This window comes from Streptomyces griseoloalbus (genome assembly GCA_014650015.1).
GTDB classification, from domain to species: Bacteria; Actinomycetota; Actinomycetes; order Streptomycetales; family Streptomycetaceae; genus Streptomyces; species Streptomyces griseoloalbus.
Map to the genome: position 1 here is coordinate 1 of BMUD01000029.1, position 55,719 is coordinate 55,719.

Sequence of the window (55,719 nt, forward strand, 5' to 3'; positions counted from 1 at the left end):
TGGTACTGCAGGGGGGACCCTGTGGGAGAGTAGGACGCCGCCGAACAATTCTTATAGAAAGCCCCCGTGCCATTCGGCACGGGGGCTTTCTGCGTTTCAGGACGGCTCGACGAGTCGTGTGTCGTAGGCCAGGATGACCGCCTGAATGCGATCCCGGGAGCCTGTCTTCGCCAGGATGCGGCCCACATGGGTCTTCACCGTCGATTCCGCGAGATGGAGGCGAGTGGCGATCTCCGTGTTGGTCCAGCCCCTGCCGATGACCGTGAGGATCTCGCGTTCCCGATCCGTCAGGGTGGTCAGGCGCGGGTCCGGGGAGTCGGTGACGGTGGCGGCCGGCAGGTGGTGGGCGTAGGCGTCGAGCAGGCGGCGGGTCAGGCTGGGGGCTACGACCGCGTCCCCGGTGGCCACCGAACGGATGCCGGAGAGGAGTTCCTCCGGCTGGGCGTCCTTGATGAGGAAGCCGGAGGCGCCCGCGCGCAGGCCGGCGTGGGCGTACTCGTCGAGGTCGAAGGTCGTGAGGATGAGGACACGGGTGCGGCCGCCGGTGGCCACGATGCGACGGGTGGCCTCGATGCCGTCCAGACCGGGCATGCGGATGTCCATCAGAACCACGTCGGGATGCTGTTCCGCTGTCATGCGGATCGCTTCGCTGCCGTTCGACGCCTCGCCCAGGACCGTGATGTCGTCCTGGCTCTCCAGGAGCATGCGGAAGCCGAAGCGCTGGAGGGGCTGGTCGTCGGCGATGAGGACGGTGGTCACTGCGGGGTTTCCTCCGGAAGGTGCAGGTGGACGCGCCAGCCCTGCTCGGGATGGGGGCGTGGGCCGGCCTCGAGTGTGCCCCCGTACAGGGCGGTTCGTTCGCGCATGCCGGGGAGGCCCCGGCCGTCGGACGCCGTGGGGGTCCGGGTGCCGGCGCTGCCCGTGTCGGTGATCGTGACACGGACGGCCCCCCTGTCACCGTAGGAGAGGGCGATCTCGCAGGTGGCGTTCGGGCCGGCGTGTTTGAGGGTGTTGGTGAGGGCTTCCTGGATGACGCGGTAGACGGTGAGCTGGCGGCCCGGGGGGAGGGTGGCCCGGCCCTCGACGGTGCTGTGGACGGGCAGACCCGCGGAGCGGACCCCGTTGATGAGCTGGTCCAGGTCGGTCAGGGTGGGCTGGGGGGTTCGCTCGGCGGGGGGCGACGTCTCGTCGTCGCGGAGGACGTCCAGGAGGCGGCGCAGTTCGCCGAGGGCCTGGCGGCTGGTGGTGCCGATGGCGTCCAGGGCCTGCGCGGCGCGCTCCGGGGACCTGGCGGCCGCGTACCTGCCCCCGTCGGCCAGGCCGGTGATCACGGACAGGTTGTGGCCGATGATGTCGTGCATCTCGCGGGCGATACGGGCGCGCTCGGCGGCGGCGGCGATACGGGCCTGCTGGTCGCGTTCGATCTCCAGACGGCGGGCGCGGTCCTCCAGGGCCTCGGTGTAACCCTGACGGGTGCGGACGGTGATGCCGATGAGGGCCGCCACGACGACGGACGACAGTTGTCCGCCGATCTGCTGGTTCCAGTCGCCCTCCCCGTAGCGGGCCGTGGAGATCACCACCGGGGTGAGGAACAGGGCCGTCGCCCACCACAGGTTGCGCAGGGGGAGGCGCAGGGCGATGTAGTAGATGACGACGAGTTGGAGCAGGGCCGCCTGCAACGCGGCGCCGGTCCAGGCGTTGACCACGGCGAACGAGGCCATGGTGAGCAGGACCGCGGCGGGGTGCGTGCGGCGCCACAGGAGGGGGACGGACAGGCCGAGGCTCAGGGTGAGCAGGAGCAGGCCGGGCGTGTCGGGGTTGTGCGTGATGGTGCGCCAGCCGCCGCCTGCGTAGTCGATGAGGGCGGCCGTCACCCAGAAACCGGTGAAGTGCGCGTCCCACAGCAGCGGGTGGCGCCGGTCGAAGGCGCGCACCCGCTGGTGCACGCGTTGCACGTACCGGGTGAGGGGTTCGGCCGGCCGTTCCCCCGTGGGTGCCGCCTGGTCGTTCGCCACGAGGTCCATGGTGGTGGGTCCGTCCGCCGGGGGGAACACGGTGGGTGGCATCGGGTCAGACGTCCCGGTGGCGCAGGGTCGCGGCAGCCGCGGTGAGGGAGGCCGTCGCCCACAGGGCGAGGGCGAGCAGGGCCGCGGCCGGTGAGGCGGCGCCGGAGTCGGACTGGGCGGCGGTGGCGGACTGCAGGGCCTGGGCGGGGAAGTACTGGATGGCGTCGTCGACGACGGCGTACGGGAGCATGCGCAGCACCTCCGGCAGGATCATCACGAGGCCGATGTAGACGCCCGTGGCGATGGGGACGGAGCGGGCGACGGCGCCGAGGCCGAGGGCCATGACGGCGAGGAGGGTGAGGGCCGCCGCGTTGCCGGCCAGGCCGCGCAGGACTCCCGGGTCGCCGAGGGCGGCCGACTGGTCGGTGTCGGACAGGAAGGCCTGGGCCAGGGGGAAGGTGAGCAGGTTGGTGCACAGGCACAGGGCGAAGGCGACGGCGGTCAGGACGGCGGCCTTGGACCACAGGACGGGCAGGCGGCGCGGGACGGCGGTCATGGTGGCGCGGATCTGGCCCGTGGAGTACTCGCCGGCGGTGGCGAGGATGCCCAGGACGGCCAGGTTGATCGTGGCGAACTGGGTGCCCAGGAGGACGAAGACGACCGTGTCGAGGCCGCCCTCGCCGGTGCCGTCGTAAGCCGCGCTGATGCCGACGCCCATGCCGAGGGTGAGGAGGCCGGTGGCGATGAGGTTGATCCAGGTGGAGCGGAGCGTCCACAGCTTGTGCCATTCGGAGCGCAGGACGCGGGCCGGGGTCACCCGGTACGGCTGGACGGCGGTGGTCATGCGGCTGCTCCTTCCAGGGTGGCGGTGTACTCGACCGCGTCGTGGGTGAGGTCCATGAAGGCCTCCTCCAAGGAGGCCGTGTTGGGGGTGAGTTCGAAGAGGGGGATGCCGTGGGCGGCGGCCGTGCGGCCGATGTGCTCGGCGTCGGTGCCGCGCACGGTGAGGCTGCCGGGGGCGTCGGTGGTGACCGTGACACCGGGGGCGGAGAGGTGGCGTACGAGGTCGGCGGCGTCCGGGGTGACGACCTTGACGGTGCCGGCGCCGCAGTGGCGTACGAAGTCGGTGACCGTGGTGTCGGCGAGGAGCCGGCCGCGGCCGATGATGACCAGGTGGTCGGCGGTGAGGGCCATCTCGCTCATCAGGTGGGAGGAGACCAGGACGGTACGGCCCTCGGCGGCCAGGGACTTGAGGAGGGTGCGGATCCACAGGACGCCCTCGGGGTCCAGGCCGTTGACCGGCTCGTCGAGGATGACGGTGGCGGGGTCGCCGAGCAGGGCGGCGGCGATGCCGAGCCGTTGGCCCATGCCGAGGGAGAAGCCCTTGACCCGGCGGTGGGCCACCTCGGTCAGCCCGGTGACGCCCAGGACGTGGTCGACGCGGGTGCGCGGGATGCCGTGGGTGTGGGCGAGGGCGCGCAGGTGGTGGTAGGCGGTGCGGCCGGGGTGGACCGAGCGGGCCTCCAGCAGGGCGCCGACCTCCGTGAGGGGCGCGGGGTGAGCGGCGTAGGAGCGGCCGCCGACGGTGGCGTGGCCGCGGGTGGGGGCGTCCAGGCCGAGGATCATCCGCATGGTGGTGGACTTGCCGGCGCCGTTCGGGCCGAGGAAGCCGGTGACGGTGCCGGGGCGGACGGTGAAGGACAGGTCGGTGACGACGGTCCGGTCGCCGTAGCGTTTGGTGAGTTCCTGTGCCGTAATCATGCTTCGATGCTCGTCCGCGCGGGGGCGGTGGGCGTCGGACCGTCGGCCGTATTGAGGGTGAGGGGTGTGGTACCCCGGTACTACGGTGGCGGCCATGAGTGCCATGCCCTTCGAGGACTGTGTGATCCGGCCGGTACGCGCGCGGGAGTGGAGCGCGGTGAAGGAGCTGCGGCTTGCGGCGTTGCGGGATCCGGTCGCCCATCTCGCCTTTCTGGACTCCTACGAGGAGGCCGTGGCCCGGTCGGACGCCTACTGGCGGGAGCGGACGGCGAACGGCGCGGAGGGTGCGAGCGGGGCGCAGCAGTTCGTCGCCGAGGCCGGGGACGGGAGCTGGGTGGGCACGGTCGCCGTGCTGATCGAGGAGGCCGGTACGACGGACTGGGCCGGGTTTCGCGTGGAGCGGCGGCAGGGGCATCTCGTCGGGGTGTACGTGGCTCCGGGGCATCGGGGGAGCGGGCTGACCAAGGCGCTGTTCGATGCCGCGCTGGAGTGGGCGTGGGGGCGCGGAGCGGAGCGCGTGCGGCTCATCGTGCACCCGGAGAACGCGCGGGCGTTGGGCTTCTATCGCAAGGCGGGGTTCGTGGAGAGCGGGGTGACCGTGCCGTTGGCGGGCAGGCCGGACGAGCGGGAGCTGGAGATGGTGGTCGAGCGTCCGCGGGCGGGCGGTTCAGGTGGCCCAGGCGGGCAGGGGTAGGCGGGGCCGGGCCGGGGGCAAAGGGCGGCAGGGGTCGGCAGCGCTGGGCGGGGTGGGCAGAGGGCGGCCCGGGTGGGCGGGCTGAGGGTCAGACCGGTAGTTCGTCGTGCGGCCAGCGGGCCCGGCCCTGTTCGCGGGACCGGAGGAGGGCCAGCGTGGGCATGCCCCGGTCGGCGCCGGTGGCGAGGAGCTCCGGGAGCTGGGGGAGCGGGGCCACGGCGGCCACGTCGTCCAGGACGAGCGTGAGTGGTGGGTCGAGCCGACCGGAGGATGACCGTTCGGCCATGCGCCGGCCGTGCTCGACCACGTGTGCGGCGAGGGCCGTCAGCAGGGGCATCGCGCCCGGGCTGGTGCGGGGGTCCTCGATGGATTCACCCACGACATAAAGCGTGCCCCCTTCGTGGATGAAGGAATCCAAGGCGAGGGCATCAGTTCGGTTGGGAGTGCAGGCTTCGCGCACATTGACCGTGGAGAGGGCGGACAGGGCGCGGGTGGTGAGCTGCTGGGCCATGTCCCGGCGTTCGGGATGCGCCGTGAGGGCCGCTTCGAGTTCGCCGGCGGCGCCGGGGGCGGCCTTGGGGTTGGTGCGGAGGATGCGGACGGCGTCGTGGACCTGGATGCCCTGGGCCCAGCGGTGGACGTGGCGGACGGTACGGCCGTCGATGGCGGCGGCGTGCACGTAGCTGCGGAGCAGCGTCTCGGCGGTGTCGCCGACCGCCTGGTCGAGGCGGGAGGTCGGGCGGACGGGGGCGAGCAGCGCTGCCGCGCGCGAGACGGCCGTGTCCTTGTCCTCGCAGCCGCTGGTGGGGGACCAGTGGAGGCGGGCGGGGGTGTCGCAGCGGTGGGTGGGGTCGTAGAGGTGGGTGGGGCCGAGTTTGGCGCGGGCGTCCTTGGTGTCGTGCCAGAGGGTGGGGTTGGAGGTGAGGACGAGGGTGGGGCCCTCCGCATCCCGCACGGCCTGGGCGGCGGTGGGGTGGCGGGTGTCCGGGGGGCCGTAGTGCACCACCGCGCCTTCGGCGCGGGGTGTTTCCCACCCGCCCGCGCGTTCGCCCTGGGGCGGGGAAGTGGTCGCCGCTTCGTGCGGTGCCGTCGCCTGCCGGTGCCCGGTCTCCTGTACCGGCTCCGGTGCCGTCCTCGGCATGGGCACCTCGCGCTGCACCGGTGCCGGGTCCGGCGTCGCAGCCGCCGTCGCCGCCCGCTCCAGGGCCGCTGCCCGCTCCGCGCGGCGCCGTGCTCGCCCCGCTCTCCAGCGGGCCACCGTGCCCATGACGAACACGGTCAGGACGACCAGGATCATCAGCTGGCCGATGAACAGGCCCCAGAAGAGGCCGTAGCCGGAGAGGCCGGACGCCGGTGTGTCCGGCCAGGCGGCGGGGATGTCGTGCGGCTGGGCGACGAGGTGGCGCATGGCCAGGGGGGTGCGGGCGAAGGTCACGCCGGACGGCCAGTGGCCGTGGGCGAAGACGCCCGCGAGGCCCGTGGCCGTCCACACCATCGTGGTCATGCCGAGGAGGAACGCGAGGATGCCGATCAGCAGTCCGTCGGGGATGCCGCCGCTCTGGCCGGCCCTGCCGTGCTCACGGGGATCGTCCGGTCTCACGTGTGCTCCCCTTACGCCACCGTCGATTCGGAGTCGCCGACGTGCTGCTCCACGAAGGCCGCCGCGCGTTCCTCCGCCTCCCGTTCGGCGGCGCGCAGGGCGTCGTCGTTCAGGTCGGCGGAGGACTCGGTCATCGCGCGGTCGGTGAAGACCAGCGGGCGTTCGGTCTCGGTCACCAGGTGTTTGACCACCTGGACGTTGCCGTTGACGTCCCAGACGGCGATGCCGGGTGTGAGGGTCGGGATGATCTCCACGGCCCAGCGGGGCAGGCCCAGGACCCGCCCGGTCGCCCTCGCCTCGTCCGCCTTCTGGGCGTAGATGGTCCGGGTCGACGCCATCTTCAGGATGGCCGCGGCCTCCTTCGCAGCCGCCCCGTCCACCACGTCGGACAGATGGTGGACGACCGCGACGAACGACAGGCCGAGCCGCCGGCCGAACTTCAGCAGGCGCTGGAACAGCTGGGCGACGAACGGGCTGTTGATGATGTGCCAGGCCTCCTCGACCAGGAAGATGCGCTTCTTCCGGTCGGGGCGGATCCAGGTGTGTTCCAGCCACACGCCGACGATCGCCATGAGGATCGGCATGGCGATGGAGTTGCGGTCGATGTGGGACAGGTCGAAGACGATGAGCGGCGCGTCGAGGTCGATGCCGACGGTCGTCGGCCCGTCGAACATGCCGCGCAGGTCACCGTCGACCAGACGGTCCAGCACGAGGGCGACGTCCAGGCCCCAGGCCCGTACGTCGTCTATGGCGACGTTCATCGCCTCCGCCGACTCCGGTTCGGGGTGGCGCAGTTGGTCGACGATGTCGGAGAGGACCGGCTGGCGTTCGACGATCGTCTCGTTGACGTAGGCGTGCGCGACCTTGAGGGCGAAGCCGGAGCGCTCGTCCAGGCCGTGCCCCAGCGCCACCTCGATGATGGTCCGCAGGAGCGCGAGCTGGCCCGTGGTGGTGATCGAGGGGTCGAGGGGGTTGAGGCGGATGCCGTGGTCCAGGGCGGCCATCGGGTCCAGCCGGATGGGAGTGATCCCCAGTTCCTGCGCGATGAGGTTCCACTCGCCGACCCCGTCCTCGCCCTGTGCGTCCAGGACGACGACCTGGCGGTCACGGAAGCGCAGCTGGCGCAGCACGTAGGTCTTCTCCAGCGCCGACTTGCCGTTGCCGGACTCCCCGAGGACCAGCCAGTGCGGGGCCGGGAGCTGCTGGCCGTAGAGCTGGAAGGGGTCGTAGATGTAGCCCTTCCCGGAGTACACCTCGCGGCCGATGATGACGCCGGAGTCGCCGAGGCCGGGCGCGGCGGTCGGCAGATAGACCGCCTGGGCCTGGCCGGTGGACGTGCGCACCGGCAGCCGGGTCGTCTCGACCTTCCCGAACAGGAAGGACGTGAAGGCGTCGGTGACGACGGACAGCGGATCCCGCATCAGAACTCAGCCCCTACCTTCGAATGCCGGTGGCGAACGGGAGTGTGTTCACGAAGGCGCGGTGGTGCTCGCGGTCGCACCACTCCAGCTTCAGGTACGACTTTCCGGCCGACGCCCGTATGGTCCGCTTGTCGCGGGCCAGGGCCTCGGGGGTGCGGGAGGAGACGGTGATGTAGCCGACGAGGTTGACGCCCGCCGCGCCGCTGGCGAGGTCCTCGCCGCGCTGGTCGAGGCGGCTGTGGGCGGCGAGGTCGCGCGGGTCGACGGTCCGGTTCATCTTGGCGGCGCGGGACGCCTCCGCCTCGTCGTTGGTCTTCTCGGTCAGCATGCGCTCGATGGCGACCTCGGTGGGTTCGAGGTCCATGGTGACGGCGACCGTGCGGATCACGTCCGGGGTGTGGACGAGCAGCGGCGCCAGGAAGTTGACGCCGACCGGGGTCATCGGCCATTCCTTCACCCAGGCCGTGGCGTGGCACCAGGGGGCGCGGGTGGCGGACTCGCGGGTCTTGGCCTGGAGGTAGGTGGGCTCCATGGCGTCCAGCTCGGCCGGCCAGGCGTTGCGCCGCGTCATCGCCTGGATGTGGTCGATCGGGTGGTCCGGGTCGTACATGGAGTGGACCAGCGAGGACAGTCTGCTCTGGCCGAGCGGCTGCCGTACGCGGATGTCGGCCTCCTGGAGCCGGGAGCAGATGTCGGTCAGCTCACGGGCCATGACGACGGCGAGCCCGGCGTCGCGGTCCACCTTGCCGCCGCCCTGGCTGCGCATCGCCCGGGCCATGGTGTTGGCCTCGGCGGCCAGCTCGCGCGTGTAGTGCATGCAGGCGACGAGATAGGCGCGGTGCTGCTCGCTGCTGGTCGACACCATGGACTGCAGTTGGTCGTACGACTGCTGGAGCCACGGCGGTGACTTCTCGTCCCCGCGGACGGTGACGTCCTTGGCGTGGGCGTCGGGGTCGGCGGGGAGGGTGCGGGCCAGCATCTGGATGCGGGTCACGAAGCCGTCGCCGTTGGCGACGTGCTTGAGGAGCGTGCCGAAGCGGTCGACGAGGGCTTCCTGGTCCTCGGAGTCGCGCAGGCCGACACCCGGGCCCTCGATCTCGATGGCGGCGGTGACGGTCTTGCGGTCCGCGTGCAGGAGTACGGCGATCTCGTCCGGCCCGAAGGGCGCGGCCAGCCAGGTGATCCGCCCGATTCCCGGCGGCGGGCCGATCTCCACCTCACGCCCGTCCAGCCGGGTGCCGGCCTCGACGACGCCGGAGCGGTAGGTGGCGCCCCTGCGCAGGGTGCGCTTGTAGCTGCGGTTGATCTCGAACCACTTGTAGAACGTGCGGTGCTTGTACGGCACGTACACCGCGGCCAGCGCCAGCATCGGCAGGCCCACCAGCAGCACGATCCGCACGGACAGGACGGGGACGAGGAGTCCGGCCATCATGCCGAGGAACGCGCCCACGACGATCAGCGCGATCTCACCGGTCTCGCGATTGCGGCCGACGATCGCGTTCGGCCGGGCGCGGCCGATCAGATACGTACGGCGGGGCGTGACCGGATGGGACACGTGGGACTCGGTCGTCAACGCCCTTCACCTCCCGTGCGGTTGGTACTGCTGTTGCGGGTGTTGCTGGCGTGGGGAGTGTTCACCGGGCTGCCCGAGCGGGGTGCGGGTGCGGCGGAGGGGACAGATCCGCCGCCGTTCGACGTGCGCGAGCTGTGCGCGGCGACTCCGCCGGAGGCGGGGTTGGAGGGGCGGGGGCCGGAGGACTGGCCGCCGCCCGAGCCGTTGTTGTCGGCGCGGGTGCTGTGGGTCTTGATGCCCTGCGCGACCAGGGTCGCCGGGGAACTGATGACGGCGGCGGCCTTGCCCTCGGCGCCCTGCATGAGGCGGTTGTTGCGGGAGCCGGCGAGTTCGTCGCCGAAGCCGGGGACGAAGCGGTAGATCATCGCCGAGGCGAAGATGGCGAGCAGGATGATCGCCAGTCCGGAGACGACGGCGGAGAAGGCGTCGGGGCCCTCGTCGGCGGAGAGCGCGCCGGCGAGGCCGAGCACGATGACGATGACGGGCTTGACCAGGATCACGGCGATCATGATGCCCGCCCAGCGGCGGACGTGGCCCCACAGGTTCTTGTCGACGAGGCCGGCGTAGACGACGGTGCCGAGGAGGGCGCCGACGTAGAGCAGGGCGGCGCGGATGACGAGCTCCAGCCAGAGGACGCCGGCGGCGAGGATGGAGACGAGGGAGACGACGATCAGCATGATCGGGCCGCCGCCGATGTCCTCGCCCTTCTCGAGGGCGGCGGAGAACGTGCCGAAGAACGTGTCCGTCTGGTCGCCGGTCGCCTTCGCTAGCACCTCGGTGACGCCGTCGGTCGCGGAGACGATGGTGTAGAGGATCAGGGGCGTGAACGCCGAGGCGAGCACGGTGAGCCAGAGGAAGCCGATGGCCTCGGAGAGGGCGGTGGTGAGGGGGACGCCTCGCACCGCGCGCTTGGCGACCGCGAGCAGCCAGAGCAGGAGGGTCAGGATCGTCGACGCGGCGAAGACGACGGCGTACTGCTGGAGGAACGTGTCGTTGGTGAAGTCGACGTTCGCGGTCTCCTCGACGGCGCCGCTGAGCTTCTTGACGGTCCAGGAGGCGGCTTCGGCGCAGCCCTTGGCCAGGGAGGCGAGGGGGTCGAGGGTGGTGGTGGGGTCGTCGAGAGTGCGGCTGGTGCCGCCGCTTTCGCCTTGTTCGCAGTAGTCCTTGGCGGGGCCGTGGATCAGATCACAGGGGTTGTTGCTGTCCGTGGGTGTGGGCGTCGGGGTGGGCGCGGCGACGCTCCGCGTGGCGAAGAGGACGGCTGTCGCCTGTACGGCCGCGACGGCGCCCGTCAGTGCGAGCAGGCGGCGGTTAGCGGGCATACGTGAACCCTCCGTACTCTTGGACGGCCTTCGCCATCTCGTCGGCGCTGGAGGCCCGTGCGTCACCGGGAACCGGCGCAGGGCCGTCCTTCTGGGAGTGAGTCACGATCTTCCAGTCGTCGTTGGTCCACTCGAGCTGAATGGTGATGGTGAACCAGCTGCTGGTGACCGGGTTCGTGGAGCTTTCGCCCGCGAGCCCCAGGAGGCCGCTGCACCAGACTTCGACCGTCGCGGTGTCTGCGGACGATTCGGTGACCTTGGTGCCGATCGGGCTCGTGCGCGAGACGAACGCGAAGCCCTTCGGCGTGGTGCCGTCTTCGTTCAGGCCCACGTTCTTGTTGAACTCCGACGTGTACGCCTTGTCCAGCGTCGCTTCGAAGTCCGCGACCCGCGCGGGAACGATGATCGACTGCAGGATGGCGTCACGCCGGTCCTTGTTGAACATCTCCGCGGACCCCAGCGCCACCGCGTAATTCGCCGCCGCGCTCTCCGCCCCCTGTCGGTCGTGGGCGAAGCCCGACGGGATGCCCGTCGACTTCGTGTCCACCGGCTTCTCTCCCGAAGGGGCCGTCGCCGCTGTCCTGGGGGAGTCACCGGCGGTCTCCGCCGTGGCGGAATCGTCTCCTCCACGGTTCGCGAAGGCGATCGCGGCGATGAGGAGGACCACCACGCCGACCACCGTGACCAGGCTGCGCGACGACGAACGGCCGCCTCTGCGCCCCCCGCCGTACGGGTCGCCGCCGTCTCCCTCCGGCAGACGGATGCGGGTCTGGCCCGTGTCGTCTCCGAGACTCATGCCCCGTACGCCCCCTCAACGTCGTGCGGAAACACCTCGTACTGCGTGTACTCCACGTACGACGGTAGCCGTGCTGGCTTCCGCGCGGGCGCGGTGTGGTGACTGGACATCAGGGAAACGCAACCTCAGCCGGTGGGCACGACGGGCGGGTGGGATGGAGGGGAGCCGGGCGTGCCCGGTCGGGGTCGATGGGCGGTACCTATACGGCCATGCCGTACACGATGGTGAACAGCGTGCCGAGCGAGCCGATGATGAAGACGCCCGTCAGCCCCGCGATGATGAGGCCCTTGCCCTGTTCGGCGCTGAACGTGTCCCTCAACGCGGTGGCGCCGATGCGCTGTTTGGCCGCCCCCCAGATGGCGATGCCGAGGCAGAGGAGGATGGCTACCGCCATGACCACCTCGATCATCACCTTGGCTTCGTTGCCCAGGTTGCCGAAGGGGCCCCAATCCGGAGCGATCCCGCCGATAATGGTGTTGATGTCTCCCTCGTCGGCCGCGAAGAGCATGTAAGTCACCGCCCTGTATGGGTAGTTCCGCACCCCCTGCGGTAGTGCAGAGGTCAGGCCTCATTGTCGCCGACGATGACGCTGTCGTATGTCCACTTGGCGTCATCCGTTGGCGGGTTTCGTACGAATAGCTTGCCACCGGCGCGCGCCGGTCTGCGGTAGGGGCGCGGTCCGACGGGTGAAGAGTCGTATCGTCACTCTGTGTATCACGCTGGGTTACGGCGGGCAACGAAGGGTGCGAACGCCTTGTACGCGATCTTCCCCGGGCGGCGGGTGTCGCCTCTACACTGGCGTTCGGCGGCGGACTGCCGGACGGTGAGGGGTGGTTGACGGTGCGTAAGGTGTGGGTGGCTGCGACCCTTGCCGTCGGGTCCGCTCTCGCCTTTGTGATGCTGCTCGTCGTCGGGGTCTACGTCGTCGGCGGGAACCTCGTCAACGGGGTCGGCGGCGGGGCGGCCAAGGCGCTCGCCAAGGGGAGCGTGCCGGCCGCGTACCAGTCGCTCGTGCAGAGGTGGGGCACCCTCTGCCCCGCCATCAACCCGGCTCTGCTCGCGGCCCAGCTCTACCAGGAGAGCGGGTTCAACCCGAAGGCCCGGAGTCACGCGGCGGCGCAGGGCATCGCTCAGTTCATCCCCGGTACCTGGGCCACGCACGGGATCGACGGGGACGGGGACGGGGACCGCGATGTGTGGGACCCCAACGACGCGATTCCCTCCGCGGCGCAGTACGACTGCACGCTCGCGTCCTATGTGAAGGACGTGCCCGGGAATCTGACCGAAAACATGCTCGCCTCGTACAACGCGGGGGCGTACGCGGTGATCAAGTACGGGGGAGTCCCGCCGTACGAGGAGACGCGGAACTACGTCAAGCGGATCACCACGCTGGAGGAGAGTTTCGCCGCGCCGGTCGGCCGGGTGGATCCCTCCCGGCAGGCCGCCGGTGCCATCGCCTACGCGCAGAAGAAGCTCGGCACGCTTTATCTGTGGGGCGGTAACGGCACGGCTGACCAGGGCGGACGCTTCGACTGCTCGGGGCTGACCAAGGCGGCGTACGAGAGCGTGGGCATCACGCTGCCGCGTGTGGCGAACGACCAGTACAACGCGGGGCCGCATCCGAAGCGCGATGAACTGCTCCCGGGCGATCTGGTGTTCTTCTCGGACGACCTGACCAATTCGCGCGCCATCCGGCATGTGGGCATTTATGTGGGCGGCGGGTACATGATCAACGCGCCCCGTTCCAATACCGTGATCCGATTCGACCCGATTGACACGCCTGACTACTTCGGTGCCACCCGAGTCACCGAAGATGGCGCGAAAGCGCTCCCCGCGACGGTGTGAGCGGAGCGTTAACCCACCCCCTGAGCTGCGGAGATGTGTCTCTCTTCGATAACGTCTGCGTGATCATTCGGTGGAGTGTGGAACGTATTAACGGGAGCCGTGCGTTCCTGTTGTCGTAGCCGAGCAGACGAGCGCTTCTACGACCACGGGGGTGGCAGGAGCGGCGCACCGTGCGCCGGGACAGATGACGAAGGGGCAGCAGCACTATGGCTGGACTCGCCGATTCCGGGTCGAACCCTGACGTCGACCTGCTCTACGACATCAATGGCCTCGCCAAGGACGCGCCTCCGTGGTTCGACCGGATCATGGAGTTCGTCGGCGAGTACGGGCTGTTGTTCGCCATGGTCCTGCTGGTGCTGTGGTGCTGGTGGACCGTGCGGCGGCGGGGCGGTGAGGACGCGGCGCCCTCCGTCGCGGCGCTGGTGTGGGCACCGCTCGCGGCCGGTGTCGCGGTGCTGGTGAACGTGCCGATCCGGGGGTTCGTGGAGCGGCCCCGGCCGTTCAACGACCACCAGGGCCTGGAAGTCCTCGTCCAGGGCAAGACCGACTACTCCTTCGTCAGCGACCACGCGACGATCACCATGGCGCTCGCCGTCGGACTGTTCGTCGCCAACCGGAAGTTCGGCCTCGTCGGCCTCGGGATCGCTCTGCTCGAAGGCTTCTGCCGCGTCTACATGGGCGTGCACTACCCGACGGACGTCGTGGGCGGGCTCGCGCTCGGTACGGCGGTCGCGCTGCTGCTGTCGCCGCTGGCCATGGCCCTGCTGACGCCGGTCATGCGGGCGATCGAGCGGTCGCCGCGGGCCGGGTGGCTGATCGCGGCCCGCGGCCGGCACCACACCGAAGACGGCCGCGTGGCCGCGGGTGCCCGGAGCGGGGCGCCGGGCGGCCCGGAGGAGCGGGACCTGGCGGCCTGACCGGCGGCCTCTACAGGGCTTGTGGGCAGGTGAAGACCCTGTCCGGGTCGTACCGCTTCTTCAGGCCGGTCAGTCGGGGTGCGGCGGCGCCGTAGTAGGCGCGGCGCCAGTCGGTGAGGGTCGGGTCCGGGTAGTTCTGGTACGCCGCGCCGGACGCGTGCGGGCGCATGGCCCGGTGGGCCGACGTCAGCCAGGACTCGGCGGCGGCACCGGACGCGTTCGCGCTCCAGGACGCGATGTACTGGGCCAGCACGCGGGAACGGCGGTGGACGAACGCGGTGGCGGTCGGCGCGACGCGGTTGACGGTTCCGCCGAGTGCCGTGAGCGCGATGCTGCCGGAGCCGCCGCGTACGGCCTGGATCCGCGTGAGCAGGGTCTGTACGCCGGTGGAGTCGAGCGGGCGGTCGAAGAAGTCCGAGCGGGCGGAGTAGGTCTCGCGGTCCAGGGCGCCCTCGGGGGAGCGGCCCGGTGTCGTTCCGGGAAGGTGGCACTGGGCGTCGTCGGCGAAGGACGAGCAGCCGGCGTACAGCTCCATGGACTCCTCGTACGAGCGGCGGCGGAGCGAGACCCCGCTCGCGGAGGCGCCGACGCGGTCGGCCAGGCGGTCGACGGCGTCCTGGAGTTCGCCGTAGGTGCCGAGGGAGAAGACGGCCACGGAGACGGTGGGGGTGCTGCCGGTGTTCTCCAGATGGAGTGACGACCAGATCTCGTCGGGCTGGTCCGGGCCCCAGTCCTGCCAGGCGCTGATGACGGCGGCGGCTTTCGGCCAGGGCCAGGTCAGGTAGCCGGTGACGCTCCGGGGGGCCGGGTGGGTGGTGAAGCGGAGCTCCGTGACGATGCCGAAGTGGGCGTTCCCGGCGCCGCGCAGGGCCCAGAAGAGCTCCTTGTTCTCGGTGGCGTTGACGGTGAGCTCCTTGCCGTCGGCGGTGATCAGGGTGGCCTGGGTGAGGCTGTCGCAGGTCAGGCCGTAGGCGCGGGTGGTCATGCCGTGGCCGCCGCCGAGGGCGAGGCCGGAGATGCCGACGGTGGGGCAGGAGCCGCCGGGGACGGTGACGCCCTTCGCGGCGAGGGCGCGGTAGACGTCGATGAGCTTGGCGCCGGCGCCGATGACGGCGGTGCCCGCGGAGGCGTGCACCGCGCTGAGTTCCGACACGTCGATGATCAGGCGGTCGGTGCCGGAGGACCAGCCGGCGTAGGAGTGGCTGCCGTTGCGGATCGCGACGGGGACGGCGTGGGCGCGGGCGTGGGCGAGGGCGGTGCGGATGTCGTCGGCGTGGTCGACGTAGGCGACGGCGGCGGATTTCAGGCCGTCGAAGCGGGTGTTGTACAGACGGCGGGCCGTCGGCCAGTCGGCGTCGCCGGGGCGGACGAGGGGGCCGTCGAGGTCGCGGGCGAGGGCGGTCCAGTCGGCGGGGGCGGCCGTCGTCGCGCGGGTGGGGGTGCGGGAGGTGGCGGGGCTACGGCGGGGCGCGCCGGAGTCGCCGGTGCAGGCGGTGGCCGTGGCGGCGGTGAGGGCCGCCGCCGCCGCGCCTGCGAGGAAGGTACGTCGCGTTCCATGGGAGGCCTCCCGGGTCCGTGGAGACGAGACGGGCGTGGGGCCGCGAGGGTTCCACGGACTTCGGGGGTCCCGGACTCGGTGCGGCGGGGCGGCGGCCCTCCACCTCCGCCGCCCTGTACTGCCCCTGGACCCGGCCGACCGCACCGTTCGCCGCTGGACCGGCCGGCCCCCGGGACCACCACCGTGCCGAGTCACTCGGCGGTGTGGTTCTCGGCGTCCGTGCGGGCCTGGCTTCTGGCTCTTCTGGCGGGGCCCCGCCAGCCGCAGGAGCAGCGGGCTACGCAGAAGGGGCCCTGCTCGGTGGTGGTTGCGGTGTGTTGGCGGGGGTCTGCCTCTTCGTCCTGGTGCGCCACGTCGACCACCGTAGCGCTCCGGCGTGTCGGCGTGACGGGGTCACTTACCCGTCGTTAACCGGAACGACAGGCGGCCCGTGTCGGACGGAGCGGGGGTAGGCAGGCGATGGTTCGACGGCAGCAGCGGCACGGGCGGATCGGCGGCGTGGTGGTCGCGGTCGGGGTCACGGTCTGTCTGGGCTTCGCGGCGGTGGGCTGCGCGGGCGGCGATGCCGCGACCGGGGGCGCTCCCGCGGGGGATCCGGTGCGGGTGCTGCACCGGGCTGCCGACGCGCTGGTGACGGCCGGGAGTTCCAAGGCGCGTACGTCCCTGCAGATGGCCACCGGCGGGACCCGGGTCACCATCCGGGGCGAGGGGGTGTACGACTACCGGAAGCGGCTCGGCCGGCTGAAGGTGTTGTTGCCGAGGGATCCGGCGGGGGCCGCCGTACGGCGGCCCATCACCGAACTGCTCGCCCCCGGAGCGCTGTTCATGAAGAACCGGGGTGCCGGGGTGCCCGCCGACAAGTGGGTGCGGGTGGACACCGGGACGTTGTCCGACGGCAACCTCGTCACCGGCGGGGCCACGGATCCGTTCGTCGCGGCCGAAGTGCTGCGCGGGACCCGCTCGGCGGCGTTCGTGGGGCGGACCGAGGTCGCGGGGACGAAGGTGCGCCACTACCGGGGCACCGCCGACCTGGAGAAGGCCGCGCGGGAGGCCTCGGACGCGAACCGGGGTCCGTTGGGCGCGGCGGCGAGCGAGTTCGCCACGGCCCGGGTGCCGTTCGACGCCTATCTCGATGACCAGGGCCGGATCCGCAAGGTCCGGCACCGGTTCAGCTTCGTCAACGGGCGGCAGGACGCGCCCGTCGCGGTCGCCTCGACGACGCTGCTGTACGACTTCGGGGTCCCGGCCGACGTACGGCTTCCCACGGGCGAGGACATCTACGCGGGCCGGATCGCCGCGGAGTGACCGGCCTGAACTAGCCCTTCCGTGCCATGCGCGGTGCGCGGGGCGCTCCCTACTCTAGGAAGTCGGTGACGACGGAGATGAGGTGAGGCGCGTGGCTTCGCTCAGGGGCGGGACGGTTCAGGACCACGTGGCGCTCGCCGAGATCGAACTGTGCGGAGAGCTGATCATCGCCGCCTCCGCCGCCGAGGACCGGCTCAGCCTGGAGAGCATCGACGAGGTGCTGAGGGTGGCCGAGGCGCGGGCGGAGTCGGCCGGGAACTGAGGGCGCCGCCCGCCGGTTCGGCGTCACCGGTCAGGTCCGCAGCATGCGGGCGATGGCCTGCGTCGCCTCCTTGACCTTCGCGTCGATCTCGTCGCCGCCCTTGACGGCCGCGTCCGCGACGCAGTGGCGCAGGTGCTCCTCGAGCAGTTGCAGCGCGAACGACTGCAGGCCCTTGGTGGAGGCGGACACCTGGGTGAGTATGTCGATGCAGTACACGTCCTCGTCGACCATGCGCTGCAGGCCGCGGATCTGGCCCTCGATGCGGCGCAGGCGTTTGAGGTGCTCCTGCTTCTGCTTGTGGTAGCCGTGGATCCCGCGGTCGTGATCGGTCACGATCTCCGTCGCCTCGGCCGCGTCCGTCGCATTCGTCGCATCCGTCACGTTCGGGGAGGGCGCGTTCGCGCCGGTCTCGGTGGTCGTCATCGCGTCCTCCTGGTGTGCTGACAGCCGACATATACCCCTGGTGGGTATATGGTAGCGAACTTTGCTGGGTATAGGCCTCTTGGCCAATGCCGTGCGCTGCGGCCGGAAACGGACCTCGGACCGCCCCTGTGCTCATCACTCTGCCTGATGGGCGACACTGGAGGGCGGCCCGTTCCACGTGGCCGGATGATGCGCCTAGCATCAGCCTGACCGAAACCGATGCTCACCGAGGACCCCACGTGCGCTTTCGTCTGACCCCCAGGGAGACGAGCTTCTACGACATGTTCGCCGCGTCCGCGGACAACATCGTCACGGGCTCGAAACTCCTGATGGAACTGCTCGGGGCGGACCCCTCCGCCAGGGCCGAGATCGCAGAGCGTATGCGGGCCGCGGAACACGCAGGTGACGACGCCACGCATGCGATCTTCCACCAGCTGAACTCCTCGTTCATCACGCCCTTCGACCGCGAGGACATCTACTCCCTCGCGTCGTGCCTCGACGACATCATGGACTTCATGGAGGAGGCCGTCGACCTGGTCGTCCTCTACAACGTCGAGGAACTGCCCAAGGGCGTCGAGCAGCAGATCGAGGTGCTGGCGCGGGCCGCGGAGCTGACCGCGGAGGCCATGCCGCACCTGCGCACCATGGAGAACCTCACCGAGTACTGGATCGAGGTCAACCGTCTGGAGAACCAGGCCGACCAGATCCACCGCAAGCTGCTGGCCCACCTCTTCAACGGCAAGTACGACGCGATCGAGGTGCTGAAGCTCAAGCAGATCGTGGACGTACTGGAGGAGGCGGCCGACGCCTTCGAGCACGTGGCGAACACGGTGGAGACCATCGCCGTCAAGGAGTCCTGAGCCCTTCATGGACACCTTGGCTCTGGTCGTGACCATCGGGGTCGCGCTCTTCTTCACCTATACCAACGGCTTCCACGACTCGGCGAACGCGATCGCGACGTCCGTGTCGACGCGCGCCCTCACCCCGCGGGCGGCGCTCGCGATGGCGGCCGTGATGAATCTGGCCGGTGCGTTCATGGGGTCCGGGGTCGCCAAGACGGTCAGCGAGGGGCTGATCGAGACACCCGAGGGCTCCAAGGGGATGGGGATCCTCTTCGCGGCGCTGGTGGGGGCGATCGTCTGGAATCTGGTCACCTGGTACTTCGGGTTGCCGTCCTCCTCGTCCCACGCGCTGTTCGGAGGCATGGTGGGCGCCGCGCTGGCCGGCGGGACGACGGTGTACTGGCACGGGGTGGTCGACAAGGTCGTCATCCCCATGTTCGTGTCGCCGGTGGTCGGCCTGCTCGCCGGGTACCTCGTGATGACGGCGATCCTGTGGATGTTCCGGCGCGCCAATCCGCACAAGGCCAAGCGGGGATTCCGCATCGCGCAGACGGTGTCGGCGGCGGGGATGGCGCTCGGGCACGGTCTGCAGGACGCGCAGAAGACGATGGGCATCGTGGTGATGGCGCTGGTCATCGCCGATGTCGAGGAATACGGCGATCCGATTCCGGTGTGGGTGAAGATCGCCTGTGCGGTGATGCTGTCCGCGGGCACGTACGCGGGTGGCTGGCGGATCATGCGGACGCTGGGGCGGAAGATCATCGAGTTGGATCCGCCGCAGGGGTTCGCCGCGGAGACGACGGGGGCGTCGATCATGTTCGGGTCGGCGTTCCTGTTCCACGCGCCGATCTCGACCACGCATGTGATCACTTCGGCGATCATGGGTGTGGGGGCCACGAAGCGGGTCAACGCCGTGCGGTGGGGGGTCGCCAAGAACATCGTTCTCGGCTGGTTCATCACCATGCCGGCGGCCGCGGTGGTGGCCGCGTGTTCGTTCTGGCTGGTGAATCTGGCGTTCCTGTAGCGGTTGCTCGGCGTGGGGGCTGGGCGGGGGTGTCGCGCAGCCCGGCGTTCGCGGGGTGCCTCCCCCACTTCCGGCTCCGCTCGAGGGGAGGTACCCCCACCGCCCACCCGTGCCGCCCCAGCGGCACGAAGGCCCGCAGTCGCGCGGCGCGGCAGGCATGTGAAAGGGCCCGCCCCCGGGAGCCGGGGGCGGGCCCTTTCCGTGCCTCGCGGTGGCACCGCCATGCAGCACCGCGAGGGGATCGGATCAGCCGAAGCGGCCGGAGATGTAGTCCTCCGTGGCCTGGACCGACGGGTTGGAGAAGATGCGCTCCGTGTCGTCGATCTCGATCAGCTTGCCGGGCTGGCCGACGGCCGCCAGGTTGAAGAACGCGGTGCGGTCGGAGACCCGGGCCGCCTGCTGCATGTTGTGCGTCACGATGACGATCGTGAAGCGCTCCTTCAGCTCGCCGATCAGGTCCTCGATGGCGAGGGTGGAGATCGGGTCCAGGGCGGAGCAGGGCTCGTCCATGAGGAGGACGTTCGGCTCGACCGCGATCGCGCGGGCGATGCACAGACGCTGCTGCTGACCGCCGGAGAGGCCGGAGCCCGGCTTGTTCAGGCGGTCCTTCACCTCGTTCCAGAGGTTGGCGCCCTTGAGGGACTTCTCGACGACGTCGTCCAGCTCGGACTTCTTGTACTTGCCGTTCAGACGCAGGCCCGCAGCCACGTTGTCGTAGACCGACATCGTGGGGAAGGGGTTCGGGCGCTGGAAGACCATGCCGACCTCACGCCGCACGGCCACCGGGTCGATGCCCGCGCCGTACAGGTTCTCGTCGTCGAGCATGACCTTGCCGTCGACCCGGCCGCCCGGCGTCACCTCGTGCATGCGGTTGAGGGTGCGCAGGAAGGTGGACTTGCCGCAGCCGGACGGGCCGATGAAGGCCGTCACGGAACGGGGTTCGACGGTCATCGAGATGTCCTCGATGGCCAGGAAGGAGCCGTAGTAGGCGTTGAGGCCGCTCACATCGATGCGCTTGGCCATGGGTATCACTGCTTCTTTCGAGTCCGAGTCGCCGGCTGTTGCCTTGGCCGCGTCAGCGACCGGTCTTGGGGGCCTTCCAGCGGGCGATGCCGCGGGCCACCAGATTGAGGATCATGATGAACGCGATGAGCGTCAGGGCCGCCGCCCAGGCACGGTCGTAGGCCGCGCCGGAGCCGCCGCTGTTGGCGTACTGCAGGTAGATGTACATCGGCAGCGACGCCTGCGGGTCGGAGAACGGGTTGGAGTTGATGAAGTTCGTGACCCAGACCAGCAGCAGCACGGGGGCCGTCTCACCGGTGATGCGGGCGATGGCCAGCATGACGCCGGTGGTGATACCGCCGAGGGAGGTGGGCAGGACCACCTTCAGGATCGTGCGCCACTTCGGTACGCCCAGGGCGAGGGACGCCTCGCGCAGCTCGTTCGGGACGAGTTTGAGCATCTCCTCAGTGGAGCGGACGACCACCGGGATCATCAGGATGGACAGGGCCATCGAGCCGGCGAAGCCGGAGTAGCCCATGCCCAGGATCAGGATCCACAGGCTGAGGATGAACAGACCGGCGACGATCGACGGGATGCCCGTCATGACGTCGACGAAGAAGGTGACGGCCTTGGCGAGCCTGCCGCGCCCGTACTCGACGAGGTAGATCGCGGTCAGCACGCCGATCGGCACGGAGATCAGGGTGGCGAGGCCGACCTGCTCCAGCGTGCCGAGGATCGCGTGGTAGATACCGCCGCCGGGCTCGGTGTCGGCGACCACGCCCATCGAGTGGGTCAGGAAGTAGCCGTCGAGGACCTTGATGCCGCGCTTGACGGTCTCCCAGATCAGGGAGGCCAGCGGGATGACGGCCAGCAGGAAGGCGACCCAGACCAGACTGGTCGCGGTGCGGTCCTTGGCCTGGCGCCGGCCCTCGACCTTGGCCGAGATGCCGTAGGAGCCGACGACGAAGAGGATCGCGGCGATCAGCGCCCACTGGATGCTGCTGCCCAGCCCCGCCGCGGCGCTGATGCCGAGGCCCAGGACGACGGAGCCCGCGGCGACCGCCCAGGCGAACCACTTGGGCAGGGTCGCGCCGCGCAGGGAGCTGCGCTGGGGGGAAAGGGTTGCGTTGCTCATGCGTTGGCCCCCGAGTACTCCTTGCGGCGGGCGATGATCAGGCGGGCCGCGCCGTTGACCAGCAGCGTGATGACGAACAGGACGAGACCGGAGGCGATCAGCGCGTCCCGGCCCATCTCGGTGGCCTCGTTGAACTTGCTGGCGATGTTCTGGGCGAAGGTGCCGCCGCCCGGGTCGAGCAGGCTGGCGCTGATGTCGAAGGACGGGGAGAGCACCATCGCGACGGCCATCGTCTCGCCGAGCGCGCGGCCGAGGCCCAGCATCGAGGCGGAGATGACACCGGAGCGGCCGAAGGGCAGCACCGACATCCGGATGACCTCCCAGCGGGTGGCGCCGAGGGCCAGGGCGGCCTCCTCGTGCATCCGCGGGACCTGCCGGAAGACCTCGCGGCTGACGTTGGTGATGATCGGGAGGATCATCAGCGCGAGCAGGATGCCGACGGTGAACAGCGAGCGCGGGGCGCCGCCGTTCCACTCGAGGATGCCGGTCCAGCCGAAGTAGTCGTCGAGCCAGCCGTAGAGGCCGTCCATGTGCGGCACCAGGACGAGCGCGCCCCACAGGCCGTAGACGATGGACGGGACGGCGGCGAGCAGGTCGATCACGTACGCGATGAGGCCGCCGAGCCGGCGGGGCGCGTAGTGCGTGATGAACAGGGCGATGCCCACCGAGATCGGGACCGCGATGACCATGGCGATGATCGACGACACGACGGTGCCGAACGCCAGGACCGCGATGCCGAACTCCGGCGGGATGCCGCTGGGGTTCCACTCGAAGGTGGTGAAGAAGTTGGCCTCGTCCTCGCTGATGGCTATGGAGGCGCGGTAGGCCAGGAAGGCCGCGATGGCGGCCATGAGCACCAGGACGAAGATGCCGGACCCGCGGGAGAGAGCGAGGAAGATCCGGTCACCGGGGCGGGTGGCACCGCGCGCGGCGCGCTTGTCGGCGGGCGCGGCTGGTCCGGGGGTGGGGGGAGCGGCGGGTTTCTGCGTAGTGATGTCCATCGGGTTCTCCGGTCTGCGGAACCGCCGGGACGGGCGGCTCGGTCGGAGCCGTCCGGGGTGCGGGGGCTCCTGATGGCGGTGCACCGGACGGTGCGGACCGGCTCCCTGGTCGGGGCCGGTCCGCACACTCGGGTCAGGCGAGGCTCGAGATGGTCTCGCGGACCTTGGTGATGATCTCCTCGGGCATCGGGGCGTAGCCCGCGTCGGCCAGCTGCGCCTGGCCGTCCTCGGAAGCCATGTAGTTCAGGAAGGACTTCGTGGCGGGCAGGGTCTCCGCCTTGTTGCCCTTGTCGCACACGATCTCGTACGTGACCAGGACGATCGGGTAGGCGCCCGCGGCGGACGGCGTGTAGTCCAGCTCCAGCGCGAGGTCCTTGCCGGTGCCGACGACCTTGGCGGCGCCGATGGCGGCGGTGGCGTTCTCGATGGTCGCCTTGACCGGCTCGGCGGCCTCGGTCTTGATGTCGACGGTCTTGAGGCCGTCACTGGCGTAGGAGAGCTCGAAGTACGAGATCGCACCCGAGGTCTGCTTCACCTGCTGGGCCACACCGGAGGAGCCCTGCGCGGACTGGCCGCCCTTGGCCTCCCACGCCTTGCCGGGCTCGTAGGACCAGTCCTTGGGGGCGGCTTCCTTCAGGTACGTGGTGAAGTTGTCCGTGGTGCCGGACTCGTCCGAGCGGTGGAAGGCCTGGATCTTCAGGTCGGGGAGCTTGGCGTCGGGGTTGAGCTTGGCGATCGCCTCGTCGTTCCAGTTCGTGATCTTGCTGTCGAAGATCTTGGCGAGGGTGGCCGCGTCCAGGACGAGCGTGTCGACGCCCGGGACGTTGTAGCCGACGGCGATCGGACCGCCGACCATCGGCAGGTCGACGCCCTGGCCGTCCTTGCAGATCTTCTTGGACTGCTCGATCTCCTCGGCCTCCAGCGCGGAGTCCGAGCCGGCGAACGCGGTCTGGCCCTGGAGGAACGCGGTGATGCCGGCGCCCGAACCGGTCGGGTTGTAGTTGACCTGAACGTCCTTGCACGCCGCGGAGTACTGCTTCACCCAGGCGTCGATGGCGTTCTTCTGGGCCGAGGAGCCGGAGGCCTGGAGCTGGCCCTTGGCGTCGCCGCAGTCGATGTTGCCGGCCGGCGCGGCGGCGGAGGAGTCGCCACCGTTGCCGTTGCCGCCGGTGTCATCGGAGCCGCACGCCGTGAGGGCCAGGGCGCCGGAGACGGCGAGAGCACCGAGAGCGAGGGCCCGCCGGTTCTTGCGCTGAAGCTTCACTTGAGTTCCTTCCAGTGGCCGCCGTCCTGAATTCGGCGGCGTGCGAAGTGTGGGTGATGCGGTGGCCCCCCAGCTTCGGGCGTTCCGCATCGCGTAAGGCCGAAAGTAGGCAGAACAGGTGAAGCCGCCGATGGGCGTAAATGAACGCGGGGTGAACCCCTGTGGTCGGTGCGGTGAGGTCACGGAAGGCTCACGTCAAGGACACGGGGGGATACCGGCGGGAACAGGACACTCCCTACGCCGGACGCAGCGTGGCCAGCAGGGCGTCCACCAGATCGGCGTCCCGGGGCTCGGTGAGGCGGGCGCGGGCCGCCTCGGGCGGGAGCCAGAGGACGCGGTCGACCTCGTCGTTCGGGGTGAAGGTGCCGGAGACCGCTTCGGCCGCCCAGTAGCGGACCCGCTTGGGGCGGCCGTGGGCCAGGTAGTGCGCCGAGGGCAGCTCGGCCGCCGGGACCGCGGTGTGACCCGTCTCCTCGGCGACCTCGCGCAGGGCGCCGGCCAGCGGGTCCTCACCGCGTTTGAGCTTGCCCTTGGGCCAGGACCAGTCGTCGTACTTCGGCCGGTGGACGAGGCAGAGCTCGAGCTCCCCGGTGACCGGGGAGCGGCGCCACAGGACGCAGCCGGCGGCCTGGACGGTGAGGGTGCGGTTCGCGGCGGAGCCAGGGGAACTCACCGTGCGCCTCCCTATAACGTGCCGATGACTTCCTGCTGCCAGCAACGCTGGAACGCGTACCGCGCTGCCTCGACCTCATGCCGCTGGTCGGCGTGGAGCACGCCCAGCGCGTACGCCGTGGCCGGGGCGATCCGCGGGGTGCGGGCCGCCTGCGCCGCCGCGGCCGCGGCCTCGGAGGCGTCCCGGTGCCGGTCGAGTGTCTCACCGGCGGTGAGGAGGCGGAGGTCGGCGGCCGGGTCCTCGCCGCCGCCGGTGTGCAGGACCTCGCGGGCGTAGCGGTGCAGACGCAGCAGCAGGCGTACCTGGTGCCAGGGGGCGTCCTGCGGGTGCGGGGCGGGGTCCGGGGACAGGCCGTGGATCAGCGCCGCGGCGTTGTACGGGCTGCCCGCGGTGAGCAGGGGCAGCGCGGCGACGGCGTCGGCGAGGCGCTCGCGCGAGGCCTCGGCCAGCGGGCGCAGGTCGGCGCCGGCCGCCGCCGGGGACAGGGGGACCTCGCTGGCCAGGACGGCGACCTTGTCGGCGATCCCGTGGAAGCGGGAGGAGCCGAGGGCCTGGAGGGCGGTGGAGTGCGCCCGGGTCCGGGCCAGCGTCAGCTGCCGGTCCAGCAGCGCGCCGGCCTTGGCGGCACCGACGGTGAGATTGCCGCGGTCCGGCGCCGGGACGGGGCCCGGGGAGGAACCGGCGCCACCGCCGGCCGGGGCGGCCGTACCGGTGCCGGTGGCACGGGCGGTGGCGCGGGTGGCGGTGCGGGCGGAGACGGAAGCGGTGGCGGCGGCGGTGCGCCGGGGCGCGCCGTCGTTCGCGGCGAGGGTGCGGCCCGGGCTGCCCGAGGCCGTACCACCCCTCGCGTTCGCCGTCGCGACGGCCGCGCGCCGGGTGGTGACCGGTGCTCCGTCGGGCGCGGTGCCGGTGCGATGTGGGCCGTTCGGGGCAGTGCCGGCCGGCTCGGTGGCGGGGCGCCGCGTCGCGGCCGGTGCTCCGTCGGGCGCGGTGGCGGTGCGGTCCGGGGTGGTGCCGGTGCGGTCCGGGGTGGTGCCCGTCGCCGTGGCCGCCGGGTCGGCTGTCGCGGTGGTGTGGTCGCCGGTCACGCTCGCGGTGGTGTTCGCGCGGGGCGGGCCCGCCGGGCCCTGGCCCGGGAGCGGTGTCGCCCCCGACAGACGGTGCAGGGCCAGGAGCAGCTGCTCCAGGCGGGACGCGTACGCGTGCTCCAGGGCCAGGGTGCCGGAGACCCAGGCCAGTTCGGGGCGCATGGCCTCCGACCAGTCGGGGTCGAGGACCGGCTGGAACGTGTGGAGGCTGGCGCTGATGCGGCGGGCCGCGCGGCGCAGGGCGCGGGCCGCCTCGGCGGAACCCTCCGACGCCGCCGCGCCCGCACCGGTCTCCCGGTGGAGGCGCAGCGCGCGCAGGAACTCGGTCGCCTGGGCCCGCAGATAGCCGGCCAGGGCGTCCGCCGGCACCGCGGCAGCCGTCGGGTCAAGGTGTCGCTGTGCCACGCCGGCGCCTCCGGGCGTCTATGAGCATCTCCTGGACGTTGCGCAGGGGCTGGCCGTCCGCGTCCGTCGCGTGCCGGGTCCACTCGCCGTCCTGGCCGAGGTGCCAGGACGCCGTGCCGTCGGACATACCGGTCTCCAACAGCCGGTTCAGAGTCGCCCGGTGGGCCGGGTCGGTGACCCGTACCAGTGCCTCTATACGGCGGTCGAGATTGCGGTGCATCATGTCCGCGCTGCCGATCCACACCTCGGGCTCGCCGCCGTTGCCGAAGGCGAAGACGCGGGAGTGTTCGAGGAAGCGGCCGAGGACGGACCGGACCCGGATGTTCTCCGACAGGCCCGCCACGCCCGGCCGGATCGCGCAGATGCCGCGCACCCACACGTCCACCGGCACGCCCGCCTGCGACGCCCGGTAGCAGGCGTCGATGACGGCCTCGTCGACCATCGAGTTGACCTTGATGCGGACATAGGCGGGCCGCCCGGCACTGTGGTGCTGGGCCTCCTTGTCGATCCGGGAGACCAGGCCGTCCCGCAGGGACTTGGGGGCGACCAGCAGACGCCGGTAGGTCTCCCGGCGGGAGTAGCCGGAGAGGCGGTTGAACAGGTCGGAGAGGTCCGCGCCGACCTGCTGGTCGGCGGTGAGCACGCCGAGGTCCTCGTAGAGGCGGGCCGTCTTCGGGTGGTAGTTGCCGGTGCCGACGTGGCTGTAACGCCGGAGGGTCTCGCCCTCCTGCCGGACCACCAGGGACAGCTTGCAGTGGGTCTTCAGGCCGACCAGGCCGTAGACGACGTGGCAGCCCGCCTCCTCCAGCTTGCGCGCCCACTTGATGTTGGCGTGCTCGTCGAAGCGGGCCTTGATCTCGACCAGGACGAGGACCTGCTTGCCGGACTCGGCGGCGTCGATGAGCGCGTCCACGATCGGGGAGTCGCCGGACGTCCGGTACAGCGTCTGCTTGATGGCGAGGACGTCGGGGTCGGCGGCGGCCTGCTCCAGGAACGCCTGCACGGAGGTGGAGAACGAGTCGTACGGGTGGTGCAGCAGCACGTCCCGGCTGCGCAGGGCCGCGAAGATGTCGGGGGCGGAGGCGGACTCCACCTCCGCCAGGTCGCGGTGCGTGCCGGCGATGAACTTCGGGTACTTCAGCTCGGGACGGTCGAGGCTGTGGATGCGGAAGAGACCGGTGAGGTCGAGCGGGCCCGGCAGCGGGTACACCTCGGCCTCGCTGATCTTCAGCTCGCGCACCAGCAGGTCGAGCACCTCACGGTCGATGGACTCCTCGACCTCCAGGCGCACCGGCGGCCCGAAGCGGCGCCGCATGAGCTCCTTCTCCAGTGCCTGGAGCAGGTTCTCCGTGTCGTCCTCCTCGACCTCCAGGTCCTCGTTGCGGGTGAGCCGGAAGGCGTGGTGCTCCAGCACCTCCATGCCCGGGAACAGCTCCTCCAGGTGGGCGGCGATGACGTCCTCGATGGGGACGTAGCGGCCGGGGGAGCACTCCAGGAAGCGGGACAGCAGCGGCGGCACCTTGACCCGGGCGAAGTGCTTGTGGCCGGTGACCGGGTTGCGGACGACGACGGCCAGATTCAGCGACAGGCCCGATATGTACGGGAAGGGGTGCGCCGGGTCGACCGCGAGGGGGGTCAGGACGGGGAAGATCTGGTGCCGGAAGAGGGTGAACAGACGGGCCTGTTCCTTCTCCGTGAGTTCGTTCCAGCGGACCAGGTGGATGCCCTCCTCCGCGAGTGCGGGGGCGACGTCCTCGTGGTAGCAGGCGGCGTGCCGGGCCATCAGCTCGCGGGAGCGGGCCCAGATCATGTCCAGCACCTCGCGCGGCTGGAGACCGGACGCGGAGCGGGTGGCGACACCGGTGGCGATGCGGCGCTTCAGACCGGCCACCCGGACCATGAAGAACTCGTCCAGGTTGCTGGCGAAGATCGCGAGGAAGTTCGCCCGCTCCAGCAGCGGGGTGTCGGGGTCCTCGGCGAGCTCCAGGACGCGCTCGTTGAACGCGAGCCAGCTGCGCTCCCGGTCCAGGAAGCGGCCCTGCGGCAGCGGGGTGGCGCCGTCCGTCAGCGACTCCTCGTAACCGTCGAGGTCCGCGTCGATGTCCGGTTCCAGGTCGGAGACCACCCCGGCCACGGTGTGCGGGCGGTGGGCGGCGATGGAGCCCACGGAGGGCTGCGGGTGCTGTACCTGTGCCTGGGTGTTGGGCTGGCTCATGACCCCATTCTTCCGCGCCGACAGCGTCACGGGCGCGTCGGAAAGCGCGGGTGGGAGCGGTGGTGGCCCTGAGGCGTCCCCGTTCCCCCCGTTCACCCTTCTGGGCGGTGAAGGCTCTGGCGCGGCGGGATTCATTGGCCGAGCGTCGCAAGCCTGTCTGAATCAGTGGTTACGAAGACATGACGTCCGGGATAGCGCGGGGCGGCTCACGGGGGCGCTCCACTCCGAGTACCAGGAGGGGCGTCGGGCGCCGCCGAACCGCTCGGACGGCAAGCTCGTCCCTGCCGGTGACCCAGCCCCGGGCAGAGACGGGTCATCCGCTCGTCCGTGACATCTCTCGTCAGCCGGTGTGGGCCCGCCGAAGTCCGAAGTCGACCGGCATCGTGTGAACCGATCGGCCGGGCCCATCCGATGAGGGGACGTGAGTGAAACGAGAAGCGACGGTAAGCTGCTGCGCGCCGTCGCGGCGGACGGGGACCGGCGCGCCTTCGAGGAGCTGTACCGGCGGTACGCGCCGTGGCTGACCGCCCGGATGCGCAGCCGGTGCGCCGACGCGGGCATCGTCGACGACGTCGCGCGGGAGACGTTCCTCGCGGTGTGGCGCGGCACGGCCCGCTATCGGGAGACCGCCGGGGACACGGTGGGCGCGGACGCCGCCGGATGGCTGTGGCGCATCGCCTCGCGGCGGCTGGTCGACGCGCTGCGCGGCGCCGGGGCGCGCGGCCGGCTGCGGCAGACGCTGGCGCGGCTGCGGCACCGCGACGAGGTCTCGGCGGAGGACCGGGTGCTCGCCGGGGTGGAACACGGGGACCTCGCCGGAGCGCTGGTCAGGCTGTCGCCGGAACTGCGGGCGGTCCTCCAGGCCACGGTTCGTCGACTACGTGGCGATCCTCAAGGAGTTCACCGACCGCGCCGCCCGGCACCGCGAGGTACGGCGGGTGTTGGACGAGGTCGGCCTCGGTGACGTGCGCGGCAAGCGCATCCGCAAGCTGTCCGGCGGTATGCGGCAGCGGGTGGCGCTCGCGTCGGCCCTCGTCGGCGACCCCGGGTTCCTCGTCCTCGACGATCGCGGCGCTGGCGCTGGCGGTGGCGCTGGGCGCGACGGAGCCGGTCCGGCGCGCCGGACCGCGCGGGCTCAGGTCTCCGTCCGGTACATCAGGTCCACCTCGTGGGTGACGAAGCCCAGCCGTTCGTAGACGGACACCGCGGCCTTGTTGTCGGCGTCGACGTAGAGCATGGCCGTCGGCAGTCCCTTGTCCGCCAGATGCCGGAGCCCGATCGTCGTGAGGGACTTGCCGAGGCCGCCGCCCTGGGCGTCGGGGCTCACCCCGAGGACGTACACCTCGCCGAGGCCCTCCGCCGCGTGCACCTTGGTCCAGTGGAAGCCGACGATCCGGCCGTCCCTCTCGGCCAGGAAGAAGCCCTCGGGGTCGAACCACGGCTCGGCCTTGCGGTCGTCGAGGTCGCGCTGGGTGAGGGAGCCCTGCTCGGGGTGGTGGGCGAAGGCGGCGGCGTTCACCGCGAGCCAGGCCGCGTCGTCCTGCCCGGGCACGAAGGCGCGTACGCGCACGCCCTCCGGCAGCACCGGGTCGGGCAGGTCCATCCCGGCCAACGGCCGCCGCATCTGGCGCAGTTCCCGGAACAGCGTCAGCCCGAGGACCTGCGCGAGGTGCCGGGCGGCGGAGTGACCGCCGTGCGCCCACACCCGCAGCCGCTTGCCGGAGGCGGCGAGCAGCGCCGCCCCGAGGGCCCGCCCGTGGCCGTTCCCCCGGTGCGAGGGATGCACGACCAGCTCGGCGGCCGGCGGCTCCACCGGATCGGTGTCCTCCAACTGGGCGTACCCGACGAGTTCACCATCGGCTGACAGCAGCAGATGGGACACGCCCGCCCGCTCCCCGCCGCGCAACTGCAACCGTCCCTGCTCCGACACCGCCTGCTGCCCGTCGGTCCGGGCGGCCTCGGCGAGCAGGGCGAGGACCGCCTCGGAGTGCTCGGGGGCGAGCGCGGTATACGTCTGGAGCGAGCGGGGGCGGCCGGGCCGTGCGATGTCGTCGCTGGTCATGCGTACGAGGGTAAGGGGAGGGCGCCCCGAATCGGGCGGGTGCGGCGGTGGCGGACGGCACGCCGGGGGCGGCTGCGAAAGATAAACCAGGATGTAACCATGCACCCCCTGTCGCGCTACGCGCGTTGACCCTAGGCTGCGCCGGGCGGCCCGCTGCCTCGCACGGCAGCCCCGCACCGATCCACGCAGACCCACAGGGGGGCGCATGCCAGCCACATCCCCGGCGCACCACCAGCGCCGCAGACGCCGTACGAATCGTCTTCTCGCGACCGCCGCGGGCCTGGTCACCGCCGGTGCGCTGGCCGCGGCCGCGCTGCCCGGGTCGGCGAGCGCCGGCGAGAGCAAGGGCAAGCCGTCCGGGCACCCCGGCCGTTACCAGGACGTCCAGCTGCTCTCCTTCAACGACCTGCACGGCAACCTCGAGCCCCCGGCCGGCTCCTCGGGCCGGGTCACCGAACACCGGCACGACGGCACGACGGCGACCATCGACGCGGGCGGCGTGGAGTACCTCGCCACCCATCTGCGCAAGGCCCGTGAGGGCAACCGCTACTCCGTGACCGCCGCCGGCGGCGACATGGTCGGCGCGTCCCCCCTGATGTCCGGTCTCTTCCACGACGAGCCCACCATCGAGGCGCTGAACGAGCTCGAGCTGGACGTCACCTCGGTCGGCAACCACGAGTTCGACGAGGGCGCCGCCGAGCTGGGCCGCCTCCAGAACGGCGGCTGCCACCCCACCGAGGGCTGCTACACCGACCAGGAGTTCGAGGGCGCCGACTTCCCGTACCTGGCGGCCAACGTCCTGGACGAGAAGACCGGCAAGCCGGTCCTCGAACCGTACTGGGTGTGGAAGAAGCAGGGCGTCAAGGTCGGCTTCATCGGCGTGACCCTCGAAGGCACCCCGGGCATCGTCTCCGCCGAGGGCGTGAAGGGCCTGTCCTTCAAGGACGAGGTCGAGACGATCAACAAGTACGCCAAGGTGCTCCAGCGCCAGGGCGTGAAGTCGATCGTCGCCCTCATCCACGAGGGCGGTTTCCCGGCGTCCACCGCCTACAACTACGACTGCGACTCCCCGGGCGCCGGCGACGGCATCTCCGGCCCGATCGCGGACATCGCCAAGAACATCACGCCCCAGGTGGACGCGCTGGTCACCGGCCACACCCACAACGCGTACGTGTGCACGATCCCCGACCCGGCGGGCAAGCCCCGCATGGTCACCTCGGCCGCGTCGTTCGGCCGCCTCTACACGGACACCACGCTGACGTACGACCGCGCGACGGGCGACATCGCCCGTACGGCCGTGAAGTCCGCGAACCACGTCGTCACCCGGGACGTCCCCAAGGCGCCCGACATGACCGCGCTGATCGACAAGTGGAACACCCTCGCCGCCCCCATCGGCAACCGCCCGATCGGCTACGTCTCCGGTGACATCGACCGCAACGGCACCGAGTCCCCGCTCGGCGACCTGATCGCCGACGCGCAACTGGCGTACGGCAGGACCCTGGACGCGGAGACCGACCTCGCGCTGATGAACCCCGGCGGGATCCGCGCGCCCCTGACCTACACGGCCAGTGGCGCCGAGGGCGACGGCGTGGTCACCTACGCCGAGGGCTTCACGGTCCAGCCCTTCGCCAACACGGTCAACCTCCAGGACTTCACGGGCGCCCAGCTGATCCAGGTCCTCAAGGAGCAGGTGAGCGGCTCCAACCAGGCCACCCCGAAGATCCTCCAGCCCTCGGACGGCCTGACCTACACCCTGGACCTGACGAAGACCGGCGCGGACCGCGTGGTCACGGACTCCATCCGGCTGAACGGTTCCGCGATCGACCCGGGCGCCACCTACCGCGTCGCCACCAACAGCTTCCTCGCGGGCGGCGGCGACGGCTTCCCGACCCTCGGCCAGGGCACCGACGACCTGGTCGGCGAGGACGACCTGACGGCCCTGGAGCAGTACCTGACGGCCAACTCCTCGGCCACGGACCCGATCGCCCCGCCGAAGGCGGACCGCGTCACGATCGTGCAGTGACCACCGGCGGGGCCGGTACGAGGCGTGCTCACCCCCTCGTACCGGCCCCGCCGCATGCGGTGTCCTCACGGTCGGCATCGACTCCCCCGCCATGCTCGGCTTCCCCTGACGTGGCCGGGGCGGTCGCGGCGTGCGCGGGTGGAGCGAACGGTCCCCGGGCGGCGGCGTGTCCTGCCCGGGTGGACGGTGGTCACGGGCCACGCTTCGGCGGACGGTCGTCGGCTGGAGGGTGAGGCACATGCTGGTTCTCGGGCGCTCGCAGGTGGAGGCGCTGCTCGATCTCGACGCGCTGATCGACGCGCTGGGCCCGGCGATGGCCGATCTCAGCGCCGGCCGTGCCTCGGCGCCCGGGCGCATCGCCGCGCTCGTGCCCGAACGTGAGGGGTTCCTGGCCGCCATGCCCGGATTCGTGCCCGCGGCCGGGGTGCTGGCGAGCAAGCTGGTCTCCCTCTTCCCGCACAACGCCGGCACCCGGCTGCCCACCCACCAGGCGCTGATCGTGATGTTCGATCCCGCCACGGGCGAACCCGTCGCGCTGCTGGACGGTACGGCCGTCACCGCGGCGCGCACCGGCGCCTGTTCGGCGCTCTCCGCCCGGCTGCTCGCACGGGAGGACGCCTCGGTACTGGCCGTCCTGGGCACCGGGGTGCAGGCCCGCTCCCATGCCCGCGCGATGTGCAGGGTGCGCCCGATCCGGCAGATCCGCGTGGCCGGCCGGAACCCGGCGAAGGCGGCCACCCTGGCCGAGGAGTTATCGGCCGAGCTGGATGCCGCCGTGCGGGCGGTGGCCTCCTACGCCGAGGCGATCGACGGCGCCGACATCGTGGCCGCCACCACGCACGCCCTGGAACCCGTGGTCCGCCGCGCGTGGCTGTCGCCCGGAACACACGTCACCTCCGTCGGCTACAACCCGGCCGGACGCGAGATCGACGACGCCACCGTGGCGGAGGCCCTGGTGTGCGTGGAGTCGCGGGCGGCGGCGCTGGCACCCTTCCCGAGCGGCACCAACGACCTCCTGACACCGATCCGCGACGGCGTCATCACGGCGGACCACGTCCACGCCGAACTGGGCGAACTCGTCGAGGGCAGCCGCCCCGGCCGCACCTCGCCCGATCGGATCACCCTCTACAAATCGGTCGGCGTGGCGGTCCAGGACGCCGCCGCCGCGGCGCTGATCGTCACCGCGGCGCGCGAGCGAGCGGTCGGCGAGGAGATCACCCTGCGGTAGGGGCCCACACCACTGCCTGCGCGACGATCACCCGCTCACCGTCGAAGGTGACGGCCGGCCCCTCGTGCAGCCGGTACCCCATCGCCAGCGCCTCGCTGACCCGGTGACAGAACGCCGCGTCATCGGGACCGGTCAGTACGCGGTACACGGGCAGCCCGTCCGGTGGTGTCGTCATGCGCCCACGGTGCCACACCGCTCACTCGCGCGGGCAGGGGATGCGCAGCCCCCGGTCGGCGGCCACGTCGTTGCTCCCGCGCCGAGCCTTCGTCCGTCGCCGCCCCAGTCGCCCGGCAGCTCGGCCACGGACGGCGGCCCGTACTCCGGTGGTCCGGAGTACGAGCCGTCCGTCGTCCCGGCGGCGAGGGTCCGGTACGGCTCGACCGGTTCGCCCGGCCTTCCCGGGGTCAGGACGCCGTAGGGGTCCAGCCCGCCAGCCAGTCCGCGATCTCCTGGTCCGCCGCCTGGGCGTCGGTCAGGTGAGGGCGGTCGCCGCTCGCCGAACCCGCGCCGGGGCCCGTGTTCCTGTACTCGGCGAAGCGGTCGTCCTTCCAGGAGAAGCCGCTCATGTCGGTCCAGGGGGCGGTGCGGATCGCCGCGCTCAGGGTGGTGTCGCGGACCGTGGTCTGCGGGTCGAGGGAGGCGTCACCGCCCGCGTGCCAGGGGCGGCCGAGGTGGAAGGTGCGATCGGAGACGTCCCCGCCGATCGCGGAGTTGGCGATCAGGAAGCCCTTGCGGTCGGCGGCCGTGCTCGGGGCGGTGATGTAACCGGCCGAGGTGCCGTTCCAGCGCTTCTTCAGGGTGATGACCGAGCGGTCGATCACCGCGGTCGCCCGGCCGAAGACGAAGTCGACGTTCCCGACAATGTAGGAGCCGGTGACGTAGACCCGGCCGAGCCTGTCCTTGGCGGCCGTGTCGAGGAGGAGGGTGTCCTGGTCGCCCTCGACGATGACGCCGTCCAGGAAGACCTTGTCGGCGGCCGTGCGCAGGGCGACCGCCTGGTGGCCGGAGAGGGACTGGTTGGCGCCCTCGTCGAAGTCGTTGGAGACGGTCAGGTTGCGGGCCTGGAAGTCGTCCGCCTCGACGGCGACCGTCGCGCTGCCCGACGTGCCGTAGGTGCCCGAGCCGTCCGGCTTCCGGGTGCCGGCGGCGTTGTTGTAGACGATCACCGTGTCCTTGCGGCTGCCGCCGGTGCCCTGGAAGGTGACGTGCGGCTTGTTGGAGGGGACCTTGACCGTCTCGCGGTACGTGCCCGGCTTGATGGAGATCACCACGCGGGCGGGGTTGTTCGCGGGGACGGCGTTCACGGCTGCCTGGACCGTCCTGTACTGGCCGGTGCCGTCCTTGGCGACGGTGAGGGTCGTGGCTGCCCCGGTCGACGCGGCGGCCCCCGTCGTGCCGATGGAGGGGCGCGGGCCCGCGCCCGACCTCAGCAGCGACGGCACGTCCGCCGCCTTGTCGAGCGTGTAGGCGTAGTACGTCTTCGGGTCGAACGCCGTACCGCCGCTCTCGTTGCGGCCCGACGTGCCGGAGAAGACGTTGCCGCGCTGCACGATCGTCGCCGTGGCGTCCTTGATCACCGGGTTCTTCATGCCCTGGAAGTAGCTGTTCTCCAGGACCATCCGCGTGCCGCCGCGCGAGTAGTTGCCGTAGGAGGAGGCGATGTCCGTGCCCGGGGCGTCCTCCAGGAAGTTGTTGTAGAGGTGCGCGTGGGCGACGTTGTCCGTGGAGGGGTTGCGCTGCTCGGTCTCGCGGAACCAGTTGTGGTGGACGGTGAGGTCCGTGGTGACGTTCTCGGTCCAGCCGATGCCGAAGGTCTTGTTGTTGTCGCTCAGCTTGTTCCAGGACACGGTCACGTACGTGCTGTCCTTGCGGACGTCGATGAGCCCGTCCGCCATGTGCCGCAGGTCGTTGTGGTCGATCCAGACGTGGTGGGCGCCGTCCATCTGGACCGCGTCGAAGTCGTGGTCCTTGTCGTTCCAGATGCCCTGGTAGGAGTCCCGGATCGTCAGATTGCGGATGATCACGTTGTGGACGCCCTGGCCGAGGAAGAAGCCGCCGCCGACGATGTGCCCGGACGTCCCGGCGCCGACGATCGTCTTGTCGGAGGCGACCTTGATCTCCTTGCCGACCGGGTTCATGGTGATCGTCCCGGCCACGACGATGACGTACGGCTCGGCGGCCGTGGCGTACTTCTCCAGGTCCGCCTGCGTCCGCACGGTGACGGTCCGCCCGTCCCGGCCGCCGTAGGTGCCCTTCTGGCCGAGCGCGTCGACGGAGGCGAAGCCGTCGGCGGTGGCGGTGGCCCAGGCGGGGGCCGCGGCGGCCGTCGCGGCGGACGCCTGGTGGGGGGCGGCGCCGCCGAACGCCGCGCCGTACACCACCAGTGAGGCGGTGGTCAGGGTCAGTGGGAGGCCGGCGGCCAGGAGCTTGCCGGCTCGGCGGTGACGCGCCTTGCTGCGGTGCTCGCTCATGCGGCGATCCGTTCCGTGTGGGGGGAGGTGACGCCGATCGGTCGCCGCCCGGCACGGAAAGGTTGCCGCCCCCCGCTACGGAACCTCGGGTGGAGGCGTCGGTGCGCCCGGCAGACGGATCGTGGCCGTCGTGCCGCCGCCCTCGGCCGGGGCCAGGGCCACCTCGCCGCCCGCCTGCTGGACCGTGCGGGCCACGATGGACAGGCCGAGGCCGGAACCGGGGAGGGCGCGGGCACTGGGGGAGCGCCAGAAGCGGTCGAAGACGTACGGGAGTTCGTCGGCGGGAATGCCGGGACCGCGGTCGCGGACGGTGAGGACGCCGTCGGTGAGCCGTACGTCGATCGTGCCGCCCTCCGGACTGAACTTCACCGCGTTGTCCAGGATGTTGACCACCGCGCGTTCCAACGCGGACGGCTCCGCCCGTACGTACCACGGGTGGACGTCCGCCGTGACGGTCAGCTCCGGACCGCGCAGCCGGGCCCGGCGCAGCGCCGACTCGACGACGTCCTGCCACGCGAGGATCTGGGTACGGCCGGCGTGCTGGCCCGTGTCCGGGCGGGACAGCTCCTGCAAGTCGCCGATGAGCGCGGCGAGTTCCGTCATCTGCGCCTTCACGGAGGCGAGCAGCGCCTCGCGGTCGGCGGGCGGGAGGGGACGGCCCGTCTCCTCGCTGCGGGTGAGGAGTTCGATGTTGGTCCGGAGAGAGGTGAGCGGCGTGCGCAGTTCGTGGCCGGCGTCCGCGATGAGCTGCTGCTGGAGGTCGCGGGAGCTGGCGAGGGCGGACGTCATGGAGTTGAACGAGCGGGAGAGGCGGGCCACCTCGTCCTCCGCATCGTCCTCCACGGGGATGCGGATGCCCAGGTCCTCGGTGCGGGCCACGTGTTCCACGGCCTCGGTGAGCTTGTCCACGGGGCGCAGACCGGCCCGCGCGACCGCGAGACCGGCCGCGGAGGCGCCGAGGACGCCGACACCGGAGACGAGGAGCAGCAGCAGCGCCAGTTCGTTGAGCGTGGACCGGGTGTTGTCGAGCGGGACCGCGACGGTGAAGGCGTAGTCCTGCGCCACCGCGCGGCTCAGCCGGCCCGTCTGCACGGTGACCGCCGTCGTCAGGACCCGCACCCGCTTGCCGTCGCTGTCGGTGCCGTTGCGGACGGTGCCCGAGCCGGGGTCGGGGTTCTCGGCCACGTCCCGGTCGCTGCCCGTGACGTCGATCGCGGCGGCGGAGTAGGGCAGCAGGCACACCCTGCCGTCCGAGCGCACCAGCTGGGCGTACTGCTTGCTGCGGGGCGCGACGGTGTCCGGATCGGGCGGCTGCTGCAGGCAGGAGGTGGTGAGCTGCTCGAAATCGTCCTGCGGAAGCACGAGGACCGACGACCGCAGATCCTCGTCGACCTCGTCGTACAGCTTGCCCTGCACGATGAACCAGCAGGTCACCGACACCGCCGCCACCGCGAACGCCACCGCCGCCGCGACCAGCAGGGACAGCCGCGCCCGGATCGGGAGCGAACGGAACCGGCGTACCGGCCCGGTCACTCCGCGCCCCCCTGCCGCAGTACGTACCCCACCCCCCGCACCGTGTGCACCAGGCGCGGCTCGCCGCCCGCCTCGGTCTTGCGGCGCAGGTACATGACGTAGACGTCGAGCGAGTTGGACGAGGGCTCGAAGTCGAAGCCCCAGACCGCCTTCAGGATCTGCTCCCGCGTGAGCACCTGGCGCGGGTGGGCCATGAACATCTCCAGCAGCGTGAACTCCGTGCGGGTCAGCTCCACCCGCCGCCCGCCCCGCACGACCTCGCGGGTCACCAGGTCCATGCGCAGGTCGGCGAAGGCGAGGACGTCGTTCTCCTCGGCGGTGCCGGCCACGGCGGCGGCGTAGGAGCTGCGGCGCAGCAGCGCGCGGATACGGGCGAACAGCTCGTCCAGCTCGAACGGCTTGACCAGGTAGTCGTCCGCCCCGGCGTCCAGCCCGGTCACCCGGTCGCCGACCGTGTCCCGGGCGGTCAGCATCAGGATGGGTGTGGTGTCGCCGGTGGCACGGATGCGGCGGGCGGCGGTCAGGCCGTCCATGCGGGGCATCTGGATGTCGAGCACGACCAGATCGGGCCGGTAGGCCGCCGCCTTCTCCAGGGCGTCCGCGCCGTCGACGGCGACCTCGGTGCCGTATCCCTCGAAGGCCAGGCTGCGCTGGAGCGCTTCCCGCACCGCCGGCTCGTCGTCGACGATCAGGATGCGCTGGGGGTCACGGTCGCCTTCTGCGGGGCTCATGGGCTCGGGGGTCCTCTGTCCTCTGGTGTGGTTTCAGGCTTCAGACTCGCACGTTTCCCGGGCGGAACGTCAGGTCGTGGAGCCGGAGCGCAGGGCCGGCAGGTCGGAGGTGACGGTGTTGACCGGGATGGCGAAGCCCAGGCCCACGCTGCCCGCGTCGGACGACGACGAACCGGTGCCGCCGGCCGAGTACATCGCGGAGTTGATGCCGATGATGTCGCCGTTCATGTCGATCAGCGCGCCGCCGGAGTTGCCGGGGTTCAGGGACGCGTCGGTCTGGATCGCCTTGTACGTGGTCGTGGAGCCGCCCGTGTCGCCGTTGAACTCCCGGCCGCCGTACTCGAAGGGCCAGCCGCCGCCCTGCTGCCGGCCCTGGCTCTCGTCCGTCGAGACGGTCACGTCACGGTCGAGGGCCGAGACGATGCCGCTGGTCACCGTGCCGGACAGGCCCTCGGGGGAGCCGATCGCCACGACCTGGTCGCCGACCCGCACCCCGTCGGAGTCGCCGAGGGTGGCCGCCCGCAGGCCGGAGGCGTTCTCCAGCTCGATCAGCGCGAGGTCCTTCTTGCTGTCGGTGCCGACGAGCTTCGCGGTGTACGTCGTGCCGTCACTGGTCCGCACCTTGATCGAGGAGGCCCCGGCGACGACGTGGTGGTTGGTGACGATCTCGCCGTCGTCGGTGATGATCACGCCGGAGCCGGTCGAGGATCCGGCGTCGGAGGTGGCGTCGACCTCGACGATGCTCGGGCCGACCGCCTCGGCGACGCCGGACACCGTGCCCTTCTGGCTGGACGGCACCACGTTCGTGCTGGTCGAGCTGGAGGACGTGATTGTGTCGTCGCCGGTCAGCTCCTGTACGCCGTAGGCCGTGCCGCCGCCCACGGCCGCCGCGACGATCGCCACCGCGGCGAGCAGGGCACCCGGCCCACGGGTCCGCTTCCTCCTCGTCGAGGGCGAGGGCGAGGCCTGCGCGGGCGCGGGCGTGTACGGCGGCGGGGGCGGCCACTCGGGGTTCACCTGGTGGGGGCTGCTCTCGTACGCGCCGCTGGGGCGGAGGCTCTCGGTCATGTCGATGAGCCTCGCGCCTGACGATGAGAGCAACCTGAGCGTGTGCTGAGAAGCCCGACAGAACCTCGTATGCCCGATATGAAGGTCTGCCGTCGGCGCCGATCGCGGGTGTGGCTACACGCAGCCGCAGGAGTGGCGGACCACCAGGCGGGACGGGAACACCTTCAGCCGTTCGCGGCGCGAGCCCGCGACCCGCAGGCCGTCGTCGAGGACGAGGTCGACCGCCGCGCGCGCCATCGCCGAGCGGTCGGAGGCCACCGTGGTCAGGGGCGGGTCGGCGAGCGGCGCCTCCTTGATGTCGTCGAACCCGGCGACCGCGAGCTCGCCGGGCACGTCGATGCGCAGCTCACGCGCGGCGCGCAGGACGCCGATCGCCTGGTCGTCGGTGGAGCAGAAGATCGCGGGCGGGCGGTTCGGGCCGGAGAGGATGTCCAGCGCTATGCGGTAGGCGTCGTAGCGGTTGTACGGGGCTTCGAAGAGGCGGCCCTCGGTCGGGATGCCGGCCTCCTCCATCGCGCGCCGCCAGCCCTCGACGTGGTCGGAGACCGGGTCACCGACGGCGGGGGTCTCCGCGGTGCCGCCGACACAGGCGACGTACTCGTTGCCGTGCTCCAGCAGGTGGCGTACGGCGAGCTGGGCGCCGCCGAGGTCGTCGGTGACGACGGCGACGTCGTCGATCGCCTCCGGGCGCTCGTGCAGCAGGACGACGCGGGCGTCCCAGGCCTCGATCTCGGCCGCGGCCAGGTCGTTCAGCGCGTGGCTGACCAGGATCAGACCGGAGACGCGCATGCCGAGGAAGGCACGCAGATAGTGGACCTCACGCTCACCGATGTAGTCGGTGTTGCCGACGAGCACCATCTTCCCGCGCTCGGACGCGGCCTGTTCGACCGCGTGCGCCATCTCGCCGAAGAAGGGCTGGCGGGCGTCCGGGATGATCAGGCCCAGGAGATCCGTGCGCCGGGACGCCATCGCCTGGGCGACCCGGTCCGGCCGGTACCCCAGCTCCTTGATCGCGGCGAGGACGCGCTCGCGCGTGGCCGGGGCGACCGGCCGGGGTCCGTTGTTGATGACGTAGCTCACGACGGCGGTGGACGTCCCCGCCAGCCGCGCCACATCATCCCTAGTCACCTTGGCCACGCGCGGAGTCTACGCGGATATACCAGTTCGGGGCAGGGTGTAAAAGAGCTTCCGAACAGCAGGGAAACGGCTCGTACGTGCGAACGCGACGCTCATGCGTGCGCCGGTCAGGCCTGTGCCCTGACGCCGGTGGCGCCCCGCGGGGTCGTCTCGTCCGCATCCGCCTCCTTTTGCCGGTCGCCCTGGGCCTTGGCCTCCTCGGCAGCCCGTTCGACCTTCTCCGGCGTAACGAATCGATAACCGACGTTCCGGACGGTGCCGATCAGCGACTCGTGCTCGGGGCCGAGCTTGGCGCGCAGGCGTCGTACGTGGACGTCGACCGTCCGGGTGCCGCCGAAGTAGTCGTAGCCCCAGACCTCCTGGAGGAGCTGGGCGCGGGTGAAGACCCGGCCGGGGTGCTGCGCGAGGTATTTCAGCAGCTCGAACTCCTTGAAGGTGAGGTCGAGGACCCTGCCCTTGAGCTTGGCCGAGTACGTCGCCTCGTCGACGGAGAGGTCGCCGTTGCGGATCTCCATCGGGGAGTCGTCGTTGACGATCTGCTGGCGGCCCATGGCCAGGCGAAGGCGCGCCTCGACCTCCGCCGGGCCCGCGGTGTCCAGGAGGACGTCGTCGATGCCCCAGTCCGCGGTGACGGCGGCGAGGCCGCCCTCGGTCACCACCAGGACGAGGGGGCAGCCGGGTCCTGTGGAGCGCAGCAGCTGGCACAGGCTGCGGACCTGCGGGAGGTCGCGCCGGCCGTCGACGAGGATGACGTCGGCGCCGGGGGTGTCGACGAGGGCCGGGCCCTCCGCGGGGGCCACCCGCACGTTGTGCAGGAGCAGGCCGAGGGCGGGGAGCACCTCCGTCGACGGCTGGAGCGCGTTGGTCAGGAGCAGCAGCGAACTCATCGCCCCTCACCTCCCCGGACCGGGGTCACCCGGAGACGGGTCACCCGGATCGGGGTCGTCCTGCGTTCGTGCACGGTTCGCTCGCCCATAACGTCTGGTTCCTCCTCGGTCCCTGCGAGGACGTTTACGGCACTGCTGTGTGCGTTCGACGGCCCGTATACCGGCGGATTCCCGCTTCGTATACAAAGCTGCCGAAAGCACAAAAGGACTCGGGGGCTTCACTGCCCGAGTCCTCTTCGCAGCACAATAGCCGACATGAGCACTGGTCCGGCAGGTCATGTGGCGCGATCCACCATTCGTCCATATCCCGAGACGTGCGATGTAACGCGGAGCGCTGGGTCCTTGCGGGCGTATGTGCGCACTGCGGACGGGGTGCCGATCGATTCCGTATACGAACCGCGGGCGGTTGTATACGACGGTTCTGGTTCCGGTGGTGGGACTGGTTACCGTTCCGGGTCGGGTTCCGGTGGTGGGGCTGGTTCCGGGTTTGGTTCCGGGTCCGGTTCCAGGTCCGGTTTCGGGTCCGGTTACGGGACTTCGTCACGTGATCTCGTGTTCGTGGTCGCGCACGGGTTCACCGGGGACGCGGACCGGCCGCATGTGCGGCGGGTGGCGCGGGCGCTGGTGCGGTACGGGGGAGTGGTGACGTTCTCCTTCCGGGGACACGGTGCGTCCGGCGGGCGGTCCACGGTCGGGGACCGGGAGGTGCTGGATCTCGCGGCGGTGGTGGGCTGGGCGCGGGAGCTGGGGCATACGCGGGTGGCGACCGTCGGGTTCTCGATGGGGGGCTCGGTGGTGCTGCGGCACGCGGCGCTCAGTCGGGAGGCGGGGGTGGACGCCGTGGTCTCCGTCAGTGCGCCCGCGCGGTGGTTCTACCGGGGGACCGCTCCGATGCGGCGGCTGCACTGGCTCGTGACCCGGCCTTCCGGGCGGCTGGTGGGGCGGTACGGGCTGCGGACGCGGATTCACCACCGCCAGTGGGATCCGGTGCCGTTGTCTCCGGTCGAGGCGGTGCCTCGGATCGCGCCCACGCCGCTGCTGATCGTGCACGGGGACCAGGACGGGTACTTCCCGCTCGACCATCCGCGGATGCTGGCGGCCGCCGCCGGTGAGGGCGGCGAGCTGTGGGTCGAGGCGGGGATGGGGCACGCCGAGAACGCGGCGCCGGAAGGCCTGTTGACGCGGATCGGGGACTGGGTGGTCGCCCGGGCGGGCTAGCCTGACGGTGTTCACCGTCAACCGATTGAGGAACCAGCAGATGGCAAAGGTCACGGTGCGGTACTGGGCCGCCGCCAAGGCCGCGGCCGGGGTGGCCGAGGAGCCGTACGAGGCGGCCACGCTCGCCGAGGCGCTCGACGCGGTGCGCGGGCGGCACTCCGGCGATCTCGCGCGCGTGCTGCTGCGGTGCTCGTTCCTGGTCGACGGTGATCCCGTGGGGACCCGCGCGCATGAGACGGTACGGCTGGCCGACGGCGGCACGGTCGAGGTGCTTCCGCCGTTCGCAGGAGGATGAGCGATGACGAACCAGCCGTACGGGTACGGGGCGTACGAGCCGTACCAGCAGCAGGGGCAGCAGGGGCAGCAAGGGCAGCAGGGGTGGCAGGCGCCGGGGCAGGCTTGGCCGGGGCAGCAGCCGGCGTACGGCGATCCGTACGCCGATCAGCAGTACACGCAGCAGTGGCAGGGGCAGACGTGGGAGACGCAGATGCAGCCGCCGGTGGCCGCGCCTGCGGAGGAGACGTCGTATCTGCCGCCTGTGCAGTCTCCTGTGCCGCCCGTCCAGCCGCAGGGGTACGCCGAGCCCGCGCCCACCGGGAGCGTCGAGGACGGACCCGAGTACGGGCCGGCAACGCTGGCCGGGAACACCCGCGTCACTGACGCGCAGCGGGCGCGGGCGGAGGGGCGTTCGCCGGTCATCGAGCCCGGGATGCAGCCGGCGGTGCTCACCGCGCTGCTGGGACTGCTGCTCGCGGGCGGGGCGGCGCTGGGTACGTACGGGCTTCTTGTGCCGCTGGTGGTGCTGCAGGGGGTCACGGCGGCGGGCTGGTTCCGGCTGAACGGCATGTGGCCGGCGCGGCAGGGGATCGCGCTGGGCTTCTTGGGCGCGCTGGTCGCGGACGCGGCGCTGCTGGTGTCCGACCGCTCGCCGGCGGCGATCCTGGGGTCGCTGGGGGTGTGGGTGCTGCTGTCGCTGGTGTTGCAGCTGCGGTCGCACGCGGATCCCGACGAGCGGATGTACGGGCTGATGGCGACGGTCGCGGCGGCGGCGCTGGCGATCGCGGCGGGCGGGTACCTGGCGGCGGACGCGGATGCGGTGACCGTGGGGGCGGTCGCCGTGGCGGCGGCGGTGGTGGCGCGGGCGTTGCCGTTGCCGACGGCGGTGTCCGTGGTGGTCGCGCTGGCTGTGGCGGCGGGGGCGGGGTTCGCGGTGGGCGGGGTTACGGGGCTGGGTGCCTCGGGTGCGCTGCTGGGAGCGGGGGCGGCGGTCTGCGCGCTGATCGGTCACCGGGTCGCGAGCTACGACTATCCGTCGCGGTTCGTCCACTTCACGGCGGGCGTGGCCCTTCCGCTGGCCGCGGCGGCACCTGCGGTGTACGTACTGGGCCGGCTGGTCGGCTGACGGCCGTGGGCCGTGGGCCGTGGGCCGTGGGCCGTGGGGCGGATGCCTGCGGTGCGGCGTTCGGTTCGGTGGGGGTGCGGGTTGTCTGCCTGCGGCGCAGCTGCGGGTTGTGTGGTTGTTGCGGTAGCGCCTGTGGGTGGTGGGTGGGTCGGGGCCGGGTCGGGGGTGTCCGTCCTCGGACCGGCGCGGAATCGGTTACTTGAGAAGCGGGGGTGCGGACGCGCCAGCCACTGCGGGCGGACACCCCCGCCCCGTCCCCTTCGCGCCGTACGCGGCCATCGCCGCCCACCGCGGGCAGCCCCTGCCGCCCACCGCGGGCAGCCCCTGCCGCCCACAGCGGGCAGTCGTGCCGCTGGGGCGATGGGGGTCCCCCCGCTCGGGCGAAGCCGAGAGTGGGGGAGGGTGGGCGCGGCGGCACCCCGTAGGCGCCGGGCTGCGCGACCACCCCCCGGCCCGCCCCTACACCGGCCCACCAGGGAACGCGCTCACCCCGCCCTCGCCGGCGCAGCCCCTGTCACAGGTGATCGACAATTCTCCGGTCCCGCCCACCCCAGGGTTACCCTCGCGCTGGACGACCGCCCGGTCGTCGGGGGCCGCCGTCATCACCAGCCACGTGGGGGAAACACCGCATGCGCGCACTGCGAATACTGCTCATCATCATCGTGATAGTGGGCGGAATCTTCGTCATCGTGGACCGCGTCGCGGTCAACCTCGCCGAGGGCGAGGCGGCGGACCGCCTGAAGGCGACCGAGAACCTGACGGCCACCCCCGACGTGTCGATCGAGGGCTTCCCGTTCCTCACCCAGGTGGCCGGCGGCTCCCTCGACGAGGTGCAGGTCGGGATCCAGGACTACGAGGCGACCACCGGCGACGGCGCCGAGAAGATCCGCATCGGGGACCTCCGCGCCGACATGAGGGGTGTCGACTTCTCCAGCGACTTCAGCTCCGCCGTCGCCGACAGCGCGACCGGTACGGCCACCGTGGCCTACGACGAACTGCTGAAGACCGCCAAGTCCGAGCCCACGCAGGTCGCCCCCGGGGTCACGGCCAAGGTCATCGGCCTGTCCGACGGCGGCAACGGGAAGATCAAGGTCGCCGTGGAGGTGGAGACCGCGCTGGGCAAGCTGCCCGAGCCCGTCTCCGTGCTCAGCTCGGTGACCGTCGTGGACGGTGACACCGTGCGCGTGCAGGCCGACGCGCTGCCCGAGTTCGGTGGGGCCGAGCTGGCCGAGTCGCGGGTGCGGCGGATCACCGACTTCGAGCAGAAGATCGACGGACTGCCCGGCGGAATCCGGCTGGACAAGGTCGAGGCGGCGAAGAACGGTGTGGACATCACGGTGACGGGTTCCGACGTCCGTCTGGTCGGGTAGGGAACGGTTCGGCGGACAGGGGCGTCCGACAGGCGAGACGGGTGCGTCCGCAGGGCAGGTGTGGGAGGGGATGCCGGAGGGCGCGGGGCGGGCGGGGGCCGGTCCGCAGGGCGATGTATCCCACATTGCGGACGATCGCGTCTCATGATGCGACACGCCGGTGACACGTATGCCTGTGCGTCCCTACGATCGTCCTCATGAAGCGACAGGCGGATCTCACGAAGCGGCGGGCAGTAGACCTGTGCCGTGTCGCCGCCATGCTCTGTCGCACCTTCTGAGCGGACGCGTCGACGTCCGTGTTCCCCCGCCCCGCTGAGGGCACCCGTGCGCCGGTCCGTCGAGGACGCGCGCACCCTCTCACCCGCACGCCCCGCCGCAACTGCCCCGGAGGAGAAAGAGCATGAGTCGCAGCGACGTCCTGGTCGACGCCGATTGGCTCCAGGAGCACCTGGACGACCCGACCATCGCCATCGTCGAGGTGGACGAGGACACGTCCGCCTACGAGAAGAACCACATCAAGAACGCCATCCGGATCGACTGGACGCAGGACCTGCAGGACCCGGTCCGCCGCGACTTCGTCGACCAGGCGGGCTTCGAGAAGCTCCTGTCGGAGAAGGGCATCGGCAACGACCACACGGTCGTGCTCTACGGCGGCAACAACAACTGGTTCGCGTCGTACGCCTACTGGTACTTCAAGCTGTACGGCCACGAGAACGTCAAGCTCCTCGACGGCGGCCGCAAGAAGTGGGAGCTGGACGCCCGCGAGCTGGTCCCCGGTGACGAGGTGCCGGAGCGGGCGAAGACCGAGTACAAGGCCAAGGCGCAGGACACGTCGATCCGTGCCTTCCGCGACGACGTCGTGGCCGCCATCGGCAACCAGAACCTGGTCGACGTGCGCTCGCCCGACGAGTTCTCCGGCAAGCTGCTCGCCCCGGCCCACCTGCCGCAGGAGCAGTCGCAGCGCCCGGGACACGTCCCGTCGGCCGCCAACATCCCGTGGTCGAAGAACGCCAACGACGACGGCACCTTCAAGTCGGACGACGAGCTCAAGGCCCTCTACGAGGACGAGCAGGTCGACCTGGCCAAGGACACCATCGCCTACTGCCGCATCGGTGAGCGCTCCGCGCTGACCTGGTTCGTGCTGCACGAGCTGCTCGGTGTGGAGAACGTCAAGAACTATGACGGCTCCTGGACCGAGTACGGCTCCCTCGTCGGCGTGCCGATCGAGCTCGGCTCCGGCAAGTAACCCCTCCCGACCGACCTCTTCCGACCCCCTAGGAGTACGACATGTGCGGTGCGAAGGCCGGCGGCCCGGACGCCTCGACGATCAAGCCCGGTGAGACCACCATCCAGGGTCAGGTGACCCGCGACGGCGAGCCGGTGACGGGCTACGTCCGTCTGCTGGACTCGACCGGCGAGTTCACCGCGGAGGTCCCGACCTCCGCCACCGGACAGTTCCGCTTCTACGCGGCCGAGGGCACCTGGACCGTTCGTGCCCTGGTGCCCGGCGGCACCGCCGACCGCACGGTCGTCGCCCAGCAGGGCGGTCTGGCCGAGGTCGCCATCGCGGTCTGAGGGCGCGCGACGGCCGAAGGGCCGCATCCCGTGGGTTGGACGCCCGGGATGCGGCCCTTCGGCGTGCCCCGGACCTACGCTGGACGTATGTACGCGCGCAGGCGGCACGCCTACTTCGCCATGATGGGCACCTGCATCGGGTTGTTCGTCCTGGCCTGGGCTGTGGTGCGGCTCTGGTCGGTGCCGGTGGCCGTGGGCATGTGCCTGGTGGCCATGGTCATCCCGCCGGTCGCCGCGATGGTCGCCAACCGGCGGGGTCCGGAGGACCGCTGGTGGGACGACCCGTCCGGCGACCCGAAGTCCGACGAGTGGTGGGACGAGCTGGACGGCAGGAAGCGGCCCCGGTAGGGCCGGGCGCCTTGAGGGCGCGGCACTCGCCCCTCGGCACGTCTCAGTAGACGAGCGCCTGTGTCCCGTCGGCCAGGGCCTCCTGCACGAAGACCTGGGCGCCGGCGATCCGTACGCCCTCGATGACGTCCTTCTCCGTGATGTCGCGGCGGGCCGCGCACTGGGTGCACAGGGTGACCCGGCCGGTGGCCAGGATCGAGTCCAGCAGGTCGGGCAGCGGGGCGGCGTGCGGCAGCTCGAACTCGGCGGCGCGGCCCGGCAGGGCGAACCACGCGGACTCCCCGGTGAGCCAGAGGGAGACCTCGACACCGCTGGCCGCGGCCACCGCGGCCACCGTGAACGCCTGCGAGCAGCGTTCGGGGGCGTCGGTTCCCGCGGTCACCTTGATCACAAGCTTCTTCGCCATGACCGAATCGTAATCACGCCCGCTACAACTTCGGCCGGTGGCTGTCGGTCTCCTGTGCGCGCGTTCGACGGAATGCGCGCTTCACTCTCTGTGGGGGGACGTGTTGGAACAACCCGAAGAAGTAACCGACGCCCCGGACGCGCCGAGATCGTCCGGTACGGCGGATGCCGTCCAGGCACCGGTCACCGCCGCGCCGGTGCCGGACGCCGCGGCGGCAGCCGTGCCGGACGTGGCTCCGAAGCGCCGGCGAGGCCGGACCGGCGCGCTGATCGGCGTCGCCGCCGCCCTGGGGCTGGTCGCCGGTACCTGTGCCGGATACCTCGTGCAGGCCGACCGGGAGCCCACCCCGCTGCCTCCGCTGTCGCAGCCGGTGCTGCCGCAGGCGAAGGGCAAGGGGCCCGAGCCCCTGTCGGCAGCGCAGGACCGGCGGGTGAAGACCGACGGCGACCTGCGCGAGCTGCTGCTCGACAGGCCACGCGGGGCGAAGCGGACCGAGTGGACCGAGGGCTCCGACGGGTGGCTGGACCTGGCCGCCTACGCCGACCGCTTCGAGAAGCCCGATGTGGCGTTCGGCCAGCTCGTGCAGGACCGGTTCCGCCGGGCGGTCGTGACCGGCTGGGAGGTCGGCGACGACTACACCGTGGACATCCGCCTCGTCCAGTACCGCCAGGAGGAGGCCGCCTCGGCGGCCGAGGTCGGTGTCGAAGCGCAGTACTGGCCGGAGCAGGAGCGCCACGACAGCTGGCCGATACCCGGCACCGGCGAGGGCAGGGCGTACGTGCTGGCCGAACCCCGGACCGAGGACGGCTATCAGTCCCTGTACGGCGCGGAGGCGCACGCCGCCCGCGGGGACATCACCATGGAGATCTACGTGTACGGGACCAAGCCCGTACCCAAGAAAATGATCATGAGTTTGGCCGAGCGGCAGATGGAGCGGCTGTGAGCGAGACACCCCACGAGCCGGTGGGATCCGAGGTGCCCGCCCGCGAGCCGGCGCGGCGTGGCCGCCGTATCGCCGCCGTCGCCGGTTCCCTGCTGCTGGCCGGTGCCGTCGTCGCGGGCGTCGGCTACACCGCCGTGACGGTGAACGGCGCCGACCGGGACGCGGGAGCCCCGTCCTGGAAGTTCCCCAAGGCGGTGGCCGGCACCGAGAAGGAGCCCGCGCCGCGGGGCCTCGCCGGCATGCTCGTGCCGTACGGGTACGACAACTCGCTCCGGGGGCCGGACCTCGGCGAGTTCGGCTCGGACGCGCAACTCAGCGGTGCCCGGGCCACGGCACTGCAGAAGGAGTCGCTGCGCGATCTTCCGCGCTCCGAGCGCAAGCGGCTGGAGCGGGAGATCGACAGGCGGCGCATCACCGGCATGGCGATGCGCAGCTACGTCAGTGGGTCGGCCAGCGTCTACCAGGAGGAGGACGTCTACACGGTGGCCATCGTGCTCGCCCAGATGGACAACCGGGACGCCGTGCGGGACCTCGCACGGTTCCAGACCGATTTCCTCGACTCCCTGGACATCTTCCGCAAGGGGCCGGAGATCGAGGGTCACAAGGACGCCGACTGCTATCTGCCGCCAAAGGACGAGGACGAGGCCCTCGACACCATGTTCTGCTCCGCCCACGTGGGAGACGTCCTGGTCACCGTCACCGCGGACGGCGTGGCGCCCCTCGACACCGCGGGTGTCGCCGTACTGCTCGGTCAGCAGCTGGACCGCATCGCCGAACCGGGGAAGGCCGTATGACCGAGCAGCAGCAGATCGTCGTACCCGCCCCGCCCGAGGAGCCGCCGGCCGTACCGGCCGACCCTCAGGCGCCGGTGCGCAAGGACCGCCGGGTGCTGCGCGCCGCCCTGCGCTGGACCGCGGCCGTCGTCGTCTTCGCGGCGGTCGGCGCGGGAACGGCGTACGGCATCACCGGGATGGAGCGCACGGACGTACCCGGCCTGGCGACGGAGTCCGACGGGCGGTGGGAGTACCCGCCGCTGACGAAGCCGCCGCTGCCGTCCGGCAGCCCCGGGCCGCAGGCGGAGTCCAACCCGGCCGGCACCCACCACGCGGACCTGCGTGCCCTCCTGCTGCCCGCTCCGAAGGGGACCGGGGAGAACGAGGCGCTGCGCGGCTCGGACGGCTGGCTGGCGACGGAGGACTTCCTGAAGGAGTACGCGAAGGAGGACCGGGACGCTTTCCGGCAGCAGCTCGTGGACGGCGGTCTGCGGCACATCGCCGCCCGCGGCTGGACCACCGAGGACGGCACCCGGACCCGTGTCTACCTGCTGCAGTTCGACACCGCGGCCGTGGTGGAGGACACCTTCTTCCGGCCCCTGTTCCCGTACGGCGCCCCCTCCCATCCCGTCCGGGGAGCCGTGACCGTCGGCCCCGACGAGACCTTCCCGGAGGAGGCGGCCGTCGCCGGCGTCCAGGGCAGGTTCTACGCCGAGTCCAGGCCCTACGCCGCCGAACACGACCGTCAGGCCTACCTGGCCGCCGGTGACGTCCTCGCGGTGGTGCTGCAGTCCCGCAAGGGGACCGCGCACGCCGTGCCGTTCCGGCAGACGGTGGTGTTGCAGAGCCAGCTGCTGGGCTGAGCGCGGGAGGCGCACCTCGCACGACAGGGGCCGGACCCGGCCGCGTAAGCTGGGGTCCGGCCCCGTGCACAGCACCGCACCCCCGCTCAAGGAGCACCCTGTGGAGATCTTCTTCGAAATCCTGTTGGTCCTGGTTGCCGTCGGCGTTCTCGCCTTCGCCGGGCTGACCGTGAAGAAGCTGTACCAGGGCCAGCGCTGATCCGACACCAGGAAGTTCCGCTCATGATCGAGATCCCGTCCGACCTGCACAAGGACCTCGTCCCGCTCGCCTTCCTGCTCGGCACCTGGGCGGGCGCGGGCGTGCACGACTTCCCCGGCGCCGAGAAGTGCAACTTCGGGCAGGAGGTCACCTTCACCCACGACGGCCGTGACTTCCTGGAGTACGGCTCCCGCACGTGGGTGCTGGACGGCGACGGCAACAAGGTCCGGCCACTGGAGTCCGAGCACGGCTTCTGGCGGATCGACGCCGACCGCAAGGTCGAGGTGACGATGACCCGCGACGACGGCGTCATCGAGATCTGGTACGGCGAGCTGGCCGCCAAGAAGCCGCAGATCGACCTGGTCACGGACGCGGTGGCGCGCACCGCCGCCGCGCAGCCGTACAGCGGCGGCAAGCGGCTGTACGGCTACGTCAAGAGCGACCTGATGTGGGTCGGCGAGAAGCAGACCCCCGAGGTCGAGCTGCGCCCCTACATGTCGGCGCACCTGAAGAAGGTCGTCACGCCGGAGGAGGTCGAGCGCTGGGCGAAGGCCCTGCCCGACGACATGCCGGACGACGGGATCGCCTTCTTCAAGTAGGCACACGGTTTCCAGACGTCCCCCCGGGCCGCTCCGGCCCGGGGGGACGTCGTGCGTGGGGGGCCGTAGCGGATGTGTGAACCGCGCACCCCGAGGCGCTGTTCGTGGCGGGCGAGGGGCTGGGGCGACGGCTCTCCCGGACCCAGTGGGCCCTGACCGACGGCGACATCGTGCGGCTGTTGGCGGGAGTACGTGTCCTGGAACGCGGTCAGGGCAACCGGTCACCGTTTCCCCGGCACCCCCGGACTGAGCAGGGCGGTGCCAGTGTCGGGTATCGGCCGGGGGCACAGTTCGGATCCCCATGTGTACGTCCGGCCGCCACTCAGCCTCCGCACACTGGGCGAGCTGCCCGTCCTCGTGCCACCGACCGCGGAGCAGGAGAGCATCGGCGCCACGCTCGCCGCGCTCGATGCCAAGATTCAGACACATACCGAGATCGCCCGCGTGACCCGCGACTACCGCAGTGTGCTCGCCGACGCCTTGATGACAGGCGTTCTGCCCACCGAGCCGTGATCCGGTCCGCCCCGGCTTAGACTCGAGGTGTGGTGAGCACCGACTGGAAGAGCGACCTCAGGCAGCGCGGCTACCGGCTGACGCCGCAGCGCCAACTCGTGCTCGAAGCCGTCGACACCCTTGAGCACGCGACCCCCGACGACATCCTCGTGGAAGTGCGGAAGACGGCGTCGGGGGTCAACATCTCCACCGTGTACCGCACGCTGGAGCTGCTGGAGGAGCTGGGCCTGGTCAGCCACGCCCACCTCGGGCACGGCGCCCCGACGTACCACCTCGCCGACCGGCACCACCATCTGCACCTGGTCTGCCGTGACTGCACCGAGGTCATCGAGGCGGACGTGGAGGTGGCCGCCGAGTTCACGGCCAAGCTGCGGGACACCTTCGGCTTCGACACCGACATGAAGCACTTCGCGATCTTCGGCAGGTGCGGGGACTGTTCCCTGAAGGCTTCAACTACCGAGTCGTAGGCTGGTCGTATGAAGAGCCCTCTGCTGACCCTGCCCGGCGCCGTCCCCGCCGAAGGCGTGGACGAAGGCGTGGCCGCCCACTACGGGGATCTGTTCCGCGAGCAGCGCGCCCTCGCCGACGGCACCGGTTTCGTCGACCTGTCCCACCGCGGGGTGGTCACCGTCTCCGGGCCGGAACGGCTCGGCTGGCTGCATCTGCTGCTCACCCAGCACGTCAGCGACCTCCCGCCGCACCAAGCCACCGAGGCCCTGATCCTCTCCGCCAACGGACACATCGAGCACGCGCTCTATCTCGTCGACGACGGGGAGACGGTCTGGGCGCACGTCGAGCCCGGCACCCAGGAGGCGCTGATCGCGTACCTGGAGTCGATGAAGTTCTTCTACCGGGTCGAGGTCGCCGACCGCACCGCCGACATCGCGGTGGTGCACCTGCCGGCCGGGTCCATCGCGGAGGTGCCCGAGGGCGTCGCGGTCCGCGAGACGCCGTACGGCCGTGATCTGTTCCTGCCCCGGGGCGACCTGGAGGCGTACGCGGAGAAGGCGGGGCCGGCGGCCGGGATCCTCGCGCACGAGGCGCTGCGGGTCGAGCAGCACCGGCCGCGGCTCGGCTTCGAGACCGATCACCGCACCATCCCGCACGAGCTGGGCTGGATCGGCGGTGCCGTGCATCTGCAGAAGGGCTGCTACCGGGGCCAGGAGACGGTCGCCCGGGTGCAGAACCTGGGGAAGCCGCCGCGCCGGCTGGTCTTCCTGCATCTGGACGGCAGCGAGGTGCATCTGCCGACGCCGGGGACCGGGATCCGGCTGGCGGACGAGGGCCCGGACGGGCGCAGGGTCGGGTTCGTCACCACGTCCGTGCGCCACTTCGAGCTGGGGCCGGTCGCGCTCGCGCTGGTGAAGCGGAACGTGCCGGTGGACGCGCGGCTGATCGCCGGGGAGACCGCGGCGGCGCAGGAGACCGTCGTCGAGCCCTGACCCGCTTCAGATGTCGAGCAGGACGGTGAACGGGCCGTCGTTGGTCAGCGACACCTTCATCCGCGCGCCGAAGCGGCCCGTCGCCACCGTCGCGCCCAGGGCGCGCAGCCGGGTGACCACCTCGTCGACCAGCGGCTCGGCGAGGTCGCCGGGGGCGGCGGCGTTCCAGGTGGGGCGGCGGCCCTTGCGGGCGTCGCCGTACAGGGTGAACTGGCTGATCACCAGCAGCGGGGCGCCGATGTCGCTGCACGACTTCTCGTCCTGGAGCATCCGGATCGACCAGAGCTTGCGGGCGAGCTGGGCCGCCTTCTCCTTGGTGTCCTCGTGGGTGACCCCGACGAGGACGCACAGCCCCTCGCCCTCGATCGCCCCCACCGTCTCGCCGTCCACGACGACGCTCGCGCCGTCGACCCTCTGCACCACCGCACGCATACGACCATGATGCCGGTCGGCGAACGGCCGACCGACGGCGGCCCACGCGGTCCCCCGGTCGGGCTATTTTTACTCCTTAGCGCCCATCTGGGGCGGATCGGGGACACTCGCTCACATAGTGGCCGCTTGGGGTGGCACGATGCTGGCACATGCCGGTTGAGGGGACGGTTGAGGCATATGAGCACACCGGGAGTGGGGCAGCCGCCTGCGGCTGTCCCGTTGACCCAGGCGGGATTCGGGGAGCGCGAGTTCCACCGGCCGCCCACGCAGCGCACGGACAGCCCGGTGCTGCCCGAGGACGGACCGGCGGCCGATCCGGCCGTGCCCGGCCTGCCCGAGCTGCGCAGGATGCGGCGTGAGGCGCAGCGGGACGAGGCCGACCTCAGTTATGTGCGGCGGCTGCTGCAGGGGAGGATCGACATCCTGCGGGCGGAGCTGGCCCGGCGGGTCCCGGGGTGCGTGCCCTCGGCCGTCGCGCAGGGGGACGCGTCGGTCGTGGAGCGGCTGTCGGAGATCCTGCGGGACGGCCCGGCCCGGCACCGGTCCTCCGCCCGTCATGTGACGCTGGGGACGCCGCGGAGCGAGGAGTACCGGCGGCTGGCGGCCGAGATGCTCGCCGAGGTGGAGCTGTCCGATCTGGGCGCGCGCACGGACGGGGAGCTGAGCACCGCGATGGGGCGGCTCGTGCGGTACGAGCAGCAGGTGTCCCGGCGGCGGCAGCGGTTGCAGCGTACGGCCGACGAGTGCGGCGCGGAGATCGCGCGCCGGTACCGCGAGGGGGAGGCGCAGGTCGACGACCTGCTCGGGTGAGCCGGAGCGGGCGGGGCCGGGGGAAACCGCTTCGACACCCGCCGCGCGGCCGACCTACCGTGAGCCCATGACCTCCCGCGCCGACATCGACGTACGCCCGATCGACGAGACCGAGTTCGCCGACTGGAATCGTGCCCTCAACACCGGGTTCCTGCGTGAGCCCACTTCCGCCCAGGAGATCATCGACGCGCGCCGGGCGCAGTTCACGCCCGGCCGGTCGGTGGGGGCCTTCGACGGCGGGCGCTGTGTCGCGACGTTCCGTTCCTTCGCGCAGGAGCTCACCGTGGTCGGTGGTGCGACGGTGCCCGCCGACGCCGTCTCCAATGTCACCGTCACCGCCACCCACCGCCGCCGCGGGCTGCTGACGCGCATGATGGCGCAGGACCTCGCCGCCGCGAAGGAGCGCGGGGACGTCGTCGCGACGCTGATCGCCGCCGAGTACCCGATCTACGGCCGTTACGGTTTCGGCCCGGCCACCTCGACGACCGAGTGGACGGTCGACGTCCCGCGCGCCGGCCTCGACCCGCGCTGGGCGGGTCCCGGGGACGGCGGCCGTGTCGACCTCGTGGACGGGGAGGACGTCCGCAAGCTGGGGCCCGAGCTGCACGAGCGGCTGCGCCGGGCGCAGCCGGGGGCGGTCAGCCGGGACGACCTGTGGTGGAAGATCACCACGGGGGCCGTGCGCTTCCACGCGACGTTCCAGGAGCCGTACTACGTGGTGTACCGCTCGGCCGGCGGCGAGATCGAGGGCATGGCCGCCTACACCGCGGACGACCACTGGGGCGACGCCAAGCAGCCGTTGAACACGGCGCAGGTGAAGTGGCTGATCGGCGTGACCCCGGCCGCCCAACGCGCGTTGTGGCGCTACCTGTGTTCGATCGACTGGGTGGTGAAGGTGAAGAGCGGCCGGCGCGCCCCCGACGACCTGCTCCCGCTCTTCCTGCCGGACCCGCGGGCTGCCGCCGTCACCACGCACGCGGATTGGCTGTGGGTGCGGATCCTGGACGTCGTACGGGCCCTGGAGGCGCGGACGTACGAGGCGGCGGGGTCGCTGGTGCTGGAGGTCGCCGACAGTGGCGGGCCGGCCGGTGGGCGTTACCGGCTGGAGGCGTCGGCGGACGGGGCCGGGTCGTGTGTGCCGACCACCGAGAGTGCCGACCTCACGCTGGACGTCGTCGAGTTGGCGACGCTGTGGCTGGGCGACGAGTCCGCGGTGCGGCTGGCGGCGCTGGGCCGGGTGCGGGAAGAACGAGCGGGCGCCGCCCGTCAGGCCGACGCCCTGCTGCGTACGTCCAGGCGACCGTGGTGCCCGGACCTGTTCTGAGCGCTGTCGCTCGCGCGCCCCTGCTGCCTGCCTCCTTCCGCCGACGACGGGTGAGCGCTCATCCGTAGCGAGCTGTTCGGTTGTGGTTGTTGTGCGGGTGGTGCCTACTGACGGGCTCCCGGCTCCCCTCCGGAGAGGAGCCCGGTCAGCGGTCCGTGGGTGTGCGGTCAGCCGGACTGGGCGAGCAGCATCACGAGGATGACCGCGCCGATGCCGCCGATCATGGTGTT

58 protein-coding genes and 2 pseudogenes (1 of these 60 only partly in view) are annotated in these 55,719 nt (G+C 71.4%); 29 read left to right on the forward strand and 31 right to left on the reverse strand.

Features of this window, described 5'->3' with window-relative positions; all coding sequences use genetic code 11:
* Positions 1-96: 96 nt before the first annotated feature.
* From IE178_RS31010 to IE178_RS31025, 4 genes are read right to left on the reverse strand one after another with little or no spacing between them, the layout of a single operon-like run.
* Positions 97-759, reverse strand: coding sequence for a response regulator (locus IE178_RS31010; protein WP_184766537.1), 663 nt, complete (start codon positions 757-759; stop codon positions 97-99).
* Positions 756-2,024, reverse strand: a complete 1,269-nt coding sequence (locus tag IE178_RS31015) for a sensor histidine kinase (protein ID WP_318280349.1) — start codon at positions 2,022-2,024, stop codon at positions 756-758. Before IE178_RS31015 ends, IE178_RS31010 begins: the two co-directional genes overlap by 4 nt.
* A gap of 46 nt (positions 2,025-2,070) precedes the next feature.
* Complete coding sequence (locus IE178_RS31020; RefSeq protein ID WP_193514551.1) at positions 2,071-2,850, reverse strand: ABC-2 transporter permease; 780 nt, start codon at positions 2,848-2,850, stop codon at positions 2,071-2,073.
* A complete protein-coding gene (locus tag IE178_RS31025; RefSeq protein WP_193514552.1) occupies positions 2,847-3,767 on the reverse strand; it encodes an ABC transporter ATP-binding protein in 921 nt (306 codons plus the stop codon). Before IE178_RS31025 ends, IE178_RS31020 begins: the two co-directional genes overlap by 4 nt.
* Before the next feature lie 94 nt (positions 3,768-3,861).
* Between IE178_RS31025 and IE178_RS31030 the strand changes: the two genes are divergently transcribed.
* Positions 3,862-4,461: a GNAT family N-acetyltransferase gene (locus IE178_RS31030; RefSeq protein ID WP_318280333.1), complete on the forward strand. Its 600-nt coding sequence runs from the start codon at positions 3,862-3,864 to the stop codon at positions 4,459-4,461.
* 88 nt (positions 4,462-4,549) lie between these two features.
* Here IE178_RS31030 and IE178_RS31035 read toward each other — a convergent pair whose 3' ends face one another.
* The 6 genes from IE178_RS31035 to IE178_RS31060 all read right to left on the reverse strand — a co-directional run bounded on the left by IE178_RS31035 (position 4,550) and on the right by IE178_RS31060 (position 11,681).
* Complete coding sequence (locus IE178_RS31035; protein ID WP_193514553.1) at positions 4,550-6,061, reverse strand: TraM recognition domain-containing protein; 1,512 nt, start codon at positions 6,059-6,061, stop codon at positions 4,550-4,552.
* 11 nt (positions 6,062-6,072) lie between these two features.
* Entirely contained in the window at positions 6,073-7,482 is a 1,410-nt protein-coding gene (locus IE178_RS31040) for an ATP-binding protein (RefSeq protein ID WP_184766542.1), read from the reverse strand.
* Positions 7,483-7,495: 13 nt separating this feature from the next.
* Positions 7,496-9,055 (reverse strand): SCO6880 family protein, encoded by a 1,560-nt coding sequence (locus tag IE178_RS31045; protein WP_193514554.1) that lies wholly within the window; start codon positions 9,053-9,055, stop codon positions 7,496-7,498.
* Positions 9,052-10,377, reverse strand: coding sequence for a hypothetical protein (locus tag IE178_RS31050; RefSeq protein WP_193514555.1), 1,326 nt, complete (start codon positions 10,375-10,377; stop codon positions 9,052-9,054). The genes IE178_RS31045 and IE178_RS31050 overlap by 4 nt, the downstream gene beginning before the upstream one ends.
* Positions 10,367-11,173, reverse strand: a complete 807-nt coding sequence (locus tag IE178_RS31055; RefSeq protein WP_193514556.1) for a DUF8175 domain-containg protein — start codon at positions 11,171-11,173, stop codon at positions 10,367-10,369. Before IE178_RS31055 ends, IE178_RS31050 begins: the two co-directional genes overlap by 11 nt.
* 199 nt (positions 11,174-11,372) lie before the next feature.
* Positions 11,373-11,681, reverse strand: a complete 309-nt coding sequence (locus IE178_RS31060; RefSeq protein WP_184766546.1) for a DUF8827 family protein — start codon at positions 11,679-11,681, stop codon at positions 11,373-11,375.
* A 326-nt stretch (positions 11,682-12,007) separates the two neighbouring features.
* On the opposite strand from IE178_RS31060, the gene IE178_RS31065 reads away from it, so the two are divergent.
* Positions 12,008-13,018 (forward strand): C40 family peptidase, encoded by a 1,011-nt coding sequence (locus tag IE178_RS31065; RefSeq protein WP_318280334.1) that lies wholly within the window; start codon positions 12,008-12,010, stop codon positions 13,016-13,018.
* Between the two features lie 206 nt (positions 13,019-13,224).
* A complete protein-coding gene (locus IE178_RS31070) occupies positions 13,225-13,935 on the forward strand; it encodes a phosphatase PAP2 family protein (protein WP_193514557.1) in 711 nt (236 codons plus the stop codon).
* A 10-nt stretch (positions 13,936-13,945) separates the two neighbouring features.
* On the opposite strand, the gene IE178_RS31075 is transcribed toward IE178_RS31070, so the two are convergent.
* Positions 13,946-15,637 (reverse strand): FAD-binding oxidoreductase, encoded by a 1,692-nt coding sequence (locus IE178_RS31075; RefSeq protein WP_193514558.1) that lies wholly within the window; start codon positions 15,635-15,637, stop codon positions 13,946-13,948.
* A 315-nt stretch (positions 15,638-15,952) separates the two neighbouring features.
* On the opposite strand from IE178_RS31075, the gene IE178_RS31080 reads away from it, so the two are divergent.
* Complete coding sequence (locus IE178_RS31080; protein ID WP_193514559.1) at positions 15,953-16,798, forward strand: SCO4651 family lipoprotein; 846 nt, start codon at positions 15,953-15,955, stop codon at positions 16,796-16,798.
* Positions 16,799-16,880: 82 nt separating this feature from the next.
* Positions 16,881-17,060, forward strand: coding sequence for a hypothetical protein (locus tag IE178_RS31085; RefSeq protein WP_184766550.1), 180 nt, complete (start codon positions 16,881-16,883; stop codon positions 17,058-17,060).
* Between the two features lie 30 nt (positions 17,061-17,090).
* On the opposite strand, the gene IE178_RS31090 is transcribed toward IE178_RS31085, so the two are convergent.
* Positions 17,091-17,483 (reverse strand): metal-sensitive transcriptional regulator, encoded by a 393-nt coding sequence (locus tag IE178_RS31090; protein ID WP_184766551.1) that lies wholly within the window; start codon positions 17,481-17,483, stop codon positions 17,091-17,093.
* Between the two features lie 239 nt (positions 17,484-17,722).
* On the opposite strand from IE178_RS31090, the gene IE178_RS31095 reads away from it, so the two are divergent.
* Together IE178_RS31095 and pitH are read left to right on the forward strand one after the other, a co-directional pair.
* Complete coding sequence (locus tag IE178_RS31095; protein WP_184766552.1) at positions 17,723-18,343, forward strand: DUF47 domain-containing protein; 621 nt, start codon at positions 17,723-17,725, stop codon at positions 18,341-18,343.
* Between the two features lie 7 nt (positions 18,344-18,350).
* Positions 18,351-19,349, forward strand: a complete 999-nt coding sequence (gene pitH, locus IE178_RS31100; protein WP_184766553.1) for a low-affinity phosphate transporter PitH — start codon at positions 18,351-18,353, stop codon at positions 19,347-19,349.
* Between the two features lie 246 nt (positions 19,350-19,595).
* On the opposite strand, the gene pstB is transcribed toward pitH, so the two are convergent.
* From pstB to IE178_RS31135, 8 genes and pseudogenes are all read right to left on the reverse strand, one after another.
* Positions 19,596-20,372 (reverse strand): phosphate ABC transporter ATP-binding protein PstB, encoded by a 777-nt coding sequence (gene pstB / locus IE178_RS31105; protein WP_145868496.1) that lies wholly within the window; start codon positions 20,370-20,372, stop codon positions 19,596-19,598.
* A 52-nt stretch (positions 20,373-20,424) separates the two neighbouring features.
* On the reverse strand, positions 20,425-21,486 hold the full coding sequence (pstA, locus tag IE178_RS31110; protein ID WP_184766554.1) for a phosphate ABC transporter permease PstA: 1,062 nt from the start codon (positions 21,484-21,486) through the stop codon (positions 20,425-20,427).
* A complete protein-coding gene (pstC, locus tag IE178_RS31115; RefSeq protein WP_193514560.1) occupies positions 21,483-22,487 on the reverse strand; it encodes a phosphate ABC transporter permease subunit PstC in 1,005 nt (334 codons plus the stop codon). Before pstC ends, pstA begins: the two co-directional genes overlap by 4 nt.
* A gap of 133 nt (positions 22,488-22,620) precedes the next feature.
* The gene (gene pstS, locus IE178_RS31120; protein WP_184766556.1) at positions 22,621-23,751 is read right to left on the reverse strand and encodes a phosphate ABC transporter substrate-binding protein PstS; all 1,131 of its coding nucleotides are present in this window, start codon (positions 23,749-23,751) and stop codon (positions 22,621-22,623) included.
* Between the two features lie 235 nt (positions 23,752-23,986).
* The gene (locus tag IE178_RS31125; RefSeq protein ID WP_193514561.1) at positions 23,987-24,424 is read right to left on the reverse strand and encodes an NUDIX hydrolase; all 438 of its coding nucleotides are present in this window, start codon (positions 24,422-24,424) and stop codon (positions 23,987-23,989) included.
* Positions 24,425-24,435: 11 nt separating this feature from the next.
* Complete coding sequence (locus tag IE178_RS31130) at positions 24,436-25,602, reverse strand: CHAD domain-containing protein (protein ID WP_438874427.1); 1,167 nt, start codon at positions 25,600-25,602, stop codon at positions 24,436-24,438.
* 24 nt (positions 25,603-25,626) lie between these two features.
* A pseudogene (locus IE178_RS37010) lies at positions 25,627-25,917 on the reverse strand (CHAD domain-containing protein); the annotation flags it as partial.
* A complete protein-coding gene (locus IE178_RS31135) occupies positions 25,898-28,267 on the reverse strand; it encodes an RNA degradosome polyphosphate kinase (RefSeq protein ID WP_184766559.1) in 2,370 nt (789 codons plus the stop codon). The pseudogene IE178_RS37010 and the gene IE178_RS31135, both read right to left, overlap by 20 nt.
* Before the next feature lie 286 nt (positions 28,268-28,553).
* Here IE178_RS31135 and IE178_RS31140 point away from each other — a divergent pair, with 286 nt between their 5' ends.
* Positions 28,554-29,096: an RNA polymerase sigma factor gene (locus tag IE178_RS31140; protein ID WP_318280336.1), complete on the forward strand. Its 543-nt coding sequence runs from the start codon at positions 28,554-28,556 to the stop codon at positions 29,094-29,096.
* Positions 29,002-29,211, forward strand: a pseudogene (locus IE178_RS31145) (ATP-binding cassette domain-containing protein); the annotation flags it as partial. The gene IE178_RS31140 and the pseudogene IE178_RS31145, both read left to right, overlap by 95 nt.
* A 56-nt stretch (positions 29,212-29,267) precedes the next feature.
* On the opposite strand, the gene mshD reads toward IE178_RS31145, so the two are convergent.
* Positions 29,268-30,194, reverse strand: coding sequence for a mycothiol synthase (gene mshD / locus IE178_RS31150; RefSeq protein ID WP_193514563.1), 927 nt, complete (start codon positions 30,192-30,194; stop codon positions 29,268-29,270).
* A gap of 205 nt (positions 30,195-30,399) precedes the next feature.
* Here mshD and IE178_RS31155 point away from each other — a divergent pair, with 205 nt between their 5' ends.
* A complete protein-coding gene (locus IE178_RS31155) occupies positions 30,400-32,217 on the forward strand; it encodes a bifunctional metallophosphatase/5'-nucleotidase (protein ID WP_193514564.1) in 1,818 nt (605 codons plus the stop codon).
* Positions 32,218-32,455: 238 nt separating this feature from the next.
* Entirely contained in the window at positions 32,456-33,445 is a 990-nt protein-coding gene (locus IE178_RS31160; RefSeq protein WP_193514565.1) for an ornithine cyclodeaminase family protein, read from the forward strand.
* Here the strand turns inward: IE178_RS31160 and IE178_RS31165 are convergent.
* The 7 genes from IE178_RS31165 to IE178_RS31195 form a co-directional block, all read right to left on the reverse strand.
* Entirely contained in the window at positions 33,432-33,620 is a 189-nt protein-coding gene (locus IE178_RS31165; RefSeq protein WP_184766563.1) for a DUF1737 domain-containing protein, read from the reverse strand. The genes IE178_RS31160 and IE178_RS31165 overlap by 14 nt on opposite strands.
* Before the next feature lie 229 nt (positions 33,621-33,849).
* Positions 33,850-35,916, reverse strand: a complete 2,067-nt coding sequence (locus IE178_RS31170; protein ID WP_193514566.1) for a pectinesterase family protein — start codon at positions 35,914-35,916, stop codon at positions 33,850-33,852.
* Between the two features lie 75 nt (positions 35,917-35,991).
* On the reverse strand, positions 35,992-37,449 hold the full coding sequence (locus IE178_RS31175) for a sensor histidine kinase (RefSeq protein WP_193514567.1): 1,458 nt from the start codon (positions 37,447-37,449) through the stop codon (positions 35,992-35,994).
* Complete coding sequence (locus IE178_RS31180) at positions 37,446-38,180, reverse strand: response regulator transcription factor (protein WP_184766566.1); 735 nt, start codon at positions 38,178-38,180, stop codon at positions 37,446-37,448. Before IE178_RS31180 ends, IE178_RS31175 begins: the two co-directional genes overlap by 4 nt.
* Positions 38,181-38,249: 69 nt before the next feature.
* A complete protein-coding gene (locus IE178_RS31185) occupies positions 38,250-39,248 on the reverse strand; it encodes a S1C family serine protease (protein WP_193514568.1) in 999 nt (332 codons plus the stop codon).
* A gap of 114 nt (positions 39,249-39,362) precedes the next feature.
* Complete coding sequence (locus IE178_RS31190) at positions 39,363-40,385, reverse strand: LacI family DNA-binding transcriptional regulator (protein ID WP_193514569.1); 1,023 nt, start codon at positions 40,383-40,385, stop codon at positions 39,363-39,365.
* Positions 40,386-40,492: 107 nt separating this feature from the next.
* Complete coding sequence (locus IE178_RS31195; protein WP_184766569.1) at positions 40,493-41,272, reverse strand: response regulator transcription factor; 780 nt, start codon at positions 41,270-41,272, stop codon at positions 40,493-40,495.
* A 255-nt stretch (positions 41,273-41,527) separates the two neighbouring features.
* On the opposite strand from IE178_RS31195, the gene IE178_RS31200 reads away from it, so the two are divergent.
* The 8 genes from IE178_RS31200 (at position 41,528) to IE178_RS31230 (ending at position 47,185) form a co-directional block, all read left to right on the forward strand.
* Positions 41,528-42,490, forward strand: a complete 963-nt coding sequence (locus tag IE178_RS31200; protein ID WP_318280337.1) for an alpha/beta hydrolase — start codon at positions 41,528-41,530, stop codon at positions 42,488-42,490.
* A 40-nt stretch (positions 42,491-42,530) separates the two neighbouring features.
* Positions 42,531-42,785, forward strand: a complete 255-nt coding sequence (locus tag IE178_RS31205; RefSeq protein WP_184766571.1) for a MoaD/ThiS family protein — start codon at positions 42,531-42,533, stop codon at positions 42,783-42,785.
* A gap of 3 nt (positions 42,786-42,788) precedes the next feature.
* Complete coding sequence (locus IE178_RS31210) at positions 42,789-43,892, forward strand: hypothetical protein (protein ID WP_193514570.1); 1,104 nt, start codon at positions 42,789-42,791, stop codon at positions 43,890-43,892.
* A gap of 629 nt (positions 43,893-44,521) precedes the next feature.
* Positions 44,522-45,262 (forward strand): LmeA family phospholipid-binding protein, encoded by a 741-nt coding sequence (locus tag IE178_RS31215; RefSeq protein ID WP_193514571.1) that lies wholly within the window; start codon positions 44,522-44,524, stop codon positions 45,260-45,262.
* A 197-nt stretch (positions 45,263-45,459) separates the two neighbouring features.
* On the forward strand, positions 45,460-45,540 hold the full coding sequence (locus IE178_RS36660) for a putative leader peptide (RefSeq protein WP_350310325.1): 81 nt from the start codon (positions 45,460-45,462) through the stop codon (positions 45,538-45,540).
* Between the two features lie 122 nt (positions 45,541-45,662).
* Positions 45,663-46,508 (forward strand): sulfurtransferase, encoded by an 846-nt coding sequence (locus tag IE178_RS31220; protein ID WP_193514572.1) that lies wholly within the window; start codon positions 45,663-45,665, stop codon positions 46,506-46,508.
* Positions 46,509-46,549: 41 nt separating this feature from the next.
* Positions 46,550-46,837, forward strand: a complete 288-nt coding sequence (locus IE178_RS31225; RefSeq protein WP_004986406.1) for a DUF1416 domain-containing protein — start codon at positions 46,550-46,552, stop codon at positions 46,835-46,837.
* Positions 46,838-46,924: 87 nt separating this feature from the next.
* Positions 46,925-47,185, forward strand: coding sequence for a DUF3099 domain-containing protein (locus IE178_RS31230; protein ID WP_184763981.1), 261 nt, complete (start codon positions 46,925-46,927; stop codon positions 47,183-47,185).
* Between the two features lie 43 nt (positions 47,186-47,228).
* Here IE178_RS31230 and IE178_RS31235 read toward each other — a convergent pair whose 3' ends face one another.
* Positions 47,229-47,591: a DsrE family protein gene (locus IE178_RS31235; RefSeq protein WP_193514573.1), complete on the reverse strand. Its 363-nt coding sequence runs from the start codon at positions 47,589-47,591 to the stop codon at positions 47,229-47,231.
* A 103-nt stretch (positions 47,592-47,694) separates the two neighbouring features.
* On the opposite strand from IE178_RS31235, the gene IE178_RS31240 reads away from it, so the two are divergent.
* The 8 genes from IE178_RS31240 (at position 47,695) to ygfZ (ending at position 52,923) form a co-directional block, all read left to right on the forward strand.
* Complete coding sequence (locus IE178_RS31240) at positions 47,695-48,534, forward strand: hypothetical protein (protein ID WP_318280338.1); 840 nt, start codon at positions 47,695-47,697, stop codon at positions 48,532-48,534.
* Positions 48,531-49,328, forward strand: coding sequence for a hypothetical protein (locus IE178_RS31245; RefSeq protein WP_318280339.1), 798 nt, complete (start codon positions 48,531-48,533; stop codon positions 49,326-49,328). The genes IE178_RS31240 and IE178_RS31245 overlap by 4 nt, the downstream gene beginning before the upstream one ends.
* Positions 49,325-50,170, forward strand: coding sequence for a hypothetical protein (locus IE178_RS31250; RefSeq protein WP_193514574.1), 846 nt, complete (start codon positions 49,325-49,327; stop codon positions 50,168-50,170). Before IE178_RS31245 ends, IE178_RS31250 begins: the two co-directional genes overlap by 4 nt.
* Before the next feature lie 64 nt (positions 50,171-50,234).
* Entirely contained in the window at positions 50,235-50,369 is a 135-nt protein-coding gene (locus IE178_RS36355) for a hypothetical protein (RefSeq protein WP_268250077.1), read from the forward strand.
* A gap of 23 nt (positions 50,370-50,392) precedes the next feature.
* Complete coding sequence (locus tag IE178_RS31255) at positions 50,393-50,968, forward strand: heme-binding beta-barrel domain-containing protein (protein WP_184763978.1); 576 nt, start codon at positions 50,393-50,395, stop codon at positions 50,966-50,968.
* A gap of 264 nt (positions 50,969-51,232) precedes the next feature.
* On the forward strand, positions 51,233-51,481 hold the full coding sequence (locus tag IE178_RS31260; protein WP_193514575.1) for a restriction endonuclease subunit S: 249 nt from the start codon (positions 51,233-51,235) through the stop codon (positions 51,479-51,481).
* Positions 51,482-51,510: 29 nt separating this feature from the next.
* Positions 51,511-51,948 (forward strand): Fur family transcriptional regulator, encoded by a 438-nt coding sequence (locus tag IE178_RS31265; protein WP_193514576.1) that lies wholly within the window; start codon positions 51,511-51,513, stop codon positions 51,946-51,948.
* 9 nt (positions 51,949-51,957) lie between these two features.
* The gene (ygfZ, locus tag IE178_RS31270; protein ID WP_184763975.1) at positions 51,958-52,923 is read left to right on the forward strand and encodes a CAF17-like 4Fe-4S cluster assembly/insertion protein YgfZ; all 966 of its coding nucleotides are present in this window, start codon (positions 51,958-51,960) and stop codon (positions 52,921-52,923) included.
* Between the two features lie 6 nt (positions 52,924-52,929).
* Here the strand turns inward: ygfZ and dtd are convergent, their stop codons facing one another.
* Positions 52,930-53,355 (reverse strand): D-aminoacyl-tRNA deacylase, encoded by a 426-nt coding sequence (gene dtd / locus IE178_RS31275; RefSeq protein WP_184763974.1) that lies wholly within the window; start codon positions 53,353-53,355, stop codon positions 52,930-52,932.
* Positions 53,356-53,532: 177 nt separating this feature from the next.
* On the opposite strand from dtd, the gene IE178_RS31280 reads away from it, so the two are divergent.
* Positions 53,533-54,165, forward strand: a complete 633-nt coding sequence (locus IE178_RS31280) for an RsiG family protein (RefSeq protein WP_193514577.1) — start codon at positions 53,533-53,535, stop codon at positions 54,163-54,165.
* 67 nt (positions 54,166-54,232) lie between these two features.
* Positions 54,233-55,489: a GNAT family N-acetyltransferase gene (locus IE178_RS31285; RefSeq protein ID WP_193514578.1), complete on the forward strand. Its 1,257-nt coding sequence runs from the start codon at positions 54,233-54,235 to the stop codon at positions 55,487-55,489.
* Between the two features lie 167 nt (positions 55,490-55,656).
* Here the strand turns inward: IE178_RS31285 and IE178_RS31290 are convergent, their stop codons facing one another.
* A protein-coding gene (locus IE178_RS31290; protein WP_184763971.1) for a hypothetical protein crosses the window boundary here: on the reverse strand, positions 55,657-55,719 show its 3' end. 123 nt of this gene lie beyond the right edge of the window; 63 of the gene's 186 nt are visible here — the last part of the coding sequence; the start codon falls outside the window, past its right edge — the gene reads right to left on this strand; the stop codon is at positions 55,657-55,659.

Coding starts and splice junctions, on each gene's coding strand:
- IE178_RS31015 (WP_318280349.1), bottom strand. CDS start 2,024: ATGGACCTCGTGGCGAACGACCAGGCGGCACCCACGGGGGAACGGCCG.
- IE178_RS31020 (WP_193514551.1), bottom strand. CDS start 2,850: ATGACCACCGCCGTCCAGCCGTACCGGGTGACCCCGGCCCGCGTCCTG.
- IE178_RS31025 (WP_193514552.1), bottom strand. CDS start 3,767: ATGATTACGGCACAGGAACTCACCAAACGCTACGGCGACCGGACCGTC.
- IE178_RS31030 (WP_318280333.1), top strand. CDS start 3,862: ATGAGTGCCATGCCCTTCGAGGACTGTGTGATCCGGCCGGTACGCGCG.
- IE178_RS31040 (WP_184766542.1), bottom strand. CDS start 7,482: ATGCGGGATCCGCTGTCCGTCGTCACCGACGCCTTCACGTCCTTCCTG.
- IE178_RS31050 (WP_193514555.1), bottom strand. CDS start 10,377: ATGCCCGCTAACCGCCGCCTGCTCGCACTGACGGGCGCCGTCGCGGCC.
- IE178_RS31055 (WP_193514556.1), bottom strand. CDS start 11,173: ATGAGTCTCGGAGACGACACGGGCCAGACCCGCATCCGTCTGCCGGAG.
- IE178_RS31060 (WP_184766546.1), bottom strand. CDS start 11,681: ATGCTCTTCGCGGCCGACGAGGGAGACATCAACACCATTATCGGCGGG.
- IE178_RS31070 (WP_193514557.1), top strand. CDS start 13,225: ATGGCTGGACTCGCCGATTCCGGGTCGAACCCTGACGTCGACCTGCTC.
- IE178_RS31080 (WP_193514559.1), top strand. CDS start 15,953: ATGGTTCGACGGCAGCAGCGGCACGGGCGGATCGGCGGCGTGGTGGTC.
- IE178_RS31090 (WP_184766551.1), bottom strand. CDS start 17,483: ATGACGACCACCGAGACCGGCGCGAACGCGCCCTCCCCGAACGTGACG.
- pitH (WP_184766553.1), top strand. CDS start 18,351: ATGGACACCTTGGCTCTGGTCGTGACCATCGGGGTCGCGCTCTTCTTC.
- pstB (WP_145868496.1), bottom strand. CDS start 20,372: ATGGCCAAGCGCATCGATGTGAGCGGCCTCAACGCCTACTACGGCTCC.
- pstA (WP_184766554.1), bottom strand. CDS start 21,486: ATGAGCAACGCAACCCTTTCCCCCCAGCGCAGCTCCCTGCGCGGCGCG.
- pstC (WP_193514560.1), bottom strand. CDS start 22,487: ATGGACATCACTACGCAGAAACCCGCCGCTCCCCCCACCCCCGGACCA.
- IE178_RS31135 (WP_184766559.1), bottom strand. CDS start 28,267: ATGAATCCCGCCGCGCCAGAGCCTTCACCGCCCAGAAGGGTGAACGGG.
- mshD (WP_193514563.1), bottom strand. CDS start 30,194: ATGACCAGCGACGACATCGCACGGCCCGGCCGCCCCCGCTCGCTCCAG.
- IE178_RS31155 (WP_193514564.1), top strand. CDS start 30,400: ATGCCAGCCACATCCCCGGCGCACCACCAGCGCCGCAGACGCCGTACG.
- IE178_RS31160 (WP_193514565.1), top strand. CDS start 32,456: ATGCTGGTTCTCGGGCGCTCGCAGGTGGAGGCGCTGCTCGATCTCGAC.
- IE178_RS31165 (WP_184766563.1), bottom strand. CDS start 33,620: ATGACGACACCACCGGACGGGCTGCCCGTGTACCGCGTACTGACCGGT.
- IE178_RS31170 (WP_193514566.1), bottom strand. CDS start 35,916: ATGAGCGAGCACCGCAGCAAGGCGCGTCACCGCCGAGCCGGCAAGCTC.
- IE178_RS31180 (WP_184766566.1), bottom strand. CDS start 38,180: ATGAGCCCCGCAGAAGGCGACCGTGACCCCCAGCGCATCCTGATCGTC.
- IE178_RS31185 (WP_193514568.1), bottom strand. CDS start 39,248: ATGACCGAGAGCCTCCGCCCCAGCGGCGCGTACGAGAGCAGCCCCCAC.
- IE178_RS31195 (WP_184766569.1), bottom strand. CDS start 41,272: ATGAGTTCGCTGCTGCTCCTGACCAACGCGCTCCAGCCGTCGACGGAG.
- IE178_RS31200 (WP_318280337.1), top strand. CDS start 41,528: ATGAGCACTGGTCCGGCAGGTCATGTGGCGCGATCCACCATTCGTCCA.
- IE178_RS31205 (WP_184766571.1), top strand. CDS start 42,531: ATGGCAAAGGTCACGGTGCGGTACTGGGCCGCCGCCAAGGCCGCGGCC.
- IE178_RS31210 (WP_193514570.1), top strand. CDS start 42,789: ATGACGAACCAGCCGTACGGGTACGGGGCGTACGAGCCGTACCAGCAG.
- IE178_RS31215 (WP_193514571.1), top strand. CDS start 44,522: ATGCGCGCACTGCGAATACTGCTCATCATCATCGTGATAGTGGGCGGA.
- IE178_RS36660 (WP_350310325.1), top strand. CDS start 45,460: ATGAAGCGACAGGCGGATCTCACGAAGCGGCGGGCAGTAGACCTGTGC.
- IE178_RS31220 (WP_193514572.1), top strand. CDS start 45,663: ATGAGTCGCAGCGACGTCCTGGTCGACGCCGATTGGCTCCAGGAGCAC.
- IE178_RS31225 (WP_004986406.1), top strand. CDS start 46,550: ATGTGCGGTGCGAAGGCCGGCGGCCCGGACGCCTCGACGATCAAGCCC.
- IE178_RS31230 (WP_184763981.1), top strand. CDS start 46,925: ATGTACGCGCGCAGGCGGCACGCCTACTTCGCCATGATGGGCACCTGC.
- IE178_RS31235 (WP_193514573.1), bottom strand. CDS start 47,591: ATGGCGAAGAAGCTTGTGATCAAGGTGACCGCGGGAACCGACGCCCCC.
- IE178_RS31250 (WP_193514574.1), top strand. CDS start 49,325: ATGACCGAGCAGCAGCAGATCGTCGTACCCGCCCCGCCCGAGGAGCCG.
- IE178_RS31255 (WP_184763978.1), top strand. CDS start 50,393: ATGATCGAGATCCCGTCCGACCTGCACAAGGACCTCGTCCCGCTCGCC.
- ygfZ (WP_184763975.1), top strand. CDS start 51,958: ATGAAGAGCCCTCTGCTGACCCTGCCCGGCGCCGTCCCCGCCGAAGGC.
- dtd (WP_184763974.1), bottom strand. CDS start 53,355: ATGCGTGCGGTGGTGCAGAGGGTCGACGGCGCGAGCGTCGTCGTGGAC.
- IE178_RS31280 (WP_193514577.1), top strand. CDS start 53,533: ATGAGCACACCGGGAGTGGGGCAGCCGCCTGCGGCTGTCCCGTTGACC.
- IE178_RS31285 (WP_193514578.1), top strand. CDS start 54,233: ATGACCTCCCGCGCCGACATCGACGTACGCCCGATCGACGAGACCGAG.